We start from the raw sequence: 55,749 nt of genomic DNA, 5'->3' as shown, positions 1-55,749 counted from the left end.
GTCCTCGAACTGCAGGTGCCGGCACAGGAGCCTGCGCAGCGCCTCGGCCGGGACCAGGTGGTCGCGCTTGCCCAGCAGGCCGCTCGCGAGCACCCACGGGCTGACCGGGAAGACGTCGTCGCGCTGCAGGCCGCGCCAGATCTGCGCAAGCCCGCGCGCCGTGGCGACCGTCTGGGGGCGCGAAGCGACGTAGCTCGCGTTGATCGCGCCGGCCGAGGTCGCGACGAGCAGGTCCGGGGCGATCCGCAACTCGTACAGGGCGCGGAGCATCCCGGCCTGCATCGCGCCGAGGCTGGCGCCGCCGGAGAGCACGAACGCCGTCCGCGGGCGGCGCGAGCGGCGCCGGCGCGCTGCGAGCGGCGCTATCGCCGTGACGGTCCCGCCGGCCTCCGGTTGAGGCGAGGCGGCGGAGACGTGTGCGGTCCGGTCCATTGAGGCGCGTCCTTCCCGAGCAGGCGATCTGGCTGCTTCACACAGTCGCCCGTGAGCGCAAGGCGCGCCATGGCGCCGCGCCCGAGTCGCGGCTCCGGCTTTCCGGAGCCTGCGAGTCGGGCGCTCCTTACGTGCGGCTACGGGGCGCGCGTGAGCACGGGCTCGCCGGCGTCCTCGTCGGCCGCCAGGAGCACCTTCTGCTCCACGTTGGTGAGCGCGCGCACGTACGCGAGCGCGGCCGCCTCGATGATGTCGGTCGACACCGCCTGGCCCGCGGCGGTCGAGCCGGAGAGCTCGAGGATCACGCTCGCCTCGCCGAGCGCGTCCTGGCCGCCGGTGACGGCGTCGATGCGGAACTCGCGCAGCCGCGCCTCGCGCCGGGTGGCGGCGTTGATCGCGCGGAAGATGGCGTCGATCGGGCCGTCGCCGGTGAAGTCGCCGCGCATCGTCTCGCCGTCGGGCGCGACGATCGAGACCGTCGCGTGCGGCGGCCGGCGCGTCGAGGCCTCGACGTCGAACCACTCGAGCGTGTAGGCGGCGGTCTCGGCGCGGAGCTCGTCGGTGACGAGCGCCTCCAGGTCCATCGCCGTGACCTGCTTCTTCTTGTCCGCCAGCTCCTTGAAGCGCTTGAACGCCTGGTTGAGCGACTGGCCGTTGACCTCGTAGCCCAGCTCCATCAGCGCCGACCGCAGCGCGTGGCGCCCGGAGTGCTTGCCCAGCACGATCGAGTTGACGTCGTCGACGCCCACCGAGGCCGCGGACATGATCTCGTAGGTGGAGCGCTCCTTGAGCACGCCGTCCTGGTGGATGCCGGACTCGTGCTGGAACGCGTTGCGCCCGACGATCGCCTTGTTGGGCTGCACCGGGTAGCCGGTCAGGCGCGACACCAGCCGGCTGGCGCGCGCGATCTCGCGCGAGTTGACCGCGGTCGTGAGCCCGATGTCCGCCTCGCGCGTGCGCAGCAGCATCACGACCTCCTCCAGGGAGGCGTTGCCGGCGCGCTCGCCGATGCCGTTGACCGCGCACTCGACCTGCCGCGCGCCCGACTGCAGGCCGGCGAAGGAGTTCGCGACCGCCAGGCCGAGGTCGTCGTGGCAATGGACCGACAGCACGACGCCCGCCAGCGCCGGGACCAGCTCGTACAGCCGCCCCAGGAAGGCGGCGTACTCCGCCGGCATCGTGTAGCCGACGGTGTCGGGGACGTTGATCGTCGTCGCGCCCTCGTCGATCGCGGCCTGGATCACCTCGGCGGTGAACTCGACGTCGGCGCGCGTGGCGTCCATCGGGCTGAACTCGACGTCCTCGACGAGCGACCGCGCGTGCGCGACGGCCGCGCGCGCCTGGCCCAGCACGTCCTCGCGCGTCGACTGCAGCTGGTGCTCGATGTGGATGTCGCTGGTGGAGATGAAGGTGTGCACGCGCGGGCGCTCGGCGTCCTTGACGGCCTCGGCGGCGCGCTCGATGTCGGCGGCGTGAGCGCGCGCGAGGCCCGCGATGACCGGGCCGCGCACCTCCCTCGCGATCGCCTGTACGGCTTGGAAATCGCCTGGCGAGGCGATCGGGAAGCCCGCCTCGATGACGTCGACCCCCAGTCGAGCGAGCTGCTGGGCGATCTCCAGCTTCTCGGTCGCGTTGAGCGAGATGCCCGGCGACTGCTCGCCGTCTCGCAGGGTCGTGTCGAAGATGATCACCCGGTTCGGGTCCATGTCCTGTCAGTCCTTTCGGTTCTTTCCTTGCCTCTTCTCACTGGTTCGCGGCTAAGCGGCCGCCCACGCGCTATTCCCCCCGAGGGGGGAGGAGAAGAAGGAGGGAAAGAAGGGCCTGACGGGCCATGCGGAGTGCAGAGTAGCTCAGAAGCCCCACGCGTGCCATGAGAGGATCTCGATCCACGCGCTCACCCGCCCGCGGTCGCGGTGCGGGTAGGGCCGGCCGGTGTAGTGGCGGGCGATCCGGTCGATGTCGTCCATCCCCTGCTCGCCGCCCACGAACTCGGTGACGCGGCCGCGGAGGCTGATGTGCTGGGACCAGTCGTCCATGATCGCGGTGAGCGAGACGCGCGGGTCCTTGCGCATCCATTCGAGCCGCGCGCGGCCGGCGTCCATGTTCACGAGTGCCCGGCCGTCCTCCCACAGGTACCAGGTGGCGACGGTGTGCGGTGAGCCGTCGGACATCACGGTGCCGATCACGCAGGCGTTGGGCTCGCGCAGGAGCGCGTCGTACTCGGCGGGAAGCGGGGGATTGGACATGCGCGGGTTCTATCGCGGGCGGCGTTCAGGCGCCCGCCAACTCGGCGAGCCGCCGGATGCCGGGCTCGATCGCGGGCTCGGCGATGCAGCCGTACCCGAGGATGACCGCGGGCGGCCCGGGCGCGATCGTGTGCTGCGAGAGGCCTTCGAGGCCGATCCCGGCGTCCTGCGCCGCGCGCAGCAGCTCCGCCTCGTCGGCGCCGGGAAGCTCGACGAGCAGGTGCAGCCCCGCCGCCGCGCCGTGCGGGCGCGCGTGCGGCAGATGACGCGCCAGCGCCGCGACGAGCGTGTCGCGGCGGCGCCGGTACTCGAGCCGCGACCGACGCAGGTGCCGGTCCAGCTCGCCGTGCTCGAGCAGCGTCGCGAGGCCGAGCTGCTCGAGCAGTGCCGAGCCGCGGTCGGCGCGGTGCTTCTCCCGCCGCAGGTCCGCGGCGAGCGCGGGCGGCGGCACCAGCCAGCCCATCCGCAGCGCGGGCGCGAGCGTCTTGGAGATCGAGCTGAGGTAGATCACGCGCTCGCGATCGAGTCCCTGCAGCGCGCCGACGGGCGCGCGGTCGTAGCGGAACTCGGCGTCGTAGTCGTCCTCCAGCACCCAGCCGCCCCAGGCGCGCAGCGCCGCCCGGCGCTCCGGCGCGAGCACGACGCCGGTGGGGTACTGGTGCGCGGGCGTGACGAGCACGGCCTCGGCGCCGCCGGCGTCGAGCGCCTCGACGTCGAGGCCGCCGTCATCGACGGGCACGGGGACGATCTCCAGCCCCAGCGCGGCGAGCGGTCCGCGCATGAACACGCTGCCGGGATCCTCGACCGCGAGCCTGCGGACGCCGCGCGCGATCAGGGCGCGGCCCGCGAGCGTGAGGCCCTGGGTGACGCCGGCGGTCACGATGATCGTCTCCGGATCGGCGACGACGCCGCGGACGCGCCCGAGGTAGGTCGCGAGCGCATTGCGCAGCTCGGGGACGCCGCACGGGGAGCCGTAGCCGAAGCGCGCGTCGGGCGCTTCGCGCAGCGCCTGGCGGATCGCGCCGGCCCAGGCGGCACGCGGGAAGAGCGCCGGGTCCGGCTCGCCGGGGCGGAAGTCGAAGCGCGGGGGACGCGGCTCGCCGGCCGGCAGCGGGACGGCGTCCGCGCCGGTGGAGCCGCCGCCGACGCGCGTCGGCGCGCCCTGGCTGGCGACGAGGTAGCCCTCCGCCGCGAGCTGCGCGTAGGCCTCGGTGACGACGCCGCGGGCGATCCCGAGCTCGCCGGCGAGCGCGCGCGAGGACGGGAGCGCGGAGCCGCGCCGGAGGGTGCCCGAGCGCACGCCGTCGCGAAGCTGTCGCTCGAGCTGGACGCGCAGCGGCTCGCGCGTGCCGCGCTCGAGCCGGACCATCATCTCGATCCCCGAACTGGCCTTCACATCTCCTCCCGAACTGGCCCTCGTAAGTAAACCAGTGCGGGCGTACGTTGCGAAGCATGCACGCCATCGCCACGACGCCCGGGGCGCTCCGTCTCTTCGCCGGCTCGCTGATCGCGCGGCTGCCGGCCGTGATGCTCAGCCTCGGCCTGCTCGTCCATGCGCAGCGGCTCACGGGCTCGTTCGCCGTCGCCGGCCTGGTCACCGGCGCATACGCCGCGGCGCTGGGGCTCGGCGGCCCGCTCCTCGGGCGCCTGGTCGACCGCCGCGGCCAGACCGCGGTCCTGCTCGGCAGCGCGGCCGGCTGCGGCGCGGCGCTGTTCGCGATCGCGCTGGTGCGGGTCGGCGCGCCGGGACTCGTCGCGCTCGCGGTCGCCGCCGGGCTCTGCACGCCGCCGGTCGGCGCGTGCCTGCGCGGCCTGCTGCCGGCGATCCTGCCGCCGGCGAGCCTCCCTTCGGCCTACGCCGCCGAGGCCGCCGCCTCCGAGCTGACCTGGATCGCGGGCCCGCCGGGCATCCTCCTCGCGGGCGCGCTGACGTCGACCGGCGTCGCGCTCGCGGCCGCCGCCGTGCTGCTCTTCGCCGCGACCGCCGCGTTCGCGTGCGAGCCGGCATCGCGGGCGTGGCGGCCCTCCGGCGGCGAGCGACGGCCGCGCGGCGGCTCCCTGCGCGCCGGCGCCATGCGCACGCTCGTGCTCGTGATGGCGCTCGTCGGCGTCGTGTTCGGCGCTTCGGAGGTCGGCATCACCGCCACCGCGCACGCGCTCGGCAGCACCGCGGCGGCGGGCCCGCTGCTGGGCATCTGGGGCGCCGGCTCGCTGCTCGGCGGGCTCGTCCTCGCCCGTGCGGGCCGCGGCGCGCGGCTCACGCCGCTGCTGGTCGGCCTCGGCCTCGGCCACCTCGCGCTCGCGAGCGCCGGCAGCGTGCTCGCGCTGGCCGCCGTGCTGCTCGTCGCCGGCGCGACGATCGCGCCGACCTATGCGACCGTGTTCGCGCTCGTCGACGGCGCCGCGCCGGCCGGCACGGTGACCGAGGCGTTCGCATGGCTCAACACCGCCGTCGCGGTGGGAAGCGCGGGCGGCGCCGCGGCCGCGGGCGCGCTCGCCGACGCGACCGCCCCCGCGTCCGTCTTCCTGCTCGCGGGCGCGGCCGGAGCGCTCGCGGCGCTCGCGAGCGGCGTGCGCGCTCGCGACGCGGAGCCGGTCAGATCACCGGCTTGACGTCCAGCACCGGCGTCCCGTCGAGCGCCTCGAGATCGCTGACGCGGACCCGCGTCCCCTCGATCGCCAGGACCTCGACGGGATGCAGCCCGATCGGGTTGGGCCGGTCCGGCGAGCGGGTGACGAAGACGCCCTGCAGCGGCGTCGCCGGGTTGCTGCGCGGGTGGACCTTGAGCGTCGTGCGATCGGCGCGGTCGAACCAGGTGAGCAGGATCAGGCGGTCGCCGACCCGCATCCCGTCGAGCGCGGCGGCGAGATGCGGCTCGAACGCGATCCACGCCGCGGGCGCGCCCTCGTGGCCCTGCTTGGGCGCCATCGCGCGGTCGATCAGCTCGGACTCCACGCGCCCTACGGGCGTCAGTGCGATTGTGCTCATGTGCGCTTCCTGTTCATGTCTCAGGGTGTTCACCGCTCTCGCCGCCAGTCGCGCCGGGTCATCGCCACGAAGTGGGTGCCGGGCGACTCGGGGACGTTGCGGTTGAGCACGTCCGAGAGCGTCTTGGTGGTGCGGATGACCTCCATCCCGAGCGGCGAGAACGTCCGCTCGTTGAACAGCCGCGGCGCCAGCAGCGGGTTCGTGAGCGCCTGGCTGAACGCGTCGATGCCGACCATGCGGCCGATCAGCGCCGGCAGGACGGAGTTCGGCCGCGTGTCCTCGGCGAACAGGCCCGGATAGAGCTCGATCCGATCGACGCTGCGGTAGACCTCGCGCAGCGCGGCGATCCGCTCGGCGTCGCCGGTGATCTGCTCGAAGCGCGTCACGCGCGGGAACCTCGCCAGCTCGCGGTAGGCGTTGTACGGCGCCAGGCCGACGGCGCGCGCCTCGCGCACGCTGGCCAGCTCGGGCTCGCGCAGCGCCGGGTCGGTATTGAGCATCCCGACGCGCCCGGCGGGCTGGTTGGAGGCGTCGGCGAACAGGCGCGCGATGCCGTTCTCGGTCACGAGGTCGGTGCGGAAGATCGTCTCCCATACCGGCAGGCCGGCTCCGGCGACCTGCAGCCGCGACGGGATCAGGCTGTGCCAGCGGTAGAGCAGGTTGAACTCGATCGCCATCCAGTTGGAGCGGTACCACGACTCGCGCTTGAAGTCCCACGGGTCCGCGCCGAACTCGAACAGGTACGGCGCGATGTGGTTGATGTACTCCTCGATCACGATCTTGATCAGGAGCACGATCAGGATGTTGCGCGCGGTCGCGTACAGGCGCTCGTCGTCCCACGACGGGTACTCGGCGGCGAGCAGGCCCGCGAGCCGGTTGTGCTCGCGCAGGAACAGCACGTTGAGCATCACGAACCCGATCTGCGAGTTCGTCGTGTCGCTGCCGGTCGCGAACAGCGTGTCGAAGCGGTCGGGCGGGATCTGCCCGGGCCGGACGACGCCGAGGCCGGCGAACTCCGGCTTGACCGCGCCGCCGTCATAGAGGTACGGCGGGTACTCGGCGCCGCCGATCACCTGGCTCTTCAGCCGTCCGCCCTCATGCGAGCGCAGCGCCTCGGTGATCTCCTTGCGCACGCCGTACAGGGGCGTCAGGTCGAGCTCGTGGTTGGTGTCGTTGCGGCGCGGGTCGCGCTCAGGATGCCGGTCGCTGCGCAGGAACCCGTCCGTGAACCACTGCGCGAAGTAGGCGAACATGACGGTCGACTTCGGGCACTGCTCGCCTTCGCCGCGGCGCATGAACAGATCCGCGACGCGGTCCTCCGGCGGCAGGCCGTCTTGCGCGACGGGCGGGAGGTGGCGGCTGTCGTAGCTGCGGTCGGTCAGCGACTCCCACGACGAGTACGGCGCCATCGTCGAGAACGGGTTCGGCCGCGTCGGGATCTTCAGGATCGCGCGCGAGATCAGCGCCCGGTTGGTGGCCCTGCGCAGCGGCTCGACGCGCTGCAGCAGGCTCCAGACGCCCTCGAAGTTCGTCAGGACATACGTCTCGAGGCGGTTCTGCCAGCCGTCGCGGGAGCTGTCGCGCATCCGCGCATCCTGTCAGCGCGCGTCAGAACCCGTGGTCGCGCCACGGCACCGTCGTCCGTATGCGCGGCTCGCGCCGATCTCGGGTCGCCGTCAGCGCGCCACGTGGATGCCGAGCGCGCGCGGCGCCGCGGCCACCGCCCGCGTCAGCGGGTCGACCGGCCGGTCGTCCTCCTCAAGCCGCTCTTTACGTAAGAAGGCACGCCGCACCAGCGATCCCCCCACCCACGCCAGTGGCTCCGGCGGGACGGAGACGGGCGCCGGATCGACCAGCGCGAGCGGCGCGGGCTCCCCGGCGGCGAGCGCGGCGAGGACGCGCCCGGCGAGATGGCAGGGGCCGACGCCGTTGCCCGTGAAGCCGAACACGTAGTGGACGGGCGCGCCGTCGAGCGTGCCCATCTGCGGCAGATGGCTCGGCGAGACGTCGATCGGCCCGCCCCACGCGTGCGTGATCGCGCGGTCCGCGAGCGCCGGGAACATCGCCACCAGGTGCTCGCGCGTCGTCCGCGCGACGTCGGAGTCCACCTCGACGCGGCCGTGCAGGCGCGCGCCGGGCGCGACGCGGCCTCCTCCCCACCCGAACGCGATCCGCCCGTCCGGCGTGGTGCGGAAGTAGTGCACGAACGTGCGCGCGTCGGTGACGCACTCCCCCCCGGTCCACCCGAGCGCCTCCAGCACCTCCGGCACCGGCTCGGTCAGCACGATGTGCGACGACGTGACCGACACGCGTGAGCGCAGCGGCGGGAACCCGCGCGTGGCGGCGTTGATCGCGAGCACGGCGGCGCCGGCGCGGACCCGGCCGCCGGAGGTCTCGGCGACGACGCCCGACGGCGAGGCGTGCAGCGCCTTCACGCGCGAGTGCTCGTGGACGCGGACGCCGGCCTCCCGCACACGCGCGCGCAGGCCGAGCGCCAGCCGCGCCGGCTGGACCGTCGCGTCGTCGGGCACGAAGATGCCGCGCCGGAAGCGCGGCGAGTCGCAGCGCGCGCGCACCTGCGCGGGGCTGAGCGCAACGACGCGGCCGGGCGGCGCGACGGCCAGCACGTCGTCGAGCACCGCGTCGTGGGCGGACGCGGTCGAGGCCATGACGTACCCGGCGCGCCGGAACCACGCGTCGACCCCGTGCTCGGCGCACCAGTCCCCGATCGCCTCGACGCTGTCGGCCGAGGCCTCGGCGATCTTCAGCGCCCGGTCTGACCCGAAGCGGGCGACCAGCGACGGCAGGTGCGTCCACAGCGTCTCGCAGAAGCCGCCGTTGCGACCGCTCGGGCCGTGCCCGCAGACCTCGGCTTCGAGCAGCGCGACCGAGGCGCCGCGCTCGCGCAGCTGCCACGCGGTCCAGAGGCCCGCGTAGCCGCCGCCGATCACCACCACGTCGGCCGAGTGGTCGCCCGCCAGCGGCGGGACAGGCGCGAGTGGCCCGGCCTCCTCGAGCCAGTAGCCGTGGGCGCTGTGCTCCATCTCAGCCTGCGAAGAAGCGATCCGAGGCGTCGCGCAGCACGGCCTCGGTCTTCGCGACCATCTCGCCGAGCTCCTCGCGCGTGGCCACGAGCGGCGGCGCGAGATGCAGCACGGCGTCCCCGCGGTCGTCCGGGCGCGCGATCAGACCCTCCTCGAGCAGCCGGCCCGCGAGGAACCCGCGCAGGAGCTTCTCGCGCTCCTCGGCCGAGAAGCGCCCGCCGGCGTCGTCGCGCACCAGCTCGAGCGCCCAGAAGAACCCCGCGCCGCGAACGTCGCCGACGATCGGCAGCCGCTCCTGCAGCTCGCGCAGCCGCTCGCCGATGAACGGCTCCAGCGTCCGCACGTTGTCCAGCACGCCCTCGCGCTCGAAGATCTCGATGTTGCGCAGCGCGATCGCCGCGCTCACCGGATGCCCGGCGAACGTGATGCCGTGCATCAGCATCCGGCCGTCGTCGTACAGCGGCTCGGCGATCCGGTCCGACACCAGCACGGCGCCCATCGGGGCATAGGCCGACGTGATGCCCTTCGCGCACGTGATCAGGTCCGGCGCCACGCCGAAGCGCGAGGACGCGAACCACTCGCCGATGCGCCCGAAGCCGGTGATCACCTCGTCGGCGACGAGCGCGATGCCGTAGCGGTCGCACAGCTCGCGCAGCCCGGGCCAGTAGCCCTCGGGGGGAACCAGACAGCCGCCGGCGTTCTGGACCGGCTCGGCGATCAGCATCGCGACCGTCTCCGGTCCGGCCTCGACGATCGTGCGCTCGTACTCGTCGAGCAGCCGCGCGGTCTGGGCCGCCTCGTCGCCGGCGTCCGGATCGCGGAAGGCGTTCGTGTTCGACACGCGCACGACCGGGATCGGCGCTGCCCCGAACGGCTCCTTGTACGAGCTCACGCCGGTGAACGAGAGCGCGCCGAGCGTCACGCCGTGGTAGGCGATCTCGCGCGCGATCGCCTTGGTGCGCTGCGGCTCGCCCTTGGCCAGGTAGTGCTGGCGCACGATCTTCCAGGCGGCCTCGACCGACTCCGAGCCGCCGTTGGTGAAGAACACGCGGTTGAGGTCGCCGGGGGCGCGCTCGGCGAGCGCCGCCGCGAGCCGGATCGCCGGCGGGTGTGCGGTCGCCCAGTTGGTGTTGAAGGCGAGCGTCGAGAGCTGAGAGGACGCGACGGCCGCCATCTCCTCGCCGAACGAGTAGCCGATCTGGCAGCAGAACAGCGATGACAGCCCGTCGAAGTACCGGTTGCCGTCCGTGTCGAAGACGTGGCAGCCCTCGCCGCGCTCGAGCACGAGCAGCGGCTTGGCGTCGGGCCCGAAGGCGCCGTTGCGGGTGAAATGAAGGAGCAGATGCCGGTGCGCCGCCTCCTGCAGCGACTCGGCTCCGACACTGTCGGCGACGGTCATGCGGGCATGCTCGCCCGGGTCTCGAAGCACCTCAATGGGCGAACCGTCGCCTTCCCGCGCTCATAGACCGACGGACCGTCAAGTTCGTTCGAGACCGTCGTCGGTCCGCATCCCCGGTTGCCCGCCGCCGCCCGCGGGTCATCGCGGCCCGGCTCCTGGGGGCGCTCCGCGCCTGAAGCGACGGGCCCGCACCGCCAGGTGCAGGCCGAGGACGACGTCCTCGTCGTCGAGCGAGACGCCGAGCAGCTCCTCGATCCGCCGCAGCCGCAGGTAGAGCGACTGGCGCTCGAGGTGCAGGGCGCGGGCCGCCTCGGCCTTGCGCCCCCCGGCCGCGAGATACGCCTCGAGCGTCTCCAGCAGCGCGCGCGTCCGGACGGAGCCGTCCTCGAGCAATGGCCCGATCTGCTCGTCGACGAACGCCTCGAGCTCCGGCGTGTCGCGCAGGTCGTGCAGGAGGTCGGCGACGCCGGGGCGGCGCGCGTCGTGCCAGCGCACGACCGGGAGCGCCGTCGCGGCGCCGGCTGAGCGCCGGACGCGCCGCAGCGCCTCCCCGGCGGCGCTCCAGGACGCGGCCGGGCCGCCGATCGCCAGCGCCGCGTCCGCCGGCCCGAGCCCGTGGCGGTCGAGCGCGCCGTGGAAGAGATGCGCGACGTGCTCGGCCAGCGCCGCGTCGTAGCCGCGCGCGCCGAGCGAGAGCAGGATCAGGACGTCGGCGTCGCGCGGGCCGAGCAGGACGCCGAACCCGGTCGAGGAGAGCGCGGTCCGCAGGTCGCCGGACAGCCGCGTCCACGTGAACGCGCCGGTGAGCGGCTCGCTGCCGCGGCGGTCGCCGCCGCGCGAGCGCCCGTATGCCGGCGCGCGCCAGCTCGCCACCAAAGGCAGCAGCGCGCCCCGGCCCGTCCCCGAAAAGCCGAGCGCCTCGGCGCGACGGCGCGCGTCGGCCTCCTCGACCCGGCCGTCGGCGAGGTCGGACAGGAACGCGCCGCGCGACCGCGCGCGCAGCTGCTCGTCGTGCTGCTGGCCGAGCAGGTCGATCGCGACCGCCAGGGCGGCGCGCTCCACGGCGACGCGGTCGAACTCGTCCAGCGGGTCGTCGAGCGCGAGCGCCATCAGCCGGCCCCACGAGCCGCCCATCAGCCGCACGTCGACGGCCAGCATCCCTTCCGGCTCCTCCCCGCGCGCCTCGGCGCGGCGCGCGTCCGTCCACGCCGCCAGCGCGAGATCGTCGCCCAGCGGGCCGGAGACGTAGTACACGAGCGAGCCGGCGGCGTCCTCGAGCAGCACCGGGTTGCCGACCGCGGCGGCCAGCTCGGCGAGGATCTCCGGCGCCCCGCGGCCCTGCAGGATCAGCTCGGTGAAGCGGCGGTGGATCTCCTCGCCGCGGCGCAGCAGGTCGAACTGCGCGTGCAGGACCGCGCCGTGGACCGCCTCGGTGATCTCGACGAAGCGCACAGCCCGGTGGAAGGCGACGACCGGCACGCCTGCCCGCTCGCAGGCGCGCAGCACCACGTCGGGCACCTCGCGCCAGCTCGTGCCGAGCTCGATCGCCAGCGCGGCGATGCCCTGTCGGATGAGCGACCCGATCCAGTCGGATTGGTGCCCCGCGTCGGCGCCGGCCCCGAGGCCGGTCGTCAGCACGAGCTCGCCGCCCTTGAGCAGGTCGTCCGGATCGGGCATCTCGATCACGTGCGCCCAGCGCAGCTCGCGGTCGGGCGTGCCCGTGACGAGCTCGGGCAGCGCCCGGCGGACGACCGGCAGTTCGAGCACGTCGGCAAGGCTCAGCATGACGCTCTGTCAATCATCATGCCGAAACGCCCGACCGATCGTCCATTGTGAAGGGTCGCACGAGCCGGAAAAGTGGCCTACGCCAAACCGGAGTAACCGAATGGCCATCAGCGACAAGGTCGAGTCACCGCCGATGATCGTCGGCGGCGAAGAGCTCACGCTCGACGCCGTGCGACCGATCCACGAGCCCGCCACCGGTGAGGTGCCGGCGCACGTCCCGGAGGCGGCCGCCGTCCACGCGGACGAGGCCGTCGCCGCCGCCAAGGCCGCCTTCCGGCGCGGCGGCACCGATCTCGGGCCGCTCGTCTCGCCCGCCCAGCGCGACCGCGTGCACGGCTTCGTCGAGCGGGCGCGCGCGGCGGGGGCGCGGGTGACGCGCGGCGGCGAGCCGTCCGGCAACGCGTACTACGCGCCGACCGTGGTCGAGGGCGCCGCCCAGGGCTCCGAGATCGTCCAGCAGGAGGTCTTCGGGCCCGTCGTGACCGTGCTCGGCTTCGCCGCCGACGACGAGGGGCTCGCGCTCGCCAACGACACGCGCTACGGGCTGGCCGCCTCCGCCTGGACGCGCGACGTGTTCCGCGCCCAGCGCGCGGCGCGCGAGCTGGAGGCGGGTACCGTCTGGATCAACGAGCACCTGGCCATCGGGTCCGAGATGCCGCACGGCGGCGTGAAGGGCTCGGGCTTCGGCAACGCCATGTCGATGTATGCGCTGAGGAGTACGCGGCGATCAAGCACGTCGTGTTCGAGTTGACGGGAATGCCCCGAAACGGTTGGTACGACGCGGTCTCCAAGCCGCGCGAAAGGGAGTGAGAGTGAGCGGGCAGGCCGAAACCGACATCCGCGTCGACGGCGTGACGAAGCGCTTCGGGGAGACGACCGCGGTAGACGACCTCACGCTGTCGATACCGCGCGGATCGTTCTTCGCGATGCTCGGTCCCTCGGGATGCGGCAAGACCACGACGCTGCGGATGATCGGCGGCTTCGAGGATCCGACGGCGGGGCGGGTGTTCCTGGGCGGCTCGGACGTGACCAACCACCCGCCGTACAAGCGCGACGTCAACACCGTCTTTCAGTCCTACGCGCTGTTCCCGCATCTGAATGTCGAGAAGAACGTCGGCTTCGGGCTCGAGCGCAAGAAGGTCTCCAAGGACGAGATCCGCAAGCGCGTCGGCGAGGTGCTCGAGCTCGTGCAGCTCGCCCACCTGGCCAAGCGCAAGCCCGCGCAGCTCTCCGGCGGCCAGGCGCAGCGCGTCGCGCTGGCCCGCGCCCTGGTGAACCGCCCCCGCGCGCTGCTGCTCGACGAGCCGCTCGGCGCGCTGGACCTGCGCCTGCGCAAGCAGCTGCAGATCGAGCTCAAGCGGATCCAGCGGGACGTCGGCATCACGTTCGTGCACGTGACGCACGACCAGGAGGAAGCGATGTCGATGGCCGACACGATCGCCGTGATGAACCTCGGCCGGATCGAGCAGGCCGGCGGTGCCGCGGACCTCTACGAGCGCCCGCAGACCGAGTTCGTGGCGAACTTCCTCGGCGTCTCGAACCTCGTCGACGCGCAGGTGCGCCGCAACGGCGGCCCGCTGTCGGAGCTCGAGACCCACGACGGCGCGAAGCTGCACGTGCCGTCCGAGCGCTGCGGCCCCCACACCGACCATGCGGTCCGGGCCGGCGTGCGGCCGGAGAAGATCACGCTGATCCCCGCCGGCCAGCCCGTGCCGGACGGCTCAAACGTGCTGCGCGGAACCGTCGTGGTGGCCGCGTTCCTCGGCATCTCGATCCAGTACGTCGTCCGCGCCGCCGGCGGCGAGGAGCTCAACGTGTTCGCCCAGAACACCGACGGCTCGGAGCCCGACTCGCTCGGCGTCGGCCGCGAGGTGCAGCTGGCCTGGCGTCCCGAGCACACGTTCGTGGTGGCCCGTGGCTAGGCAGACGCGGCGCAGGTTCCTGGGGCGGGCCGGCTCGCTCGCGCTCGCGAGCTCGCTGGCCGGCTGCGGCATCGAGGGGACGCTAGAGGCGGCCAAGAACGCGGCCACCCCCGCCCCGACGGTCAGGCACCCGAAAGTGCCGATCGGCAACTGGACGTTCTCCAACTGGCCGCTCTACATCGACAAGAAGGTCCTGAAGTCCTTCGACAAGGAGTTCGGCGGCCATGTCAAGTACGTCGAGGACATCAACGACAACGACGAGTTCTACGGCAAGGTCCGCCAGCAGCTGCAGGCCGGGCGCTCGATCGGCCGCGACATCGTGACGCTGACCGACTACATGGTCGCCAAGTGGGTCCGCAACCGCTACGTGCAGCCGTTCGACAAGAACAACGTCCCGAACTTCTACAACAACCTCGTCGACAACCTGAAGGGAATCCCTTACGACCCGAAGCGCGAGCTCACGGCTCCGTGGCAGTCGGGCGCGACGGGCATCGGCTACAACCCGAAGAACACCGGCCGCGAGCTGAAGTCGATCGACGACCTGTTCGACCCGGCGTTCAAGGGCCGCGTCACGATGCTCTCGGAGCCGTATGACTCCGCGTGCAGCGTCTGCCTGACGATGGGCGTCGATCCCACGCACGCCACGATCGACCAGATCCTGGCGGCGATCGAGAAGATCTCCAAGGCCAACGACGCCGGCCAGTTCCGGCGCTTCACCGGCAACGACTACGCGACCGACCTGACCAAGGGCAACGTCTGGGTCGCGCTCGCCTACTCGGGAGACCTCGTGCAGCTGCAGAGCGACAACCCCGACCTGAGGTTCGTCTATCCGGAGGAGGGCGCGATGACCTTCACGGACAACATGATGATCCCGCAGAAGGCCGAGCACGTGTATGCGGCAGAGACGATGATCAACTACGTCTACGAGCCGGAGGTCGCCGCGAAGATCGCTTTGTACGTGAACTACCTGTCGCCGGTGAAGGGCGTCAAGGAGATCGTGGAGAAGACCGATCCAGATCTGGCGAACAACCCGCTGGTGTTCCCGTCGGACGAGATCCGGGCCAAGCTGCACGCCTACCCCGCGCTGTCGGACAACGACGAGCGCCGGATGAAGGAGGCGATGGCACAGGTGACCGGGGCCTAGCGCGATGCTCTCGCTCAATTTGCGCCGCAGGCTGCTGCCGTGGATCTTCCTCGGCCCCGGCCTGCTCTGGCTGCTGATCTTCTTCCTCTACCCGCTGCTCAACCAGGCGAGCGTCTCGCTGATGAGCGGCGACCCCGAGCACGGCTACACGCTGACGTGGGCGTTCCACACCTACTGGGACGCGATCAGCGACTACAAGGCGCAGTTCGGCCGCTCGATCCTCTACGCCGGGATCGCGACGATCCTGTGCCTGGTCATCTCCTTCCCGCTCGCCTACTTCACCGCGTACAAGGCGGGGCGGTTCAAGGGGCTGATCCTGCTGCTGATCATCCTGCCGTTCTTCATGTCCTACGTGCTGCGGACGGTGTCGTGGCAGCTGATCCTCGCCGATGACGGCTGGGTGGTGGCGCGACTGCGCGACCTCGGCATCCTCGGCAGCGACGGCCGCCTGCTGGCGACGTCGACCGCCGTGATCGCCGGCATCACGTACAACTTCCTGCCGTTCATGGCACTGCCGCTGTACGTGTCGCTGGAAAAGATCGACCGCGGCTACATCGAGGCGGCGACCGACCTCTATGCGAGCCGCGCGACGGCGTTCCGGAAGGTGACGGTGCCGCTCGCGCTCCCCGGCGTGTTCGCCGGCTCGCTGCTGACGTTCATCCCCGCGTGCGGCGACTTCATCAACGCCGCGCTGCTGGGTACGCCGAGGCAGTTCATGATCGGCAACGTGATCCAGTCGAAGTTCCTGAACATCCTCGACTACCCGACGGCGGCGGCGCTGTCGTTCACGCTGATGGTGTTCATCCTGATCGGCATCTTCCTGTACGCGCGGGCGCTCGGCACCCGCAACCTGACCGAGGCGGCGATCTGATGACGCTGATGGAGGCCGAGCGCCAGGCCGTCGGCGCCGACGCCGCGTCGCAGCGGCCCGAGCGCGGCCGCGGCCGACTCGTCGACTGGGGACTCGGGATCTGGAGCGCCGTCGCGCTGCTGTACCTCTTCATCCCGGTCTTCATCGTCGTCCTGTTCTCGTTCAACGACAACAAGGGCCGGTTCAACTTCACCTGGCAGGGCTTCACGCTGCGCCACTGGCAGCACCCGTTCCAGGATCCGGATCTCGCGCACGCGCTGACCACCTCGCTCGAGATCGCGCTGATCGCTACGTTCATCGCCACCGCGCTCGGCACGTTCATGGCGATGGCGCTCGTGCGCTACCGCTTCCGCGGGCGCTCGACGGTGGACTTCTTCGTGTTCATGCCGCTGTCCTCGCCGGAGGTCGTGCTCGGCGCCGCGCTGCTCGGCTTGTTCCTCACGCTCAACATCAACACGGGCTTCGTCACGATCGTGATCGCGCACGTGATGTTCTGCGTGTCGTATGTCGTGGTGACGGTGAAGGCCCGACTGGAGGGCATGGACCGTCACATCGAGGAGGCGGCGATGGACCTCGGCGCGACGGAGTGGGCGACGTTCCGCAAGATCACGCTGCCGATGATCGCGCCCGGCGTCGCCGCCGCCGCGATGCTCGCGGCGGCGCTGTCGATCGACGACTACGTGATCACGTCGTTCAACGCGGGGCAGACGCAGACGTTCCCGCTGTTCATCTTCGGCGCCACGCGTCAGGGCGTGCCGGCCGAGGTCAACGTGCTGGCGACGATGCTGCTCGTCGTGGTGCTGGCGCTGATGGGGGTCAACGTGCTCGTGCAGCGCGCGCTGTCCAAGCGCGACCGCGTGCGGACGGGCGCGGCCGCCTAGGACAAGCTCGCCTGCCGCGCCCGGCCACCATCATCTAGTCGTCCAAGCTGCCCATGGTCAGGTTGACGGTGGTTCCCGTCATCCCGCTCGCCTTGTCGGACGCCATGAAGACCGCCATGTTCGCCACCTCCTCGAGCGCCATCACCCGGCGCGGGTGGGTCGTGCTCGCGAGGTATCCCTGAAACTGCTCCCAGGTGATGCCCAATGCCGTTGCCTTGGTGTCGAAGACCTCCTTCATCGTGCTCGTCTCGGGCATGCCGTGCGGCCGCAGGCCGACGACGCGTATGCCGTGAGGGGCGAGCTCGGCGGAGAGGTCTCGGGTGAGTGCCTCTTTGGCGGCGTGCGCCGGACCGTAGCCTCCGTTCAACCGCGAGCCCATCCGCGCGGGCAGCGAGGTGACGGTCATGATCACCCCCGACTTGCTCGGGATCATGTGCCTCGCGGCCAGGCGCGCCGTCAGGAAGTACGACGTCGTGTAGGCCGCGATCGGCAGAGAGAACTGCTCGGCACCCATCTCGACCAGAGGCACGCCCAGGATCCCCGTGTCCGGGAGCCCGACCGCGTTGAACGAGATGTCGACGCGGCCCGCCTGATCGATCACCGACTGCAGATGCTTGTCGACCGCCTGCTCGTCGAGAGCGTCGACCTCGGCCGCCTCGGCCGATCCGCCGGCGGAGAGGATGTCCTCGACGACACCGTCGACCGGTGCCTGGACGCGCCCGGTGAGAAAGACCCTGGCCCCCTCAGACGCAAAGGCGCGTGCGACGGCGCCGCCGATCGCGCCTCCCGCCCCGTAGATCACCGCAACCTTGTCCTTCAAGATCATCTCTGGTTCCTTCCTGTGGCCGGGTGCTCACACCCGTCCACCTCATGCATCAGGACCGACGGCTGGAACCCGTCCGGATCGTCGGGAGCCGTCGACCAGGTAGACACCGCGACGCCGGGGAACTGGGCGCCCCGCGACCGCCCAGTTCGCGCCTCGGCCGGTGTCTATACGGATGCAGATGCGACGATGTGCAAGAAGAGGTGACGCTTGTGAACGTGGAGACATCCGGCCTGATCTCAAGGGCGCGGGCCGGGGACGGCGAGGCGTTCCGAGAGCTGACCGAGCCGCACCGCCGAGAGCTCGAGGTGCACTGCTACCGGATGCTCGGTTCCTTCCAGGACGCCGAGGACGCCCTCCAGGACACGCTGCTGGCCGCCTGGCAAGCCTTCGGAGGGTTCCAGGGGCGCGCCTCGCTCCGCACCTGGCTCTACCGGATCGCCACCAACCGGTGCCTCAACGCGCGTCGCTCGGCGAGCCGGCGACCCGCCAAGGAGTGGGACGTGCCCAAGGTTGAACCGCCCGAGCCGACCCGGCTCGGCGAGATCGTGTGGCTCGAGCCATATCCCGACGCCCTCCTCGAGGGTGCGATCGACGTGCCGCTCGGCCCGGAGGCCCGCTACGAGCAGACCGAATCCATCTCTCTGGCCTTCGTGACCGCACTGCAGGTCCTGCCGCCTCGCCAGCTCGCCGTCCTCATCCTGCGCGACGTCCTCGGATTCCACGCTGACGAGGTGGCCGGGATGCTGGACTCGACCGTCGATTCCGTCAACAGCGCCCTCAAACGCGCGCGCGCCGGCCTGCAGCGCCGACGGCCGCCGGCCGCCGACCGCGAATCGCCTCCCGCCTCCGGCTCACCCTCCGAGGAGGCGATCGTGGCGAAGTTCGCCAGCGCGTACGAGTCGGCCGATCTCGACGCGCTGGTGGCCCTTCTGACAGACGACGTCTTCATGTCGATGCCGCCGATGCCCTTCGAATACGAGGGCCGGGACATCGTCGCCCGCTTCTGCGCCGGCATCTTCGGCTCGGGCCGGAGGTTCGACCTCGTGCCGACGCGAGCCAACGGCCAACCCGCGTTCGGAGCCTACCTGCACGCCCCCACCGGCATCCGCCACGGCACCGGCCTCATCGTCCTCACCCTCACCGGCGACCGGATCTGCGCCATGACCCGCTTCGAGAACAGCGTGCTCCCATGGTTCGGGCTACCGCGATCGCTCCCGAGCCGTTAGCACATATCTAGAGGCCGGTCTCCGCCGGGAGGCGGCCACGCTTGACGGCCTGGACGAGCGCGGCATGGTCGCGCTCGGTCTGGTCGGCGTAGGCGTGCGCGAAGTCCGCCAGCGCGCGGTCGAAGCGATCGCCGCGCCCGAGGTAGGCGGCGATCGCGGTGCGGTCGCCCGAGCGTGCATGGGCGCGGGCGAGCGTCCAGCCGCAGACGCCGGTGTAGGACGCGAAGTCGTCCGGCGCGAGCGCGTCGATCCGTGCCGAGCCCTTCGCGTCCCAGAGCTGGCGGACGTAGTAGTCGCGCCGGCGCCCGTCGATGCCGCGCCGGCCGTGCAGCCAGCCGAGCAGGATGTCGCTCGCCGCCTGCATCAGGCGCTGCCCCTCGACGACCCGGCGGCCCGCGCTCGTGTACGCGGTGTGGCCGGCGAAGGGCTCCAGCACGGAGCGCTGGGCCTCCTTGACCTGCAGGAACAGCGGATCGCCGGCGTCGCGGCCGATCAGCAGCACGATCCAGGCGTCGGTGCCGACGCTGCCGACGCCGACGACCTTGCGGGCGAAGTGGACCGGCTCGTAGCCGTCGAGCAGGCGCCGGCGGTCGTCGGGCAGCGATGCGCGGTACGCGAGCAGGATCTGCTGCAGCGAGGCCTCCGGCAAGCTCGCGTCACCGCCCGGAACCAGCTCCTCGATCGGCACGATCAGCGGCGGGTCGCTCACGATCCGCGGCCGCCCGCCGACCTCGTGCGTGAGCTTGGCGAACGCGCGCAGGTTGTCCTTGCCGCGCGCCTTCTCGATCGCCTTCTCGGCGGTGCCCTCGCTGTAGCGAGCCAGCATCGCCTCGACCTCGAGCCGCGCGTACCAGACGTCGAGCGTCCGCATGCCGGCGAAGCCGCGGATCGCCTCGCGGTAGGTGTGCATCGCCGTCAGCACCGCGTCGCGCCCGGCGAGCCCGTTCTCGCGGGCGGCGACCTCGATGCTCGCGGCGAGCCGCTTGACGTCCCACTCCCACGGGCCGGGAAGCGTCTCGTCGAAGTCGTTGACGTCGAACACGAGCGTCCGGTCGGGCGCGGCGAAGCCGCCGAAGTTGGCGAGGTGGGCGTCGCCGCAGAGTTGCGCCTGCAGGCCGGTCGCGGGCGTGTGGGCGAGGTCGCCCGCCATGATCGCCGCCGCGCCGCGCAAGAACGCGAACGGCGAGCTGAGCATGCGGCCATGGCGGATCGGCACGAGCTCCGGGATGCGCCGCCGGGCCTCACGGCGCAGGATCACCACGGGGTCGACGCGGTCCGGCGACGGCTCGAAGCGGGCGTGCGAGGAGCGCGGGACGTCCCGGCGCGCGGCCTTGCCCAACTCGGCGGTTGCCGCCATGTGAAGAGCTTCCCACGCCGAGCCGCTCACCGGGCGCTCACGGCCGGCAGCCTGCGTTTGCTGCGCGCCGAATGCGGATCGCCTCGCAGCTGCCCATCGCACGCTCGCTGCACTCCGCGGGTTCGGGCCAACTGCGCAGCGGCCGCTGGTGGGCGGGGCTCGACGCAGACGTCGCGCTCGCGCGCAGGTACAGGACCGGAGTGCTGGGCGTGCTGCTCGGCACGCCGCGGTCGCTCCAGCGATGCCGCGGCTCGGTGCCCGAGTTCTCCCGCTTCCGCTGCCCGGAGAGCGGCGCTCGCCGCTATGCCCGCTACGTCGGCGAGATCGTGCGGAGTGCGGGCGGCGCGAGCTGTCGTGGGCGAGCGAAGGGCTGCTGACCGGCTCTGTCCTGGACCCGCCGTCGCCCGACCCGGCGGTCGTCCGTCGCCCCGCGGCCGCGGTGTTTCAGCGCCTGGACGTCACGAGATAGCGGTCGGCGTCAGGCGCCCACGAGCTCGTCTCGGGTCGCAGGCCGGATGCGCGCAGGTCGGCGTCGAGCGTCTCGTGCGGGAACGGCCAGAACGGGAGCCGCTCCGCATGCGTCGTGACGCGCCCCTCGCCGTCGAGGAGCGCGACGGCCGTGTCGAGCAGGTGCGGCTCGGTCCACTGGTCCGCGAGCGTCCAGGAACGGATGACGAGGCCGAGCACACCGTCGCGCTCCACCAGCCGCTCCCCCACCTCGAGCCCGCTCTGCCCGGCCCGCACGCGCTCCCAGTTGCGCGCGGTCACGAGCAGCAGGCCGCCCGGGCGCAGCACCCGCGCCATCGCGGTCAGCGCCGCCCGCCGCCCGCGCCGGCCCTGCGCGTGCGCGAGCGAGTTGCCGACGCACAGCACGGCGTCATACGGGCCCCCGTGAAGGTCGGCCCACACCCGCAGGTGCGGCCGCACGTCGACGCCGCGGGCATCGGCCAGCGCCCGCGTGCGCGCGATCATCTCGGGGCTCGCGTCCGACGCGGTGACCTCGAAGCCCGCCAGCGCGAGCCCGACCGCCAGCGTTCCCGTCCCGGCCGCGCAGTCCAGCACCCGCGAACCGGGCTCCAGCAGCGGCGCGAACGCCTGCGCGCTGCCCTCGGGCGTGAGCAGCGCGTCGGGCACGAGCCAGTCATAGACCGCAGCCAGCGTCCCGTACACGTCCAGGATGCTCGCAGAGTCCGGCGGCGAAGCCACCCGGCTCCGCGCCGCGCGGGCCGGCCCTGCGGGTCAGACGTCGAGCGCATGGATCCGGGTCCTGAAGTCGCGGTATCCGCGCGTGCGCTCGTCACCGTGGACGTAGAGCACGCGCCGGCGTCCGCGCAGACCGCGAGGGACGACCGGGCGGATCGCGTAGCCGTCCTCGGCGCTCGTGAGCCGGCGCGTCTGCCAGGTGCGCCCGTGATCGAAGGTCACCCAGGCCTCGACCTGGTTCCAGCGGCCGATCGTGCGCGATAGGTACACGATGCGCGGGTCCTCGTGGTCGAACGAGGCGCCGCCGGAGCGGAACGAGTTGCGGCCCGCGCCGGCCTCCACGATCTTGCGGCTGATCCAGCGGGTGCCGTTGAAATGGGCGTAGTAGAAGGTGTCGCGGTCGGCGACGCGACGGGTGTAGACGACGCGCGGCTTGCCGTCCTCGAGCGCGATGTCATGACCCCAGGCGCGCCCGCCGCGGTCGGAGTAGCGGTAGACCGGGTCGAGCGCGGTCACGTTCAGCGGCACGGAGCTGAGCGAGCCGAGGTTGCGTCCGTCGGCCGCGAACAGGCCGCCGTCCTCGCAGCACGCGTAGAAGAGGCTGTTCTTCCAGCTCGTCGGGTGCCCGTTGGTGAAGATGCCGTGGATCCGCGTCCCGCCGTCGCCGGCGTACTTCGCGTACGGGCGCTGCTCGTGGCCGAACGTCACGAGCTCGCGCGCGGGCGCCCAGTCGCGGTAGTCGGTCGTGTAGGAGAACGTCGGGTTCCAGCCGCCGCCGCGCCAGAAGAGCCAGAGCCTCTCCTGCTGCTGGATCGCGTTCGGGTAGGTGTAGCCGAGGCCGCCCGGCGCGTTCGTTCCGACCGCGTGAACCGGTCCCCACTCGTCGATCGCGAACGGCCTGAGGGACATGCGGTAGCGCATCTCGCTCTTCTCGCCGCGGGGGAGGTGGCGGCCGGAGTGCGGCGCGAAGAACACGACGAGCCGGCCGTCGCGGCGGAACGCGAGCGCCGGGTTGTTGTGGTCGTCGCGGCCCAGACCGCGGTAGATCAGCTGCTTGTGCAGCTTGCCCGAAGCGGAGTAGCGCGCGACCCAGACGTTGCCGCCGGTGGAGATCCAGCCGGTGAAGATGTCGTCGTCATGCGAGATCGCCCGCGGATCGCCGAAGTAGGACCACGATCCGGCGCCCAGCTCACGATCCGGCACGTCGCGACCCTAGCGCCTACCGCCTCGGCTTCGCCAGATAGGACCTGCCGCCTTCACCAGAACCGTCTTCTTCTTTACCTCGTCGCGCACCGGGACGACACCCCGCGCGACGCGGGGAGAGCCCCAGTGTCGGGTCAGGCGGCGACGGGCGCGCGCGCCTCGGCCGGCGCGCGCAGCGCCTCGCCGGTCTCGGCGTCGAAGCCGTGCAGCCGCGCCGGGTTGACGGCGAGCGCGACGCGGTCGCCGACGTCGACCGGCACGCGCGCCTCGGCCACGACCGTGAACGACGCGCGGTCGTCCTCGGCGAGCAGGATGTCGTCGTCAGGCGCCGACTCGACGGCGTCGGCCAGCGCGCGCGAGCGCAGCCGCGGCGCGTCGATCCCCACCACGACGTGGGTCTCGGTCCCCAGCCGCTCCACCACCTGCACCACGCCGGCGATGCCGGCGTCGGCGAGCTTGATGTCGTGCGGGCGCAGCCCGAGCACGATCCGGCGGCCCGCGCCGGCGCGCAGCGGCGAGTCCTCGGGCAGCCCCATGACCGCGGTGCCAAAGCGCGCCTCGCCGTCCTCGACGCCCGCCTCCACCAGGTTCATAGCGGGGGAGCCGATGAACGCCGCGACGAACAGGTTCGCCGGGTGGTCGAAGAGCTGATCGGGCGTGTCGCACTGCTGCAACACGCCGGCGCGCATCACCGCGACGCGCTGGCCGAGCGTCATCGCCTCGACCTGGTCATGTGTGACGTAGACGGTCGTCACGCCGAGCCGCTCGTGCAGGCGGGAGAGCTGGGCCCGCATCGACACGCGCAGCTTGGCGTCGAGGTTCGACAGCGGCTCGTCCATCAGGAACGCCGCCGGCTCGCGCACGATCGCCCGGCCCATCGCCACGCGCTGGCGCTGCCCGCCGGACAGCTCGCCCGGCTTGCGCTCGAGCATCTCCTCGAGCCCGAGGATGCGGGCGACCTCGTCGACGCGCGACGCGATCTCGGCCTTCGACGCCTTGCGCAGCTTGAGGCCGAAGCCGAGATTGGCGCGCACCGAGAGATGCGGGTAGAGCGCGTAGTTCTGGAACACCATCGCGATGTCGCGCTTGCGCGGGTCCAGCAGCGTGACGTCGCGCTCGCCGATGTAGATGCGGCCCGCGGTCGTCTCCTCGATCCCGGCGATCAGCTTCAGCAGCGTCGACTTGCCGCAGCCCGACGGCCCGACGAGCACCATGAACTCGCCGTCGCGCACATCGAGGCTGACGTCGTCGACCGCGAACGGGCCGTTCTTGTACGACTTCGTGACGTGCTCGATGCGGATGCCGGGCGTGTCGCTCATGAGGTTCGGGTCACCTTCTGGAGTCCGGTGGGTCGGTCGACGTCGCGGCCGAGGTGCTCGGCGGCGCCGACGGCGATCAGCTGGGCGGGGATGACGGCGACGAGCGGGCTCAGCCACTCGGGCACCGGCTCGAGCGGGATGCGGCCGGCGAGCGGCGCGTCGGAGACGACGGTCAGCTCGGCCCCGCGCTCCTGAGCGACCGTCAACAGCTCACGCATTCCCGCCAGCGTCGGGCCGGAGGGAGCGAACGCGAGGATCGGGAAGCCCGCGTCGACGATCGCGATCGGCCCGTGCAGGAAGTCCGCCGAGGACCACGGCGCGGCAACCGCGCCGGTCAGCTCCGACAGCTTCAGCGCCGCCTCGAACGCCGTGCCGTAGTTCGCGCCGCGGCCGATCACGGCCAGGCGCTGCCACGCCGCGGCGGCCTCGGCCGGGACGTCGTGCTCGAGCTGGCGGGCCATCGCGTCCGGGACGCGCAGCAGCGCCTCGGTGCCGGAGACAAGCCCGGCGACGGCGGCGAGCGAGGCGGTGTAGGTCTTGGTCGCCGCGACCGAGCGCTCCTCCCCCGTCTGCAGGCCGATCACGTGCTGTGCGGCGCGCGCGAGCGGCGAGTCCGGGGCGTTGGTGATCGCGATCGTGAGCGCGCCCTGGGCGGTGGCCTCCGACACGACGCCCGCCACGTCCGGCGAGGCGCCCGACTGCGAGATGCCGACCACGAGCGCGTCGTCGTAGCGCAGCGGCGCCTCATACAGCGTGTGCAGCGATGGCGTCGCGAGCGCGACCGGCATGCCCCAGAAGCGGCCCATCAGATGCTGCGCGTAGCGGGCGGCGTTGTCCGAGGAGCCGCGCGCCGCGATCACGGCATAGCGCGGGCGCCTGCGCTCGACGTCCTCGGCCGCGGCGGCGATCGCCGCCGCCTCCTCCACGAGCAACCGCTCGACGACCTCGGGCTGCTCCGACATCTCCGTCCTAGCGAGCGACACGTTCACCCCCGTCGACCAGCACTCGGCGCACGTCGAGCCGATCGTCGAGGACGACCACGTCGGCACGCGCCCCAGGGATCAAGCGTCCCAGATCCGGCCTGCGGACCACGCGCGCGGGGACCTCGGCGGCGGCCCGCAGGGCATCCTGCAGCCCGACGCCCAGCCCGTGCAGGTTGCGCACCGCGTCGATCATCGTCAGCGCCGACCCGGCCAGCTGGCCCTCGGGCCCCCGCACGACGCCGTCGGACGCGTGGATGCGTCGCCCGCCGAGCACGAACTCGCCGTCGCCCATCCCTGCCGCCGGCGCGGCGTCGGTGACCAGCGCGAAGCGGTCGGTCGCCGCCTGCCAGGCGACCAGCACCGTGTCGGACGCGACGTGGTGCAGGTCGACGATCACCTGCACGATCACGTCCTGGCGCGCGAGCGCCGCGAGCGCGATGCTCGGGTCGCGCGGCGTGCTGTGGCGCATCGCGTTGAACAGGTGCGTGACGGTGCTCACGCCCCGGTCGAACGCGAGGTGCGCCTCGGCGGCGGTCGCGTCGGTGTGGCCGGCCGAGACGACGATCCCGCGAGCCACGAGCTCGTCGATCAGCTCGAACGCGCCCGGCAGCTCGGGCGCGAGCGTGACCTGGGAGACGTGGGCGGCGTCGAGCAGGCGCCGCAGCAGCGCGAGATCCGGGGTGGCGAGGCCGCCCTCGTCGTGCACGCCGAGCCGCTTGGGCGACAGGAACGGGCCCTCGAGGTGGGCGCCGATGATGCGCGGGCCGATGGCGTCCGCGGGGATCGCCCTCAGCGCGGCGAGGTGGGCCTGCTCGGGCGCGGTCACGAACGTCGGCTGGAACGCCGTCGTGCCGGCCTCCAGCAGCGCCTCGCCCACGCGGACGTAGCCGTCGCGGTCGGCGGCCATCAGGTCGACCCCGGCGAAGCCGTTGACCTGGAGGTCGACGAAGCCGGGCGCGGCGATGCCGGACCCGTGCCCCGCGACGCCGACGGCCTGGATGACGCCGTCGTCGATCTCGACGTCGCCCGGCAGCAGCGCGCCGTCGACCAGCGCGGCCTCGACGCCCAGCCTCATCGGGTCCACCTCGCCCGGGAGAATCGCGCTCCAGGCGATTGCTCGGGGCGACGCGAGCGCGCAGCGCGAGTCGTCGCCCTCATCCTTTGACCGCCCCTGCGGTCCGCGCCGTCATCAGATGCTTGCGCGCGAACACGAACACGATCGCCACGGGCAGCGTGTAGAGCACGCTCGTCGCCATCACCGCGGCCCAGTCGACGTCACCGCGCCCCACGAACGACTGCAGCACGAGCGGCACCGTCTTCTTGGACTCGTCGTTGAGGAACGTGAGCGCGAGCAGGAACTCCTTCCAGCCCTCGAGGAAGCTCAGCACCGCGACCGTCGCCAGGCCGGGCGCCGCCAGCGGCAGGACGACGCGCACCATCGCGCCGATCCGCGTCGCGCCGTCGATCCGCGCCGCGTGCTCGAGCTCCTCCGGGATCGCGAGGATGAAGCTGCGCATGACCCAGATCGCGAGCGGAACGCTGAACGCCAGGTAGGTGACGATCAGGCTCCAGTAGGTGCCGAGCAGGTCCGCCTTGCGCATCATCACGAACAGCGGGATGACGAGCACGACGAGCGGGAACATCTGCGTCATCAGCACGAGCATCAGCAGCACGTGCGTGAGCTTCAAGCGGAAGCGCGCGAGCGCGTAGGCGGCGAGCGCGCCGACGAGCAGGCAGACGACGGTCGTCCCGCTCGCGACGATCAGCGAGTTCACGAGCGCCCGCCCGACGTGGCCTTCGCCGAGCACGCGCGTGTACTCGCCCCAGTTCGGGTGGTTCGGCCACAGGTCGGGCGTGCGCGAGTAGATCTCCTCGCGCGTCTTGAGCGAGGTGATCAGCACGTAGTAAACGGGGAACAGCGCGAAGACGCAGACGACGAGCATCGCCGCGTACATCCAGCCGCGCTTGCGCAGCCGGCGCATCACAGGTCCCCCTCCCGCCCGATCAGCCGCACGTACAGGATCGAGAAGACGAGCAGGATCACGAACAGCACCACCGCGACCGCCGAGCCGAGCCCGTAGTGCGAGAGCGCGAAGCCCTCGCGGTAGGCGGCCACCGCGGCGGTGTCCGCCGAGCGGTCCGGCACGCCTGCCGCCATCACGTAGATCTGGTCGAAGATCTTGAAGTCCCAGATGGTCGAGAAGACGACCAGCACGGCGACGATCGGCCGCAGCAGCGGCAGCGTCACGAGGCGGAAGCGCTGCCACGGCCCCGCGCCGTCCACCGCTGCGGCCTGGAGGGTCTCCTGCGGCAGCGTCTGCAGGCCGGCGAGCAGCGACAGCGCGATGAACGGGAACGACTGCCAGACGACGGTGACGAAGATCGCGACGTAGGCGGAGAAGCGCCCGGCGAACCACGCGTAGTCCTGGAAGGAGCCGAAGCCGAGATTCACCAGCGCCCAGTTGACGAAGCCGTAGCGGCTGTCGAACAGCCACTTCCAGATCGCGCTCGCCGCCAGGGCGGGGACCGCCCACGGGAGCAGGACGGCGATCGAGAAGAACACGTTGCCGCGCAGGCGCTGGTTGAGCAGCAGCGCGACCGCGAAGCCGAGCGCCATCGTGCCGATCACGCAGGCGGTGCCGAACACGACGGTGTTCACCAGCGACGTGCGCAGGTGCTCGTCGCTGAAGACCTCCTTGAAGTTGTCGAGCCCGACCCAGTCGGCGCCGCCGTAGATCAGGTTGCCGAGGTTGGTGTCGGTGAACGACAGGTAGACGGTCCGCACGAGCGGATAGCCGACGAGGCCGACGATGATCACCATCGCCGGCAGCAGCATCAGCACCGGCAGCGTGAGCCGGTTGACCGCGCGGCGGACGGCCGCCCGCGGGGCGCGCGTGGCGCGCCCCGCGGAGACGGCTGCGGAGCCGGTGCTCACCCGGCGAACTCCTCGTCCATCTTCTTGGCGAGCTCGGCGACCGCCTGCTGCGGCGTCGCCTGGCCCTTCATCACCTTCTGGATCTGGCCGTCGAAGATGTTGGCGCCCTCCAGGCCGCCCCACTTCGGTGACGGCGGGTAGACCGCCGAGTGCTCGAGCAGCTGCTCGGCGAACGGCTTGCGCACGGGGTCCTCGAGGTAGCCCGAGGCCTTGATTCCCTCCGTCGTGCCCGGCAGGAAGCCGACCGCGCTGGTGAACTTGTTCAGCTCCGACGGCTGGAGCATGAAGTCGACGAACGCGGCGCCGAGGTCCTTGTTCTTGGACTCCTGGAACTGCACGAGGTGGCTCCCGCCGGCGAACGCGGTGTCCTTGCCGGACGGGCCGGCCGGCTCGAGCGCGGTGCCGATCTTCTTCTCGAGCGCCGGCTTGGTGTCGATGATCGAGTTGTACGTCCAGCCGCCGGCGATCAGCATCGCGACGTCGCCGTTGATGAACGCGGTCTGGGCGTCGGGCTCCTCCCAGCCGACGGCGGCCTTGGGATCGAGCCCGTCCTTGTAGAAGGACGCGTAGTACTCGAGCGCCTTCGCCGCCTCAGGCGAGTTCAGTGCGGACTTCCAGGTGTCGCCGTCCTGGGTGGCGATCTGGCCGCCGGCCTGCCAGATCGTCGGCAGGTACATGTGCTCGCTCAGGCCCGTGTAGCTGACCGGGAAGACGTTCGGGACCTTGGATTTGATCGCCTTGGCGGCGGCCATCATCTCGTCCCAGTTGGCCGGCGGGTTGTCGATGCCGGCCTTCTCGAGGATGTCCTTGCGGTAGATCAGGGCGCGCGCGCCCGCGTACCACGGCTTGCCATAGACCTTGCCCTGATAGGTCGCCGCGTCGACGAGGCTGGAGACGTAGTCGCCGGCCTTGAACTCGGGCTGCTCGACGAGCCCGCCCTGCGCCGCGAACTCCGGCGTCCAGGTGGTGCCCATCTCCGCGACGTCGGGCACCTTGCCGCCCGCGATCGCGGTCACGAACTTGTCGTGGGCCTGCGCCCACGGGACGAACTCGATGTCGACCGTGGTGCCGGGGTTCTTCGCCTGGAAGTCCGTCGCGTACTGCTTGACGACGTCCTGGATCTTCGGCGAGCCGGGATCCATGATCCAGACGCTGATCGAGCCCGAGAGCTTCGCGCTCTTGCTCGCGCCCGTGGCCTTGCTCGAACCGTCGTCGCCGCCCCCGCAGCCGCCCACGACCACGGCGGCGAGCAGCGTCGCCGCGGCCGCCGCGAACCTGAGATTCCTCACACGTCCTCCTCTCCACCGCTTGCGGGTGGGATGATTTGAGGCGTCGCCCGTTGCAGCGGGCGGCGCAACGTCGCACCTGCCGGCCGCCTTCGGGCGGCCGGCGCTCCCTCGTGTTCCGGCGCCTGCTACCGCAGCGCCGGCCGAAGCTCCGTCACCAGCCGATACCGGTCCCCGCGGTACACGGACCTCACGAACTCCACCACCTCCCCTCCCTCGCCCTCGGTTGTCCGCTCGAAGAGGAAGGCCGGCGAGTGCACCGGAACGCCGAGCAGGTCGGCCTCCTCCTGGCTGGTCACCGTCGGCTCGATCGTCTGGACGCCTTTGGCGATCACGATGCCCTGGCGCTCGTTGAGAAGCTCGTAGAAGGACTGCTGCGCGAGGTCCTCGCGCTTGAGATCCGGGAGGAAGCGGCGCGGGGCGTGCAGCCACTCGATCGCCATCGTCTCGTCGTCGGCGAGGCGCAGACGCGTGATCACCCACACCTCCTCGACGGGCGACAGCTGCAGGCGCTGGCCGAGCTTGGCGCCGGCGGTCGTGACCTCGAAGGCGACGACGCGGCTGCTCGGGACCATGCCGCGGCGCGACATGTCCTCGCTGAAGGACGTCATCGTCAGCGGGAGCGCGATCTTCGGCTCCGCGACGTAGGTGCCGCTTCCGTGCCTGCGCAGCAGGAGGCCCTCGCGGACGAGCTCGTCGAGCACGGCGCGCAGCGTCGGCCGGCTCACCTGGAGCTCCGTGGAGAGGCGGCGCTCGGACGGCAGCGCGTCGCCGACGGTCAGCTCGTCGAGCATCGTCAGGACCTGGTCGCGGACCAGCGCCTGCTTGCTCGACCGGCCGTTGGTGTGCGCGAGACCGCTCATCCACCCTCTCCGGCGCGGCAGCCTACAGAGTGGTCAAGGATTGGTCAAGACCACTTTTCCACGGCGGCTCGGATCGCGCCGTGCGACGCGTTCAGCCGCGCCTTCGCGGTGGCCGCGTCGACGTTCGCGGCGAGCATCACGACGGCCTGAGCGACGTCGTCGTCCGCCTGCTCGAGCGCCCGGCGGGCCTCGGCATCGCTGCAGTCCGTGGCCAGGACGCAGACGCGGACGGCGCGGGCGCGGAGCTTCTCGTTGGCCACGCGCATGCCGGCCATCAGGTTCCCGTACGTGCGTCCGCGGCGGACCATGGTCGCGGTCGAGAACGCGTTGAGGACGAGCTTCTGGGCGGTGCCGGCCTTCAGGCGCGTGGAGCCGGAGATCACCTCGGGGCCGACGGGCGTCTCGATCCGGTGGTCGGCCGGGGCGTCGAAGGGGGCGCAGGTGATCGCGGCGGTGAGGGGGCGCGCATGGCGGCCCGCGTCCACTTCGCGCGCGGCCCCGAGCGCGCTCACCACGTACGGCGTCCGCCCGCTCGCGGTCACGCCGATCACCACGTCCTCGCCGCGCGGCGCCAGCGCGCGGATCGCCGCCGCGCCCGCCTGCGCGTCGTCTTCCGCCGCCGCCTCCGCGGGCGACCCCGGGATCTCGTCGATCCCCGCCACGAGCGCGATCGCGTGGTCCTCGCTGAACGTGGGCCCCCATTCGGCGGCGTCGACGAGCGCCAGCCGGCCGCCGCTCCCGGCGCCCACGTAGATCACCCGGCCGCCGGCGTCCATCCGCTCGGCGGCCGCGTCCGCGAGGGCGGCGATCGCCGGCTCGGCGGCCGCGACGGCCTCGAGCACGTCGGCGTGCCCGCGCACGACGGCGCGTACGATCTCGACCGTCGGGAGCCGGTCGAGGCCGGCCAGCCCGGCGGCGCGCCCTTCCGTCGTCAGCCCGGCCAGGTCCATCGCGCGCGGACGATCGCAGGTGGTTCGCGGGTGGTCAAGACCACTCCGAGGCTCGTCGAGGGGGCCCCTGCGCACTCAAAGACGCGCGCTGCGCGCCGATCACCCGGGACATGGTCCGGACCCGCATCGTCCTCGCCCTCGCCGTCCTCGTCCCGGCGGTGGTCGTCGCGGTGGCCGGCTCGCACGTCGTGATGATGTCGAAGGACCTCCATTTCGGCCTGGTCGCCGGCGCCGCGGCGCTCACGAGCTTCGCCTCGCTCGGCCTCACCGTGTCAGGCGCGCGTGCCCGCGACGGACGCGCGGTCCTGATGGGCACCGCCTTCTCGACGATGACCGCGCTGTTCGCGGTCCACGGAATGTCCACGCCCGGCGTCCTCGTCGGCGACAACGGCGTGATCGCGCTCGCCGGCGGGCTCTCGATCCCGGTCGGCGCGTACCTGCTCGCGCTGACCGCGCTGCCGCCGCTGCGCCGGACCCGCAACGTCGAGCCCTTGCTCGCGCTGCAGGCGGGGCTGTTCGCCGGCGTGCTCGGGCTCGGCGCGCTCGCGCTGATCGACTCCTCGATCGTGCCCGCCGTGCCGCAGCCGAAGTCCGCGCCCGCGATCGGGCTGCTCGCCGCCGGCGCCGCGACGCTGCTCCTCCTCGTCGTCCGCGCGCTCCGCACCTACACGCTGACGCACCGCTGGACGGACCTCGCCGTCGCGGCCGGCTGCGCCTGGCTCGCCATCGCGCTGTACGCGAACCTCGTCATCGGCTCGATGACGCTCGCCTTCTTCATCGGCCACTTCCTCGAGATCGCCGCGGTCGCGCTCGTCGGCATCCCCGCCGCGCTCGACATCCGCCGCGCCGGCGCGTCGCGCCCGTTGGTCGGCGACCTGAGCGCCGCCGAGCTCGTCGAGTCCGAGGCCGCGTACCTCGGCCCGCGCGTGCACGCGCTGATGGCCAGGCTCGCCGCGCGGGACGAGTCCACCGGCGATCACACCCGCCGCGTCGCCCTCCTCGCCGCGCGCGTCGGCGACGACCTCAAGCTCTCCGCCACCGCGCGGCGCCACCTGGCGGTCGGCGGGCTGCTGCACGACATCGGGAAGCTCTCGGTGCCGCTGGAGATCCTGCAGAAGCCGGCTGCGCTGGCCGACGAGGAGTTCGCCGCGATCAAGCGCCACCCCGGCGACGGGCGCAAGCTGCTCGACGAGCTCGGAGGCTTCCCCGCGGAGATCTGCCGCCTCGTCTCCGATCACCACGAGCGCCTCGACGGAAGCGGCTACCCGCGCGGCCTGAAGGCGCCCGAGCTCAATCTGCAAACGCGCATCCTCGCCGTCTGCGACGTCTACGACGCGCTCGTCTCCGACCGCGTCTACCGCCCCGCCTGGACGCCCGAGCGAGCGCTCGCGCTGCTCCACCAGGAGTCGCACGCGTACGACCCGGGCGTCGTCGCCGCGCTCCAGCGGGCCGTCGCGCCTGAGCGGGGCAGCGCGGAGCCGGGTTGGGTCGCGGATCTTTCGGCCCGCGCGGCCGACGCCGCCCGCGGCGCGGGCCCGCGCCCCGCCGCGGCCTCCTAGCGGAGCGGCAGGCCGCGGGTTCCGCGGCATGGCGAACGGCCGGCACGGCCGGCGCCGGGTAGCGGCAGGCCGCGAGGTGTCGCGGCATTTGCGACCGCCCGGCACGGCGGTCGTCGCGGACCCGCCCGGCCGGCGAGCGCCGTGGCATTTCGCTCGCCCGGCGCGGCGCCACGTCGCGTTCGATCCTGGCCGGCCGGACGGAACCGGGCGTACGATCGGTCTCTGACGCCGGCACGGAACCTGTCGCACCGTAGGCTCGCCCTCGTCGCCGCAGTGCTCGCCACCGTCATCGGGAGCCTGCCGGTCGCGCTCCTGTCGCATGGGCCCGCGTCGCGGTCCTGGGCACGCGCGCCGCGTGAGGCGCCGTATCCGCGTCCTCGCGTCGAAGCGCGCTGGGACCGCGGATCGTCCGCTTCGCTCGCGCTGCTGCGCCATGTCACCGCTCGCGAGGCGCACCACGCCCAGCTCACGCTCGCCGACTGCGAGCGCCACGCCCACTCACGCGTGCCCCGCTACCGCCGCTGCGCCATGACGGCGCTGGACCGCGCGCAGGCGTACGCGTCGGCCAACAGCCGCATGCTGTCGCTGCTCGTCGAGGGGGCGGTCCCGACGAAGGCGTGCCGGCGCCGCGTCATGGCACTTTCGGGCAGCACCGGCCTGCTCGCGCAGATCGCCCGCTCGACCCGGCTGTCCGGGCTCGACGCCCCCTGGACCGAGGTCCGCGCCGCCTCACGCTCGATCCGCGACCTCGCACGCGATGCGCTCCGGCAGGCGCACGGGAGCGAATGGGCGACGACCTGCGCCCCGCGCCCCCGAGCCCCCGCGGCACCCGAGGGGCCGGTCGCGTGAGCGGAGGCGCCCGGGGCGCGAGTTTTCCGCATCGCGGTCACGGCGCCAGGCGATGACCGCCGGCCCTCCAACGGCGCACCAGAGCCCTCGAGGCAATCGAAGACCGGCGAACCAGTGGTCTAATCCTCCGCGGTTGCGGGCACCAGTCACGTCGTGCGACCGATCCTCCTCGCCGCGGCGCTGCTCGCGGCCACCCCAGCCGCCGCATCCGCCGAGGCCAAGCCGACCGTCTACTCGAGCCTGCCGCTCCACGGCGCGTCGCGGTCGACGACGCAGGCCATCAACCGCGGCGCGCGGATGGCGCTGCGCGATGCGGGAAGTCCTGTCCGCTTCGTCGCGCTCGACGACTCGACCGCGCGCGCCGGCGCGTGGACGCCCTCCCGGGCGGCGGGCAACGCCCGGCGGGTGGCGCGGGATCCGTCGGCGCTCGCGTTCGTCGGCGCCTTCAACTCGGGCGCCAGCGCGGTCGCGCTGCCGATCCTCAACCGCGCCGGCGTGCCCATGATCAGCCCGACGAACACCGCGCTCGGGCTCACACGCGACGGCGCCGGCGCACACCGCGGCGAGCCCGGGCGGTACTACCCGTCCGGGCAGCGGACGTACTTCCGCCTGATGCCCAATGACAGCGTCCAAGGCGGAGCGCTCGCCACGGCGATGCGCGACCGCGGCTGTCGCGCGGTCGCCTCGATCACCGATTCCGAGATCTACGGCAAGGGACTCGGATCATGGCTGCGCGCCTACGCGCAGCAGATCGGCGTGCCGGTCGTGAAGGCGCAGGCGATCCGCGCGAGGCGCAGCTACCGCTCGTTGGCGCGCGGCCTCAAGGCGGCCGGCGTCGACTGCGTCGCCTACACCGGCATCACCGCCGGCGGAGCGGTGCGGGTGTTCAAGGACGTCGGCGCCGCGCTCCCGAAGGCGAGGCTGTTCGGCAGCGACGGCGTCGCGGAGACGGGCTTGACCGCCCACCTGCCGCGCTCGGTCGCCAGGCGCACCTTCGTCATCGTCTCGATCATGCCCGGCTCGGCGTACCCGCCGGCCGGGCAGGCGCTGCTCCGCCGCGCCGGACGCAACGTCGACCCGGACCTGCTGTACGGCTACGAGGCGATGAAGCTGGTCACCGACGCGGTCGCCGCCGGCGCGCGCGACAAGGCCGGCGTGCTCGGCTTCCTGCGCGGCGTCAACGGACGCCAGGGCGTGATCGGCACATATGGCTTCGACGCCAACGGCGATACGACGATGAAGCAATTCGGCCTCTACGTGGTGCGCGGCGGCGTGCTCCGCTCCGCGGGCGTCGTGATCGCGCCGTAGGGGGTCGGCGGGGCCTGCGGGCCCCGCCGGAAGCGCTCAGTTGAAGGAGATCGCGCGACCCGACACAAAGCCGTCGGAGCCCGCGATGTCGGCGACCACCTCGTCCGGCACCACGGTGTCGGTCGTGACCGCCATCACCGCCAGGTCGTCGCCGCCCGCCTCGTCGTGGCGGCCGACCGCGGCGGCGGAGATGTTGATGCCGTGGTCGCCGAGCGTCGAGCCGACCCGGCCCACCATGCCCGGCACGTCCGAGTAGCGGAACAGCACGAGGTGCGGCTCGTCGATCTGGACGTTGAACCGCTGCCCCCACGCCTCGAGGAGGTGCGGGCGGTGGCGGTGGCCCAGCGTCGTGCCGACGACGCGCACGCGCTCGCCTCCGGCGACGATCGTGACGCGGATGAGGTCGGAGAAGTCGCGCGCGTGCGCCTCGCGCCGGTCGGACACCTGGATCCCGCGCTCCTCGGCCAGCGTCGGCGCGTTGACGAGGTTCACCTCCTCCTCGGTGCGGCCGGCCAGCAGGCCGTTGAGCACCGACAGGCTCAGCAGCCGCGTGTCGCGTTCGGCGATCCGCCCCATGTGCTCGATCTCGACGCGCTCGACGCTGGAGGACTCCGCCAGCGCAGCCACGATCTTCCCGAGCCGCGCGGCGAGCGGGATGAACGGCCCGAGCACCTCCATGTCCTCGGCGGACACCGGCGGGATGTTCACCGCGGTCGAGACGACGCCGCCGGTGAGCGCGTTGACGACCTGCTCGGCCGTCTGCACGCCCGCGCGGTCCTGCGCCTCCGCCGTCGACGCGCCGAGGTGGGGCGTGACGACGACGTTGCGGTAGCCGAACAGCGGGTGATCGGTGATCGGCTCCTGCGCGAACACGTCGAGCGCCGCGCCCGCGACCTTGCCGGAGTCGAGCGCCGCCTTGAGGTCCTCGTCGACCACGAGCGGGCCGCGCGCGACGTTGATGATCCGCACGCCGTCCCTGCACTGCGCGAGCGTCTCGGCGTTGATGAAGCCCTGCGTCTCCGGCGTCTTGGGCAGGTGGAGCGTGATGAAGTCGCCCGCCTTGAGGACGTCGCCGGGCTCCTCGGCCTTCTCGACCCCGAGCTCGCGGAAGCGCTCCGTGCTGACGAAGGGATCGAACGCGATCACGCGCATGCCGAACGCGCGGGCGCGGATCGCGACGAGCTGCCCGATGCGGCCGAACCCGAGCACGCCGAGCGTCTTGCCGTCGACCTCGGTCCCGCCGAACTTCGAGCGCTCCCATTTGCCCGAGGTGAGCGACGCGTGCGCCTGCGGGATGTTGCGCGCGAGCGCGAGCATCAGCGCGACCGTGTGCTCGGCGGCGGCGACCGTGTTGGCCTCGGGCGCGTTGGCGACCACGATGCCGCGCTTGGTCGCGGCCGGCACGTCGACGTTGTCGACCCCGACGCCGGCCCGCCCGATCACCTTCAGCGCGTCGGCGCGCTCGATCAGCTCGGCGTCGAGCTTGGTCGCCGACCGGATCAGGATGCCGTGGTAGGCGCCGATCTTCTCGATCAGCTCCTCGCGGGTCCAGTCCGTGCCGAGGTCGACGTCGAAACGCTCGCGCAGCATGTCGACGCCGGTGTCGGCGATCTTCTCCGCGACGAGGACGCGGTAGGGCTCGGTGAGCGTCATGCGGCCGCCGGAACCCCGGCCTCCACGAACACGCGCTGCGCCGCCCCGACGCCGGCGCCGAAGTCGACCTCGTGGCCGAGCTGGGCGAGCGCCATCTCGAGGCCGCTCAGCGACGTCAGGATGTCGAACGCACCGAAGTAGCCGCAGTGGGCGATCCGCAGGATCTTGCCCTTGAGGTGGTCCTGCCCGCCGTTGGCGGTGATGCCGAGCTTGCGCAGGGCGCCGGGGACCTTGCCGCCGTCGATGTCGCCCGGCAGCTCGATCGCGGTCACGACCGTCGAGCGCTCGTCCGGATCGCCGAAGAGCTCGAGCCCGAGCGCCGCGGCACCGGCGCGCGTGGCACGGGCGAGCAGCGCGTGCCGGGCGAAGACGTTGTCCAGGCCCTCCTCGGCGATCAGGTCCAGCGCGACGTCGAGCGCCTGGAAGAGCGACACGGCCGGCGTGAACGGCGAGTTGTTCTTGCGCTGCGACTTGGCGGTCTTGACCCAGTCGAAGTAGTACCGGCCGCCGGGCCGGCCCTCCACGAAGTCCAGCGCCTTCTGGGACACCGACGCGAACGCGAGCCCGGGCGGGATCATGAGCGCCTTCTGCGAGCCCGCGACGACGACATCCACGCCCCACTCGTCCTGCTTGAGCTCGGCCGCACCGAGCCCGGAGACGGCGTCGACGGCCAGCAGCGCGCCGTGACGGTTGACGACCTCGGCGATCGCCTGGATGTCGTTGACGATGCCGGTCGACGTCTCCGAGAGCGTGGCGAACACGACCTCGATGCCGTCGACCTCGCTCAGCAGGCGGTCGAACTCCGCCGGGTCCAGGCGCTCGCCCCAGCCGGGCTCATACGCGGTCACCGCGGCGCCGTAGGCGTTCGCGAGCTCCAGCCAGCGCTCGCCGAACTTGCCCGCCGCGGCGACCAGCACCTTGGTGCCGGGGCGGATCAGGTTCGCGGCGGCCGAGTCCATCGCGCCCGAGCCGCTGGCCGCGAACGTGAGGACGTCGTTGGAGGTCTGGAACACCGCGGGCAGCTTGCCGAGGACGCGCTCGTACACCTCCACGAACGCCGGCGCGCGGTGGTAGAGCATCGGTGCGGCCATCGCCTGCGAGACGGCGGGCGGCACGGGCGTGGGCCCGGCGGTCATGAGGTACTGCTTGACGTATGGGTTCGGCGTCATGGGAGCGGGTTCCTGGCGGTCGGGGGAGCGACGACGCGGAGAGTAGAGCTTCAGCCTTCTTCGAACTCCGTATCGATCCAGTCCATCATCTTGCGCAGCTCGCGACCCTCGACCTCGATCTTGTGTCCCTGCTGCTCCGCGCGCATGCGCTGGAAGTTCTCCTGGCCGGCGCGGTTCTCGGCGATCCACTCGCGCGCGAACGTCCCGTCCTGGATCTCGCCGAGCACGGCCTTCATGGCCTGACGCGTCTCGTCGGAGATGATCCGCTTGCCGCGCGTCAGGTCGCCGTACTCGGCGGTGTTCGAGATCGAGTGGCGCATCCCGGTGATGCCCTTCTCGTACATCAGGTCGACGATCAGCTTGAGCTCGTGCAGGCACTCGAAGTACGCGAGCTTCGGGTCGTACCCCGCGTCCGTGAGTGTCTCGTAGCCCGCCCGCACCAGCTCCGACACGCCGCCGCAGAGCACGGCCTGCTCACCGAAGAGATCGGTCTCGGTCTCGTCCTTGAAGGTCGTCTCGATCACGCCGCCGCGCGTGCCGCCGATGCCCTTGGCGTAGGCGAGCGCGAGCTGCAGGGCGGTGCCGGATGCGTCCTGCTGGACGGCGACCAGGCACGGCACGCCGGAGCCCTCGAGGTACTGGCGGCGGACCAGGTGGCCGGGGCCCTTGGGCGCCACGAGCGCGACGTCGACCTCCGGCGGCGCGTCGACCTCGCCGTAGTGAACGGAGAATCCGTGGCCGAACATGAGCAGGTTGCCCGGCGCGACGCCGTCGCGGATCGACTCCTCCCAGACGTCGTGGTGGCGCTCGTCGGGGAGCAGGACCATCACGATGTCGCCGCGGCTCGTGGCGTCGGCGATGTCCGTGACCTCGAGGTCGGCCGCCTTGGCATGGGCGATCGACTTCGAGCCTTCGCGAAGGCCTACGACGACGTCGATTCCGGAGTCCTTGAGGTTGCGGGCGTGCGCGTGACCCTGTGATCCGTAGCCGAGGATGGCGACGGTCTTGCCCGCGAGGAGATTCAGATCCGCGTCGTCGTCGTAGAACATGGCGCGGACCTTAGACGGTTGCGGCCGCAACCCACGTGCGCGCGGGGATCACGATGCCTCCGTCCTGCTCGAAGGCGGCGGCGATGTCCGCCATGTCGGCGAGCACGGCTTGTCGGGTCGGGGTGTCCATCTGGGCGTCGGCATCGGCGGATCTCGTCGAGGTTTGCACCTGGGCCGCCCACCAGTCCTCGACGTCGCTGAATCGGAACTGAAAAGGCACACTCTCGACACGATTGTCGACGAAGCCGGCGCTTTCCAGATGCTCTTCGATCTCTCCCTCGCGCGCCCACGCGAACTGACCCGGACCGCCGGGCTCGCCCTCCGGCTCGATGATCCCGCGGTCGTGGAGGATCTTCACGGGCGCGGAGCTCCAGAGGTTGTCCTCCGGTCCCGTCCACGCCGCGAGCGCCACCGTCCCGTCCTGCTTGAGCACGCGCCGCGTGTCGCGCAGCGCGGACTCGCCGTCGTTGAGGAGCATGTAGCCCCAGCGGCACAGGACGGCGTCCAGCGACGCGGCCGGCTGGTCGAGCGGGAGGTTCGCGTCCATCTGGCGGAAGCGGACGTTCGTGATCTTCAGCCGCTCGGCCCGTCGCTGGGCCGCCGACAGCATCTCCGGCACGAAGTCGCTCGTCGTCAGCTCGCCGCCGGGCTCGATGAGCTCCGCGGCGAAGAACCCGACATCGCCGATCCCCGCCGCGAGATCGAGGATCTGCTGCCCCGGCTGAGGCTGGATCGCGTCGATCATCCAGGTCGTCACGGGCATCGTGGCGGCGCGGAACCAGTCCGCGCGCGCTTCCCATCCGGCGGCCGCGCGCGCCCAGCGGTCCCGCGAATCGAGTGGCATGCGGAGCAGCCTAGAGCGAACGCGCGCCGTGCCGAGGTTCGTGGGATGGGAGGTGGGCGTGGCGGGGGCGAGCCCGCGCGGGATCACCCGGGCGGGGAACGGATGGCCGGGCCGAGATTGCGGCGGGAGCGGAGTCCGGATCTGGTGGCGGCTCGCGGGGCGGGGGGCGGGCCGGAGCTGCGCATCGAGGGCGGGCCCAGATCTCATGGCGGCCCCCGCGGCGGATACCGCGCTCGATCGATCATCGTCGGAGCAGAACCGAGCGTTTCCGATCACGACCGCGCTTCACCGCCGGGGGTGCCCTAGCTGGCGGGCATGAGCGCCGCGGCGCTGTGGCGGATCTCGCGCTGGACGCCCGACGAGATCCACGTCATCGCCCCGGGCGGCCACCGGCGCCGTGCCGGCTTCCGGCTCCAGACGTGCCGTCGGCTCGATGCTCGTGACATGACACGGCACGCGGGCATCCCGGTCACCACGGTCGCGCGGACGCTCGTCGACTTGACGGACGTGCTGAGCGCCCACCAGCTCGCGAACGTGATCCACGAGGCGGCGTTTCGCAGGCGCTTCGAACCGGCCGCGGTGCGGACGGCGATGCGCCGGGCGCGGGGGCGGCCGCGGCTCGCGCAGCTCGAGCAGGCGCTGGTGCTCAACGCGAGCGGGAGCGCGGGAACGCGGAGCGAGCTGGAGGACAGGTTCCTCGAGTGCGTGCTCGACGCCGGCCTCCCCGAGCCGGACGTGAACGTGATCGTCGAGGGCTTCGAGGTCGACTTCCGCTGGCCCGGGCTGATCGTCGAGATCGACGGACCCGGCCACGAGAGGCGGCGGACGCAGCGCGAGGACCGCGAGCGGGACCTGCGGCTGCAGGCGGCGCGCCACGGCGTGATCCGCGTGCACGGCGGAGGCGCGGCGTGATGGCGCGCGCGGGCAGACCTGGCGACGCGCGGCGGCCCGCGGTGACCGAGGCTCGCGCGCCCTGGCAATCCCGCGACCCGGGCCGCGCCCGCGACGACAAGGCTCGCCCGGCGCGGGTCCGCGCCGCGACAACCGGCTCTCGCGGCCGCCTACCCCAGCTCGCGCCGCAGCAACTTCCCCGCCGCGTTGCGCGGGAGCGCGGCCACGACCTCGATCGTCTTGGGCACCTTGAACCGCGCCAGCCTCGCCGCGCAGAACTCCCGCAGCTCCGGCGCGGAGAGCTCGCCGCGCAGCACGACGAACGCGGTCACGGCTTCGCCCCACTCCGGGTCCGGGCGCCCGACCACGCCCGCCTCCGCCACCAGGGGGTGCTCGAGCAGGACCGCCTCGACCTCGGTCGGTGCCACGTTCTCGCCGCCGGTGACGATCGTGTCCGACTTGCGCCCCACGACCACCAGCCGGCCGTGCTCCAGCCGCCCGAGGTCGCCGGTGCGGAGCACCCCGCCCCCGGCCACCGACGGCCCCGAGACGAGGATCTCGCCACTGCCTCGCGCTGCCTGCCCATCACCGCTTCGCTCGGCCTCGATCGCGACGCGCAGCCCGGGCAACGGGGAGCCCGAGGTCGCGATGTCGCCGGGGTCGGCGATCGTGACCGCCGAGCAGGTCTGCGTGAGCCCGTACGACGGCGCGACCGGCCAGCCGGCGTCGCGAGCCCGCGCCAGCAGCGTCGGGTCCGCCGGCGCGCCGCCGAGCAGCACCACGCGCAGGGACGGCGGCGGCGCCGCGCCCGCCTCGAGCAGCCGACCGAGCTGCGTCGGGACCAGCGAGGCGATCGTGACGTCGTCGCGCGCGGGCGCGTCGAGCACCGCGGTCGTGCCGGCGATGGCGGAGCGCAGCAGCACCATGAGCCCGCCGACGTGCGACAGGGGCAGCGGGCACAGCCACCGCTCTGCGCGGTCGTGGCCCAGCGCGGCGAAGCACCCGAGAGCGTTCGCCAGCACGTTCCCGTACGACAGGACGACGGGCCGCGGTGACCCGGTGGTCCCGGATGTGTGCACGATCAGCGCCCCGTCCCGCGGATCGGGGATGTGCGAGGAGGCGAACGAGTCCGTGGCGCTCAGGGGTGCGTCGATGACGATCCCCGCCTCCTGCACCTGCGCATCGCGTTCTCGCTCGGAGAGCCGACCGTCGACCGGCATCGCGACTGCCCCTTGCAGCAGGCACGCATGCAGCGCGACGGCGAAGTCGAGGCCCGGCGGCAGCAGGATCGCGACCCGGTCGCCCGGCGAGGCGGCGAGGCCGCGGGCGCGTCGCAGCAACTCCGCGTACGTCAATGCGCCGTCGGAGGTCTCGACCGCGACGGTGTCGGGCCACGCGGCGGCGGCACGTTCCAACCAGGGCTCCACACCCCGGCAGGCTAGTCTCAGCACCCGCTATGGCCACCGAATGGACCTCAGCCGGCGACTACACCGACATCCGCTATGAGCTGTCGGGGGCGCCCACCCCGGGCATCGCCAAGATCACGATCAACCGCCCCGAGGTCCGCAACGCGTTCCGGCCCGAGACCCTGATCGAGATCTCGCATGCGCTGGAGACCGCGCGCGAGGACACCGAGGTCGGCGTGATCATCCTCACCGGCGAGGGCCCGCTGGCGTTCTGCTCGGGCGGCGACCAGCGCGTGCGCGGCGACACGGGCTACGTGCCCGGCGGCCAGAGCGTCGGCCGCTTCCACGTGACCGACCTGCACGTCCAGATCCGGCGCCTGCCCAAGCCCGTGGTGGCGATGGTCGCGGGCTACGCGATCGGCGGCGGTCACGTCCTGCACCTCGTCTGCGACCTCACGATCGCGGCCGACAACGCGCGCTTCGGCCAGACGGGGCCTCGCGTCGGCTCCTTCGACGGCGGCTACGGCGCCAGCCTCCTGTCCCGCCTCGTCGGGCCCAAGAAGGCCAAGGAGATCTGGTTCCTGTGCCGCCAGTACGACGCGCAGCAGGCGCTCGACATGGGGCTGGTGAACACCGTCGTGCCGCTTGATCGGCTCGAGGCGGAGACCGTCCAGTGGTGCAGCGAGATGCTCGAGCTCTCGCCGTTCGCGCTGCGGCTGCTGAAGGCCAGCTTCCACGCCGAGGAGGACGGCCTGGGCGGGATCCAGCAGCTGGCACACGACGCCAACCTGCTCTTCTACGCCAGCGACGAGGCCAAGGAGGGCCGCGAGGCCTACAAGGCCAAGCGCAAGCCCGAGTTCGCCAAGTTCCCGAAGCGCCCTTGAGTCCGCTCCACATCTGGTTGATGGCCGCGCGGCCACGGACGCTGCCCGCGGCGGTGGCGCCGGTGCTCGTCGGCACGGCGCTTGCCGGCACGCTCGGCACGTTCAAGATCCTGACCTTCATCGCGACGCTGCTCGGTGCGCTGCTGATCCAGATCGGCGCGAACCTCTCCAACGACTACTCCGACGCCCGCCGCGGCGCCGACACCGAGGACCGCCTCGGCCCCGTGCGTGTCACGGCCGGCGGCCTCGTGCCGCCCAAGCAGGTCCTGATCGCGACCTACGTCGCGTTCGGCCTCGCCGTGCTCGTGGGCGTCTATCTGGTCGTCACCGCGGGCTGGCAGCTGCTGCTCGTCGGCGCCGCCTCGATCCTCGCCGGCGTGCTCTACACCGGCGGGCCGCGGCCCTACGGCTACGAGGGCCTCGGCGAGGTGTTCGTGTTCCTGTTCTTCGGCGTCGTCGCCGTCACCGGCACGTACTTCGCGCAGCGCGAGGAGCTGACATGGGAGTCGTTCGTGCTGGCGGTGCCGGTCGGGCTGCTCGCCGTCGCGATCCTGATGGTCAACAACGTGCGCGACCTCGAGACCGACCGGCGGGCGGGCAAGAAGACGCTCGCGGTCCGGCTCGGCCGGGCCCGCGCGAGGACGGGCTACGGGATCGTCGTCTACGTCGCGTTCCTGATGGCGCCGGTCGCGTGGCTGGCGGGCGGAACCGGCCTCTCCGCGTGGCTGCTGCTGCCGTGGCTCGCCCTGCCGCTGGCCGCGCCGGTCGTGCGGGTCGTGCGCAACAAGGTCGACGGGCCGTCGCTGAACGGCGCGCTCGCGCGGACCGGGATGCTGCAACTCGTGTTCTGCGTGCTGCTCGCGGCCGGGCTGCTGGCGAGCTGATGCTGACGGTCCGCACGGTCAAGCACCGTCTGCGGACCCCCCTGCGCACGGCCTGGGGCACGCTGCTCGAGCGCGAGACGCTGCACGTCACGCTGCGCTTCGGCCCGGGCGACTGGGGCGAGGGCGAGGCGGCGCCGCTGGAGCCCTACGACGGCGTTCCGCTCGCCGCCGTGCGCGCCGCGCTCGACGCCTACGCGCTGATCGACGCCCCTCCCGAAAAGCTGCTCGCCGCGTGCAGGAGCGAGCGGGACCTGCCGCAGGCGCTCGCGGCGATCGACCTCGCGCTGTGGGATCGCCGCGCGCGCCTCGAGCGCACCCCGATCGCGAAGCTGATCGCACCCGACGCGCTCGACGCGGTGCCGGTCAACGCGACGATCGGCGCCGAGGACCGGACCGGCGCCGCCGCCGCGGCCGCCACCGCGGCGCGGGCGGGCTTCACGTGCGTGAAGGTCAAGGTCGGGATCGGCGACGACGGCGGCCGCGTCGCCGCCGTCCGCGCCGCCGCGCCGGGGATCACGATCCGCGTCGACGCGAACGGAGCGTGGACGACGCCGAACGAGGCGCTCGCCAACCTGCGCGCGCTCGCGCCGATCGGCGTCGAGCTGTGCGAGGAGCCGGTCCACGGCGTCGAGGCGCTGCGCGAGGTCCGCGGCGAGTCGCCGGTCCCGATCGCGATGGACGAGACGCACGCGCCGGGATCGGGCGCCGCCGACGCCGTCTGCCTGAAGATCACCCGCGGCGGCATCACCGGCGTCCTCGAAGACGCGCAGGCGGCTCGCGCAGCGGGCTCCGACGTCTACCTCGCCTCGACCTACGACGGCCCGCTGGGCCTCCGCGCCGGCCTCCACGCCGCCGCCGGGTTGAAGGTCACGCGCCACTGCGGTCTCGCGACCGGCACGTTGCCGGTGCGTGAAGGGCGGATCGTTCTCATGTAGCAATCATGTCTCGTACGCAATGTTACGAGGATGGCCGCTGCCACGTACGACGACGAGTTCGTCGAGACCACCACCGCCGCCGCCCTCGAGGAGAAGGCGAAGCTCAAGAAGCACTTCGGTCGCTTCGACATGCTGTTCTTCCTCATCTGCACGCTGGTCGGGCTCGACACGCTCGGATCGGTCGCAGCGCAGGGCGCCCAGGGCTTCACCTGGCTCGCGTTCCTGGCCCTCGTCTTCTTCGTCCCGTACGCGCTGCTGACCGCGGAGCTCGGTTCGACGTTCACGGAGGAGGGCGGTTCGTACATCTGGGTCAAGCTCGCGTTCGGGCGCTTCACCGCGGCGATCCAGTCGGTCCTCTATTGGCTCTCGAACCCGATCTGGCTCGGCGGGACGCTGACGATCACCGCCGCCACGACGTTCGGCACGTTCTTCACGCCGCTCAACGGCGCATGGAAGTACGTCTTCGCGCTGTTGTTCATCTGGTTCGCCGTGTGGGCGGCGATCCTCTCGTTCTCGATCGGCAAGTGGATCCCCACGATCGGCGCGATCGTCCGCGTCGTCGTGCTGGCGTTCTTCTCGCTGTCGGTGATCGTCTACGCGGCATCGAACGGCGTCCACGGCGTGAGCGCGGGCGACTTCAGCCCGACCTGGACGGTGTTCATCGCGGCGGTCCCGGTGCTGTTCTTCAACTACGTCGGCTTCGAGTTGCCCAACGCGGCGGGCGACGAGATGAAGGACCCGCGGCGCGACGTCCCGTTCACCGTGCTGCGCTCGGCGGTCGGCGCGGTGCTGCTCTACGGCGTGCCGATCCTCGCGATCCTGCTCGTGCTGCCGGCCTCGCGGATCACCAGCCTGGGCGGGTTCATCGACGCGATGAAGACCGTCTTCACCGTCTATGGCGGGCATGTGACCAAGGACGGCGCGGTGCTCACGGGCGCCGGCAAGATCCTCGGCGACCTCGCCGCGATCGGTTTCATCCTTGCGCTGCTGTCGAGCGGGACGACGTGGATCATGGGCGCCGATCGCTCGCAGGCGGTCGCGGGCTTCGACGGCGCGGCGCCGCGCTCGTTCGGCTACTTCTCCGCCCGCTGGGGCACGCCGGTCGTCGTGAACCTGCTCTCCGGCGTGTTCTCGACGATCGTGATGGTGCTCGCCTATCAGCTGACGACCGGCGACGCGAACAAGTACTTCACCGCCGTGCTCGGCCTCGCCATCTCGACGACCACGATCTCCTATCTGGTCGTGTTCCCCGCCGTGATCAAGCTGCGCTACTCGCACCCGCACGTGCCGCGGCCGTATCGCGTCCCGGGCGGGACGGCCGGCGTCTGGCTGGCCGGTGTGCTCTGCACCCTGTGGTCAGCGCTGGCGACGGTCGCGCTCCTGTATCCGGGCTTCGGCACGAGCAACCCCGACGACTCGCTGCCGGACGGCTGGGCGGGTCAGCGCGGATCGTACGAGCTGTCGCAGTTCCTGCCGCTCGCGGTGCTGATCGTGATCGGCCTGGCGTTCTACGTGGCGGGCGCGAAGACGAGGTCCCAGATCGCGCAGGTCAAGCTCGCGGATCCGTCGCTGACCGCGGAAGGTGCCCCACTTGCCCCGTGATCTAGCCTTGGCCACATGGCACCCGAATGGCCCGAATCCCCTGACGATCCGGTCGATCCCGCGCTCGCGCCCTTGATCGAGTCCGGCGAGGGCGAGTCCGAAGGCTTCGACCTCGCGGAAGCGGACCTGATCGAGCACGCCGAGCACGGCGATCAGCACGGCACCGACCCCATCCTGCACGACGCCGCGTCCTTCGACGAGGTCGACGACGACCTCGACGAGGACGACGATTTCAACTACGGCGAGTACGCCGAATCGGACGAGGAGGGCAGCCCCGACTGGTAGATCGCCTGGGCGACCAGTTCAGGCGACTCCAGATGGGCGGCGTGCCCGGTCCCGGGCACGACGACCAGATCGGCATGCGGTAGCCGCTCCCGCATGCGCTCGGCGATCGCGCGGAACTTCTCGTCGCGCTCGCCCACGATCAGCGTGACCGGGGTCCGCAGGTCCGGCAGCCGCTCCCAGAGCGGCTCCATCACCCCGGTCCCGAGCCCTCGCAGCGCGGCGGCGAGGCCGTGGGACGTGTTGCGCAGGCGGTCGGCGTTGGCGGCCGCCCTGACGCGCTCCGGCTGGCCCGCGAACAGCGGCTGCGCCGCCCACTCGGCCGCGAACGCCTCGATGCCGATCGCCTCGACGCGGTCGGCGAGGGCGTCGTCGGCGGCCTTGCGGGTCGCGCGCTCCTTCGGGTCGGCGAGGCCCGGGGTGGCGCCGAGCAGGATCAGCCGCTCAGGCTCCAGCGCGAACGCGGCGTTGAGGGCGATGCGCCCACCCATCGAGTAGCCGGCCAGCGTGAAGCGCGATGGTGCGAGGGCGCGCACGTAGGCGGTCACGGCGTCGAAGCTCGCCGTGCGCAGGGCCGCCTGGCCGTGGCCAGGGAGGTCCGGCACCAGCGCGCGATAGCGTCCTCCCAGCGCCTGGACCGTCCGCCGCCAGCTCTGGCGGGTCTGCGTGAAGCCGTGCAGAAGGACGAGATCCGGGGTCATTGCCCTTCAATCATGCCTGGAACCGACAGCTATCTCGGCCTGCGCGCCTTCGTCGACGAGCTCTTCCGCTGCGGCGTGCGCGATGCCTGCACCTCCCCCGGCTCGCGCTCGACGCCCATCGTGTTGTCGCTCGCGCGGTCCCCGCTGCGCTCGACCTCCCACGTGGACGAGCGCTCCGCCTCCTTCTTCGCGCTCGGCCTCGCCAAGGCGACGGGCGTACCCGCCGTCCTCGCCTGCACGTCCGGCACCGCCGCGGCGAACTACGCCCCGGCGGTGATCGAGGCGCACGAAGCGCGCGTCCCGCTGCTGGTGCTGACCGCGGACCGGCCGCCCGAGCTGCGCGAGGTCGGCGCCGGGCAGACGATCGACCAGCTCGCGCTGTATGGCAGCGCGGCGAAGTGGTTCTTCGACGTCGACGACCATCCGGCTTCGCCGGCGCGCGTGCGCTGGCTGCGCCAGCTCGCATGCCGGGCGTTCTGGACGGCGGTCGACGGCCGCCCCGGACCGGTGCACCTGAACTTCGCGCTGCGCGAGCCGCTTCTGCCGGACGGCGAGATGCCGCCGGAGGACATCGCGCCGGGGCGCACCGGCGGACGGCCGTGGGTGACGCGGCCGCGGCCGCGGCTGGTGCTGCCGGACACCGCCGTGTCGGGGCTCGAGGAGGAGCTGCGCTCGCGCGTCGCTACGGTGATCGTGGCCGGCCGCTCCGAGCGCGACCCGGCGCTCGGCGCCGCGCTCGCCGACTTCGCCGAGCGCGCGAAGGTGCCGCTGCTGGCCGATCCGCTCTCGGGCGCCCGGCGCGGCCCGGCGGCGATCGCGCACTACGACGCGCTGCTGCGCGACGAGGGCTGGGCGGCGTCGCACGCGCCCGAGTTGGTGCTGCGGGTGGGTGACCTGCCGACGTCCAAGCCGCTGCGCGGGTGGCTGGCGGGCGCGACCGACGCGCTCCAGCTCGCGATCGATCCCGAGGGCGCGTGGCAGGACCCGTCCGGCGTCGTCGGCACCGTGATCGCCGCCGATCCGGGCGAGCTGCTGGAGGTCCTCGGCAAGCGCGTCACGCGCCGGCTCTCGTCGTGGCTCGACGACTGGCGGCAGGCCGACCGCGCGGCCGCCGGCGCGATCGCCTCGGTCGTCGGGCCGGCCGGGCTCAGCGAGCCGCGCGTGGCGGCGGAGCTCGGCTCGCTGCTGCCGCCGCAGGCGACGCTCGTGGTCGCGTCCTCGATGCCGATCCGCGACGTCGAGACGTTCTTCCCGGCTCGTCCTGAGCCGTTCCGGGTGCTCTCCAACCGCGGCGCGAACGGGATCGACGGGACGGTCTCCACCGCGTTCGGCGCCGCGCTGGCCTCGCGCGGGCCGGTCGTGCTGCTCACCGGCGACGTCGCGTTGGCGCACGACATCGGGGGGCTGCTCGCCGCCTCGCGGCTCGGACTGCGGCTCGTGATCGTGCTGATCGACAACGACGGCGGCGGGATCTTCAACTTCCTGCCGGTCGCCTCCGGCGCCGGCGCCGAGTTCGAGCCGCACGTCGCGACCCCCCACGGCCTGGACTTCTCGCACGCCGCCGCGCTCTACGGGCTCGGGTGGGAGCGGGCGCAGGACGTGGAGGCCTTCCGCGCCGCCCTCGGCCGCGCGCTGGCGTCCGGCCGATCGACGATCGTGTGCGTTCGCACGGACCGCGGCGAGAACGTCGAGCTGCACCGGCGCGTATGGGAGTCCGTCCGGGACGCTGCATAGCGTGCGGCGCATGCCGTCCGACGCCCAGGCCTCGCTGATCGAGGTCCCGCAGACCGCCGCGCCGACGCGGCGCACGACGTCGAAGGGCATCGGCGCCGGCGACATCGTGCTGGTCGACAAGAAGGGCCGCCGCTTCCACGCGCTGGTCACCGAGCTGCAGCAGCTGGAGACCGGCCGCTTCGAGCTCGCGCTGCGCCCGCTCGACTCGCGCGTCTCCTACCGCATCGCGTCGGTGCGCGAGGTGGTCGAGGTCTGGCGTCGTGCCGGCCGCCCCGCCGCCTAGTCTGGTCCCATGGAGGACGAGGGCCACCAGATCGGCTACCAGGCGCTCCCGCGCGGCGTCCCGGTCGTGTCCTCCGACGGGACCGAGATCGGCACCGTCCATCGCGTGCTCGACAACGCGCGCGAGCACATCTTCGACGGCATCGTCATCCGCGCGCCGGACGGCCTGCGCTTCGTCGACGCGCCCGAGGTCGCCCGCATCGCCGAGCGCCGCGTCACGCTGACCATCACCGCCGCCGAAGCCGCCGCGCTCCCGGAGCACCGTGGAGCGTTCGGCGCGATCGAGACCAACCTCCGCCGCACCGGCGGCCGGTGGCGAAGGCGCCTCGGCGGGTGATCATCCGCTCATGCCCACGATCTTCATCGTCGCCTTCGTGGCGCCCGTGGCGATCATCGTCCTCCTCGCGGTCGCATTCGGAGGCTTCCGCCCGTCACGGCGCTCGAGCACCGACTTCCCGTCCTCGAGCGGGGGTCGGACTACACGTCGACGGCCTCGTAGATCAGCCGCTTCCCCGAACTCGGACATACGTGACTCGCGAGAAGCCCTCGATATAGGGGTATCCCGAGTCCACCGGCACGACGACGCGAAATGCGTAGCGCGCCGTCGAAGTTGTGTCGGTGAAGCGGTATCGATATCTCCATTCTGAGGTGCCCGCGCGCGCCCGCGCGGTACCGAACGTCCGCCATCCCCGCGACGTCCGTGCCTGCAACGTAACGAGCTTGCCGCCAGGTGGGAGTCTCCCGCCCTGCAGCCTTCCAGAGAGCATCACCGTCTGTCCATTTCGCAGTTGGCAAGGGCGGCAGCGAAGCGTCGTGCGGGCTTTCACGCGGAGATTGACCTCTGCCGCCGCAGCACGCGTCGTCTCGGTACCGGCGTACTGAAATCTGATTGTCCGGGCGGGCCCTGCCGCAGCGCGATAGCTGAACCGTCCCTGGTCCACCGTCGAGATCAGTCCGATCTGTCGCCAGGAGGCGCCAGGAAGCGCAATGCGTTCCCACACCTCGATCGGAGCACGTGGATCGCCCCTGCCGAATGCGTCAGTGAGCCGCCCGCGCAGGAATACCGGCTTGCCGAACTCGATCTTCGGACGCGCATCGAACTGTTCTCGTCCCGACTTGGTCGACTTCGACAGCCCGGCGGTGATCACGCTGGCCTGCCGATACGGAAGGCGGATCGTGGCGGGGATACCGTCCGGCAAGGTCGCGACTGTCCGCTCGTTCCCGACATGATCCGTCGCGTGGGCGCGCAGGTCGTACTCACCGGCCGGCAGCACGTCGTCGTCCAGCAAAGCTTCACCCGAAACTCCAGGCGACATGCGCACCGGCACCGACCGCCACATGGCTTCGCCTTGCCGTCGCGCCTCGACCTCCACAGTCGCGACACCAGACTCCCCGTCGCGCACCTCAAGGCCCACGCGCCCTGCGCCGACGCCTGTGAAGGCGACAGTTGGCGGTGCTTGGTCGAGCCGCAGCGCCGGTAGCGAAGCGCTCCCATCGAGCGTCACGTTGCCGGCCGCGTCGCGCACGGCGATCCGGAGCCGCCACGCACCCGTTCCAGGAACGCTCAGGTCCTCGATTCGCTCGACTGCCGTGCCGTTCCTCGACCCGATGACGCAGCCGGTCACGTCGGTGGACGCGTTGGCAGCCGGACAGATGCGATATTCGACGCCAACGAGAGGCGACGGCCCGAGATCCCGCGGATTCGTCCAAAAGACATCAAAGCGATTCTCGGCTCGCCACGAAGCATCTCCTACCAGGGCCAAGCCCACTGGCGGTGCGGGAGCGGTGTGATCGATCAAGAGATCGAACGCCTGCACTCCAATTCCTCCGGAAACGTTTACAGCTCGAACTTCGGCGGCGTGCACGCCATCCGTTAGCCGTGAGAGGTCGGCACGCCAGGTATAGCTCGGCGTCGACGTCGGGCACAGCGAACATGACGTTTGCCACAGCGCATCGCGCTTCCCATCGACGTACACGGCAACCGCCATGACGCCGGACTCGTCCGTGGCGCTGATGTCCATTCGCAGGCTCGCGGCGTTCATCCAGGCCTGAGGAGGCTCTGGAGAGATCTCAACCCGCGGAACGCCTACGGCTGCGACGCTCTGCGCGACTGCACAACGCCGCACCGCGAGCGATGCCGGTTCAGTGCCACATGCATCAGCCATGTTTATCCGTGCATCGGAGACCTCGACCCAGGACCCCATGGCCCCGATCGAAAGCGTCGCGGCGAGGAGCAAGCACCGGACTCGTTCGTTCATGCTTCACTTATCATTATGATGTCTTTCGCTTAGTGCAAGCAGCAGCGGCACGCCCGCAAAGCGGTGGAGGATGTGCCGCGAAAGCTTCGCCCCCGAAATCCGCGGCGTTGTCAGTGCGGTGACTGTTTCAGCCCGCAAGCACGGGCAGGAGCGCGCCGAGCTTGATCTCGGTCTCGCGCAGCTCGGCGGCCGGGTCGGAGTCGCGGACGACTCCCACGCCGGCGTAGAGCCGGGCCTCGGTGCCGCGCAGGAGCGCGCAGCGCAGCGCGACGCAGAACTCGCCGTCGTCGTTGGCGTCGGTCCAGCCGACGGCTCCGGCATACCAGCCGCGGTCGAGGCCTTCCAGCGCGGGGATCAGGGGCGCCGCGACGGCGTGGGGCTCGCCGCCCACGGCCGGGGTGGGGTGCAGGAGCGCCGCGAGCTCGATCGCGCCGAGGGGCTCGGTGAGCTGCGCGCGGATCGGGGTGGCCAGGTGCTGGATGTTGGCCACCTTGATGATCCGGGGCTCATCCGGTGTGGCAACCCAGACTGCGTGCGGGCGGAGGGCACGGGCGATGCGGCGGACGACGATCGCCTGCTCCTCGCGGTCCTTGTCGGAGCGCAGCAGCTGCTCGCCGAGATGGGCGTCGACGGCCGGGTCGGCGGAGCGGTGGGTGGAGCCGGCCAAGGCGACCGTCTGGGCCCGGTGGCCCTCGCGGCGGATCAGCAGCTCCGGGGACGCGGCGACGAACGCGGCGTCCCCCCGGCCCGCGCAGAAGACGTAGCAGGACTCGAAGCCGGCCCGCAGGACGCCGAAGACGGCGGCCGCGTCGTGCGGCGTGGGCGCGTGGACGGCGACCTCGCGCGCGAGCACGATCTTCTCGAGCTCTCCCGCGCGGATGCGCTCGACGGCCCGCGCCACCGCCTGCTCGTAGTGCTCCGGCGGCGCCACCGAGCTGATCTGGAAGCGGCCCGCGGGGGCGGGATCGAGAAGCGGCAGCGGATCGTGCCGGAGCGCCGCCAGCCGCGCCGACAGCCGCGCAGCCAGCTCGTCGACGTCGTCGTCGGGCGCCGCCAGTGACGCGAGCGTGAGCCGCACGTCGCCGTCGCGGCGTGCCAGCGCGACCTCCGGGACGATCAGGTCCGCCGCGTCGTAGCCCGCCCAGTGCGGTGCGCGGCCGCCGTCAGGCGCGAACGCGAATCCGCCGACCGCGACCAGCCCCGCGCCCGCCGGCCCGTCCGGCGGGTCGGCGACGGCGCCCGAGGCGAGCGAGCGCCACTCGCGCGCGACGCGCGAGAAGCGGTCCTCGCCCGAGGCGCGCAGCCGGACGGCGCTGCCGAGCGTCGCCAGCGCGGCGCCTTGGCGGTCGGGCTGCTCGAAGCAGAACCAGTCCTCCCCGGCGGCGCGGGAGGCGAAGACGATCGCGCTCGGGTCCCAGTCCGCGCCGACCGCCACCGTCCACCCGAGCAGCACGGGACGACCACGCCGGCGCGCACGGCGAACGGCGAGCTCGCAGCGCTCGCGCAGACCCGGCGCGTCGACGCGCGGACCAGCGCCGATGATCGGCTCGCGCACGGACACGTCCCGAGAAGAGTACGAACCCGTGCGCGGCCGCCGCACTACGTCTCGCCGCGCCCCCGGGAGATCGCGATCTCGCCGGTGCGCGCCATCTCGATCAGCCCGAACGGCCGGACCATTCGCTCGAACGCCTCGATCTTGTCCCACGAGCCCGTGACCTCGACGATCACGGACCGCTTGGCGACGTCGATGATCCTGCCGCGGAAGATCTCGACCATCTGCATCACCTCCGAGCGCGTGGACCCGTCGGCGGAGATCTTGAACAGCGCGAGCTCGCGCGACACCGTCTCGGCCGGCTCGAGATCGCGGATCTTGATCACGTTGACGAGCTTGTGCAGCTGCTTGGTGACCTGGTCGATCGGGTGCATCGCGCCGTCCAGCGTCAGCGTGATGCGCGACAGCGTCGGATCGTCGGTCGGGCCGACCGCGAGCGTGTCGATGTTGAACCCGCGTCGCGCGAAGAGGCCCGCGATGCGGGTCAGCACGCCCGGCTTGTTCTCGACGAGGATCGAGAGGATGTGCTTGCGCCCGGTGCGGACGCCGGCGGACGCCTCGAGCTCCTCGAGCGTCAGCGTCTCCTTGGTTCCCGGCTCGCCCACGGCTCAGCCCACCATTTCGCGCGCGGCCGTGCCGGGCGCGATCATCGGGTACGTGTTCTCCTCGCGCGTGACCTTCACGTCGACCACCACCGGCCCGGGCGTGGCGAGCGCGGCGCGGAGGTCCTCGACCAGCGTCGTCTTGTCCGTCAGGAGCACGCCGGTCGCGCCGTAGGCCTCGGCCAGCTTGATCCAGTCCGGCCACTGCCCCATGTCGACGTTCGAGTAGCGGCGGTCCCAGAAGAGCTCCTGCCACTGGCGGACCATGCCGAGGTAGCCGTTGTCCATGATCACGCACTTGACCGGGACGTCGAACTGGCGCGCCGTCGCGAGCTCCTGGATGTTCATCTGGAACGAGCCGTCGCCGGTCAGCAGCACGCTCGGCACGTCGGGCACGGCGAACGCCGCGCCGATCGCCGCCGGCAGGCCGAAGCCCATCGTCCCCAGGCCGCCCGAGTTGATCCAGCGGCGCGGCTTGTTGAAGTGGAAGTACTGCGCGGCCCACATCTGGTGCTGGCCCACGTCGGAGCTGAGGATGCACTCCCCGCCGCCGGTCGCCTCGTAGAGCGCCTGGACGAGGAACTGCGGCTTGATCTCGCCGTCCGCGGAGTCGTCGTAGCGCAGCGGGTGCTGGGCGCGCCAGCGGTCGATCCGCTCCCACCACGCGTTCAGCCGCGCCGGGTCGGCGTGCAGGGCGGTGTACTCCTCCAGCAGCCGCGGGAGGACGCGCTTCGCGTCGCCCACGATCGGGATGTGGGCCGGGACGTTCTTGGAGATCTCCGCCGGATCGATGTCGATGTGGATGAACTTGGCCCGCGGCGCGAACTCGGACAGCTTGCCGGTGATGCGGTCGTCGAAGCGGGCGCCGATCGCGACGATCAGGTCCGCCTCGTCCATCGCATAGTTGGCCGCGCGCGTCCCGTGCATGCCCAGCATGCCGAGCCACTGCTCGTGCGGCGCCGGGAAGGCGCCGAGGCCCATCAGCGTGGACGTGATCGGGAACCGGCCGTGGAGCGCGAGCTCGGTCAGCTCCGCCGACGCGCCGGCGTTGACCACGCCGCCGCCGGCGTAGAGCACCGGCCGGCGGGCGTTGAGCAGCGCCTTGGCGGCGAGCCGGATCTGCTTGGAGTTGCCGTCCAGCGTCGGCTGGTAGCCGGGCAGGTGGACGTCGGTCACGGGCTCGTAGTCGATCTCCGCGCGGCTGAGATCCTGCGGGATGTCGATCAGCACCGGGCCCGGGCGGCCGGTGCGGGCGATGTGGAACGCCTCGTGCACGACGCGCGGGATCTCCGCGGGATGCTGGATCACGAATGAGTGCTTGACGATCGGCATCGTGATGCCGAACGTGTCCGCCTCCTGGAAGCCGTCCGTGCCGATCAGCTCGGTCCGGACCTGCCCCGTGAACGCCACGAGCGGGACGGAGTCCATCATCGCGTCGGTCAGCGGCGTGACGATGTTCGTCGCGCCCGGCCCGGAGGTCGCGAAGACGACACCGACCTTGCCGGACGCCTTGGCGTAGCCCTCGGCGGCGTGACCGCCTCCGGCCTCGTGGCGGACGAGGACGTGGCGGATGCCGGCGTCCACGAACGCGTCGTACGTGGGAAGGTTCGCACCGCCGGGATAGCCGAATACGACGTCGACACCTTCGGCCTTGAGGCATTCCATGATGGCGTCGACGGCGCGCATCATCGCGGCAGCTCCTTTGGGACGTGTGACGTCGCCCGGACGTCCGAGCGTTGCGAGGACGCGAGGGCGAAAACCAGTTTCCGCAGTCTAACGCCGCTGCAGAGCAGCGGATTCCGGCTCGATCCCGACCTCCGGGAACTCGAGATCGGTGCCGCAGCTCATGCACATGGCGTCGTGCAGCTTCACGATCCGCCCGCACGTCGGGCATTGGCGGCGCACCTCGTCCCTGTCGGAGCGGTAGAACGCCGCCGCGAGCAGCCCCAGCCCGGGCAGCACGGCTCCGATCACGAACCAGATGAAGAAGGACGAGCCTTTGATGCGGCCGACGACGCCCGCGCCGATGCCCATCCAGAGCGCGAAGGCGAGGTAGATCACAACCGGCGCATGGCCCAGACCACCGCGAACACCACGAGCGCGATCAGCACCAGGGCGAACAGCGTCTGGATCAGGCCCGCAATCGCCGCGATCACGATCTTGAAGGCGAGGATCGCGACCGCGATGACGATGATCCAGGCGAGGCCCTTCTTCAGGAGGGACCCGGCGGCGGAGGAGTTGCCCATGACATGAGAGTACCCCGCCGGCTCAAGGTTGCCTCAACGAATGGACTGGTCGCGGCCCCGCCGGCGCTCGGGGCCGCAAGTCAGTCGTGGCTTGCCTTCAGGTGGGCGAAGCGCTCCGCGCGCGCGACCTCGCGGTCCTCGAGGCGAAGGCGGGCGAGGCGGAATCGGCGTACCGCGCTGTCGGAGCGGCCGCTG

53 protein-coding genes and 1 pseudogene (2 of these 54 only partly in view) are annotated in these 55,749 nt (G+C 72.0%); 20 read left to right on the top strand and 34 right to left on the bottom strand.

What is annotated here, in order from left to right:
• From H958_RS35775 to pdxR, 4 genes are all read right to left on the bottom strand, one after another.
• On the bottom strand, nt 1-432 hold the beginning of the coding sequence (locus H958_RS35775) for a patatin-like phospholipase family protein (RefSeq protein ID WP_081685697.1). 528 nt of this gene lie to the left of the window's left edge; the window shows 432 of its 960 coding nt (coding positions 1-432); its start codon is at nt 430-432; its stop codon lies off the left edge, out of view.
• 137 nt (nt 433-569) lie between these two features.
• A complete protein-coding gene (locus H958_RS0107485; protein WP_028058198.1) occupies nt 570-2,138 on the bottom strand; it encodes a 2-isopropylmalate synthase in 1,569 nt (522 codons plus the stop codon).
• Nucleotides 2,139-2,282: 144 nt separating this feature from the next.
• On the bottom strand, nt 2,283-2,678 hold the full coding sequence (locus tag H958_RS0107480) for a pyridoxamine 5'-phosphate oxidase family protein (protein ID WP_028058197.1): 396 nt from the start codon (nt 2,676-2,678) through the stop codon (nt 2,283-2,285).
• Nucleotides 2,679-2,703: 25 nt separating this feature from the next.
• Nucleotides 2,704-4,074, bottom strand: coding sequence for a MocR-like pyridoxine biosynthesis transcription factor PdxR (pdxR, locus tag H958_RS0107475; protein WP_231379192.1), 1,371 nt, complete (start codon nt 4,072-4,074; stop codon nt 2,704-2,706).
• Nucleotides 4,075-4,130: 56 nt separating this feature from the next.
• On the opposite strand from pdxR, the gene H958_RS35770 reads away from it, so the two are divergent.
• Nucleotides 4,131-5,291, top strand: coding sequence for an MFS transporter (locus tag H958_RS35770; protein WP_051323971.1), 1,161 nt, complete (start codon nt 4,131-4,133; stop codon nt 5,289-5,291).
• Here H958_RS35770 and tsaA read toward each other — a convergent pair.
• The 5 genes from tsaA to H958_RS35760 form a co-directional block, all read right to left on the bottom strand.
• Nucleotides 5,275-5,667, bottom strand: coding sequence for a tRNA (N6-threonylcarbamoyladenosine(37)-N6)-methyltransferase TrmO (tsaA, locus tag H958_RS0107465; RefSeq protein WP_028058195.1), 393 nt, complete (start codon nt 5,665-5,667; stop codon nt 5,275-5,277). The two genes, H958_RS35770 and tsaA, sit on opposite strands and share 17 nt — an antisense overlap.
• A 29-nt stretch (nt 5,668-5,696) precedes the next feature.
• Nucleotides 5,697-7,253, bottom strand: a complete 1,557-nt coding sequence (locus H958_RS0107460; RefSeq protein WP_028058194.1) for a peroxidase family protein — start codon at nt 7,251-7,253, stop codon at nt 5,697-5,699.
• Nucleotides 7,254-7,343: 90 nt separating this feature from the next.
• Entirely contained in the window at nt 7,344-8,711 is a 1,368-nt protein-coding gene (locus H958_RS35765; RefSeq protein ID WP_037409689.1) for an NAD(P)/FAD-dependent oxidoreductase, read from the bottom strand.
• Between the two features lies 1 nt (nt 8,712).
• Entirely contained in the window at nt 8,713-10,110 is a 1,398-nt protein-coding gene (locus H958_RS0107450; RefSeq protein ID WP_028058193.1) for an aspartate aminotransferase family protein, read from the bottom strand.
• A gap of 138 nt (nt 10,111-10,248) precedes the next feature.
• Complete coding sequence (locus tag H958_RS35760; RefSeq protein ID WP_051323970.1) at nt 10,249-11,895, bottom strand: PucR family transcriptional regulator; 1,647 nt, start codon at nt 11,893-11,895, stop codon at nt 10,249-10,251.
• Nucleotides 11,896-12,139: 244 nt separating this feature from the next.
• On the opposite strand from H958_RS35760, the pseudogene H958_RS35755 reads away from it, so the two are divergent.
• The 5 genes and pseudogenes from H958_RS35755 to H958_RS35750 form a co-directional block, all read left to right on the top strand.
• Nucleotides 12,140-12,705, top strand: a pseudogene (locus tag H958_RS35755) (aldehyde dehydrogenase family protein); the annotation flags it as partial.
• A 2-nt stretch (nt 12,706-12,707) separates the two neighbouring features.
• Entirely contained in the window at nt 12,708-13,817 is a 1,110-nt protein-coding gene (locus H958_RS0107435; RefSeq protein WP_028058191.1) for an ABC transporter ATP-binding protein, read from the top strand.
• Nucleotides 13,810-14,961, top strand: a complete 1,152-nt coding sequence (locus H958_RS0107430) for an ABC transporter substrate-binding protein (RefSeq protein ID WP_028058190.1) — start codon at nt 13,810-13,812, stop codon at nt 14,959-14,961. Before H958_RS0107435 ends, H958_RS0107430 begins: the two co-directional genes overlap by 8 nt.
• Nucleotides 14,962-14,965: 4 nt before the next feature.
• Nucleotides 14,966-15,832 carry an ABC transporter permease gene (locus tag H958_RS0107425; RefSeq protein ID WP_028058189.1) on the top strand — a complete coding sequence of 289 codons (867 nt, stop codon included), beginning with the start codon at nt 14,966-14,968 and terminating at the stop codon, nt 15,830-15,832.
• 8 nt (nt 15,833-15,840) lie between these two features.
• On the top strand, nt 15,841-16,713 hold the full coding sequence (locus H958_RS35750) for an ABC transporter permease (RefSeq protein WP_051324053.1): 873 nt from the start codon (nt 15,841-15,843) through the stop codon (nt 16,711-16,713).
• A 34-nt stretch (nt 16,714-16,747) separates the two neighbouring features.
• On the opposite strand, the gene H958_RS0107415 is transcribed toward H958_RS35750, so the two are convergent.
• Complete coding sequence (locus H958_RS0107415) at nt 16,748-17,539, bottom strand: SDR family NAD(P)-dependent oxidoreductase (RefSeq protein WP_028058188.1); 792 nt, start codon at nt 17,537-17,539, stop codon at nt 16,748-16,750.
• A gap of 215 nt (nt 17,540-17,754) precedes the next feature.
• On the opposite strand from H958_RS0107415, the gene H958_RS0107410 reads away from it, so the two are divergent.
• Nucleotides 17,755-18,765, top strand: a complete 1,011-nt coding sequence (locus tag H958_RS0107410; RefSeq protein ID WP_028058187.1) for a sigma-70 family RNA polymerase sigma factor — start codon at nt 17,755-17,757, stop codon at nt 18,763-18,765.
• A gap of 7 nt (nt 18,766-18,772) precedes the next feature.
• Here H958_RS0107410 and H958_RS35745 read toward each other — a convergent pair whose 3' ends face one another.
• Nucleotides 18,773-20,122: a DUF2252 domain-containing protein gene (locus tag H958_RS35745; RefSeq protein ID WP_051323969.1), complete on the bottom strand. Its 1,350-nt coding sequence runs from the start codon at nt 20,120-20,122 to the stop codon at nt 18,773-18,775.
• Between the two features lie 71 nt (nt 20,123-20,193).
• Here H958_RS35745 and H958_RS35740 point away from each other — a divergent pair, with 71 nt between their 5' ends.
• On the top strand, nt 20,194-20,499 hold the full coding sequence (locus tag H958_RS35740; RefSeq protein ID WP_037409678.1) for a hypothetical protein: 306 nt from the start codon (nt 20,194-20,196) through the stop codon (nt 20,497-20,499).
• Nucleotides 20,500-20,566: 67 nt separating this feature from the next.
• Here the strand turns inward: H958_RS35740 and H958_RS0107395 are convergent, their stop codons facing one another.
• From H958_RS0107395 to H958_RS0107350, 10 genes are all read right to left on the bottom strand, one after another.
• Nucleotides 20,567-21,292 (bottom strand): class I SAM-dependent methyltransferase, encoded by a 726-nt coding sequence (locus H958_RS0107395; protein WP_051323968.1) that lies wholly within the window; start codon nt 21,290-21,292, stop codon nt 20,567-20,569.
• A 69-nt stretch (nt 21,293-21,361) separates the two neighbouring features.
• Nucleotides 21,362-22,528, bottom strand: a complete 1,167-nt coding sequence (locus H958_RS0107390; protein ID WP_028058185.1) for a BNR-4 repeat-containing protein — start codon at nt 22,526-22,528, stop codon at nt 21,362-21,364.
• 134 nt (nt 22,529-22,662) lie between these two features.
• Nucleotides 22,663-23,847: an ABC transporter ATP-binding protein gene (locus H958_RS0107385; RefSeq protein ID WP_028058184.1), complete on the bottom strand. Its 1,185-nt coding sequence runs from the start codon at nt 23,845-23,847 to the stop codon at nt 22,663-22,665.
• Nucleotides 23,844-24,809, bottom strand: coding sequence for an SIS domain-containing protein (locus tag H958_RS0107380; RefSeq protein ID WP_037409675.1), 966 nt, complete (start codon nt 24,807-24,809; stop codon nt 23,844-23,846). The genes H958_RS0107385 and H958_RS0107380 overlap by 4 nt, the downstream gene beginning before the upstream one ends.
• A gap of 7 nt (nt 24,810-24,816) precedes the next feature.
• The gene (gene nagA, locus H958_RS35735; protein WP_156027766.1) at nt 24,817-25,905 is read right to left on the bottom strand and encodes an N-acetylglucosamine-6-phosphate deacetylase; all 1,089 of its coding nucleotides are present in this window, start codon (nt 25,903-25,905) and stop codon (nt 24,817-24,819) included.
• 79 nt (nt 25,906-25,984) lie between these two features.
• The gene (locus H958_RS0107370) at nt 25,985-26,812 is read right to left on the bottom strand and encodes a carbohydrate ABC transporter permease (RefSeq protein ID WP_051323966.1); all 828 of its coding nucleotides are present in this window, start codon (nt 26,810-26,812) and stop codon (nt 25,985-25,987) included.
• On the bottom strand, nt 26,812-27,765 hold the full coding sequence (locus tag H958_RS0107365; RefSeq protein ID WP_028058181.1) for a carbohydrate ABC transporter permease: 954 nt from the start codon (nt 27,763-27,765) through the stop codon (nt 26,812-26,814). Before H958_RS0107365 ends, H958_RS0107370 begins: the two co-directional genes overlap by 1 nt.
• Nucleotides 27,762-29,054, bottom strand: a complete 1,293-nt coding sequence (locus H958_RS35730; RefSeq protein ID WP_051323965.1) for a sugar ABC transporter substrate-binding protein — start codon at nt 29,052-29,054, stop codon at nt 27,762-27,764. The genes H958_RS0107365 and H958_RS35730 overlap by 4 nt, the downstream gene beginning before the upstream one ends.
• A gap of 125 nt (nt 29,055-29,179) precedes the next feature.
• Nucleotides 29,180-29,914, bottom strand: a complete 735-nt coding sequence (locus tag H958_RS0107355) for a GntR family transcriptional regulator (protein ID WP_051323964.1) — start codon at nt 29,912-29,914, stop codon at nt 29,180-29,182.
• Between the two features lie 44 nt (nt 29,915-29,958).
• A complete protein-coding gene (locus H958_RS0107350) occupies nt 29,959-30,864 on the bottom strand; it encodes an N-acetylmuramic acid 6-phosphate etherase (RefSeq protein ID WP_028058179.1) in 906 nt (301 codons plus the stop codon).
• 110 nt (nt 30,865-30,974) lie between these two features.
• Here H958_RS0107350 and H958_RS42950 point away from each other — a divergent pair, with 110 nt between their 5' ends.
• The 3 genes from H958_RS42950 to H958_RS0107335 all read left to right on the top strand — a co-directional run bounded on the left by H958_RS42950 (nt 30,975) and on the right by H958_RS0107335 (nt 34,580).
• Complete coding sequence (locus tag H958_RS42950) at nt 30,975-32,423, top strand: HD-GYP domain-containing protein (RefSeq protein WP_051323963.1); 1,449 nt, start codon at nt 30,975-30,977, stop codon at nt 32,421-32,423.
• A 273-nt stretch (nt 32,424-32,696) separates the two neighbouring features.
• Nucleotides 32,697-33,272 carry a hypothetical protein gene (locus H958_RS0107340; protein WP_028058178.1) on the top strand — a complete coding sequence of 192 codons (576 nt, stop codon included), beginning with the start codon at nt 32,697-32,699 and terminating at the stop codon, nt 33,270-33,272.
• Nucleotides 33,273-33,425: 153 nt separating this feature from the next.
• Nucleotides 33,426-34,580, top strand: coding sequence for a branched-chain amino acid ABC transporter substrate-binding protein (locus tag H958_RS0107335; RefSeq protein WP_028058177.1), 1,155 nt, complete (start codon nt 33,426-33,428; stop codon nt 34,578-34,580).
• A gap of 36 nt (nt 34,581-34,616) precedes the next feature.
• On the opposite strand, the gene serA is transcribed toward H958_RS0107335, so the two are convergent.
• The 4 genes from serA to H958_RS42945 are packed head-to-tail and all read right to left on the bottom strand — an operon-like array spanning nt 34,617 to nt 39,295.
• Nucleotides 34,617-36,233 carry a phosphoglycerate dehydrogenase gene (gene serA, locus H958_RS0107330; protein ID WP_028058176.1) on the bottom strand — a complete coding sequence of 539 codons (1,617 nt, stop codon included), beginning with the start codon at nt 36,231-36,233 and terminating at the stop codon, nt 34,617-34,619.
• Nucleotides 36,230-37,402, bottom strand: coding sequence for a pyridoxal-phosphate-dependent aminotransferase family protein (locus H958_RS0107325; protein WP_028058175.1), 1,173 nt, complete (start codon nt 37,400-37,402; stop codon nt 36,230-36,232). The genes serA and H958_RS0107325 overlap by 4 nt, the downstream gene beginning before the upstream one ends.
• A gap of 50 nt (nt 37,403-37,452) precedes the next feature.
• On the bottom strand, nt 37,453-38,451 hold the full coding sequence (gene ilvC / locus H958_RS0107320) for a ketol-acid reductoisomerase (RefSeq protein WP_028058174.1): 999 nt from the start codon (nt 38,449-38,451) through the stop codon (nt 37,453-37,455).
• Nucleotides 38,452-38,461: 10 nt separating this feature from the next.
• Complete coding sequence (locus H958_RS42945) at nt 38,462-39,295, bottom strand: class I SAM-dependent methyltransferase (RefSeq protein ID WP_028058173.1); 834 nt, start codon at nt 39,293-39,295, stop codon at nt 38,462-38,464.
• Between the two features lie 315 nt (nt 39,296-39,610).
• Between H958_RS42945 and H958_RS0107310 the strand changes: the two genes are divergently transcribed.
• Nucleotides 39,611-40,207 carry a PDDEXK family nuclease gene (locus H958_RS0107310; protein WP_028058172.1) on the top strand — a complete coding sequence of 199 codons (597 nt, stop codon included), beginning with the start codon at nt 39,611-39,613 and terminating at the stop codon, nt 40,205-40,207.
• A 149-nt stretch (nt 40,208-40,356) separates the two neighbouring features.
• On the opposite strand, the gene H958_RS35715 is transcribed toward H958_RS0107310, so the two are convergent.
• Nucleotides 40,357-41,613, bottom strand: coding sequence for a class I adenylate-forming enzyme family protein (locus H958_RS35715; protein ID WP_196807264.1), 1,257 nt, complete (start codon nt 41,611-41,613; stop codon nt 40,357-40,359).
• Between the two features lie 29 nt (nt 41,614-41,642).
• Between H958_RS35715 and menB the strand changes: the two genes are divergently transcribed.
• The 5 genes from menB to H958_RS0107280 are packed head-to-tail and all read left to right on the top strand — an operon-like array spanning nt 41,643 to nt 46,182.
• Entirely contained in the window at nt 41,643-42,476 is an 834-nt protein-coding gene (gene menB / locus H958_RS0107300; RefSeq protein ID WP_028058171.1) for a 1,4-dihydroxy-2-naphthoyl-CoA synthase, read from the top strand.
• A 20-nt stretch (nt 42,477-42,496) separates the two neighbouring features.
• Nucleotides 42,497-43,360: a 1,4-dihydroxy-2-naphthoate polyprenyltransferase gene (locus tag H958_RS0107295; RefSeq protein ID WP_051323961.1), complete on the top strand. Its 864-nt coding sequence runs from the start codon at nt 42,497-42,499 to the stop codon at nt 43,358-43,360.
• On the top strand, nt 43,360-44,295 hold the full coding sequence (locus tag H958_RS35710; protein WP_051323960.1) for a mandelate racemase/muconate lactonizing enzyme family protein: 936 nt from the start codon (nt 43,360-43,362) through the stop codon (nt 44,293-44,295). Before H958_RS0107295 ends, H958_RS35710 begins: the two co-directional genes overlap by 1 nt.
• A gap of 30 nt (nt 44,296-44,325) precedes the next feature.
• Nucleotides 44,326-45,897 carry an APC family permease gene (locus H958_RS35705; protein WP_051323959.1) on the top strand — a complete coding sequence of 524 codons (1,572 nt, stop codon included), beginning with the start codon at nt 44,326-44,328 and terminating at the stop codon, nt 45,895-45,897.
• A gap of 15 nt (nt 45,898-45,912) precedes the next feature.
• The gene (locus tag H958_RS0107280; protein ID WP_156027765.1) at nt 45,913-46,182 is read left to right on the top strand and encodes a hypothetical protein; all 270 of its coding nucleotides are present in this window, start codon (nt 45,913-45,915) and stop codon (nt 46,180-46,182) included.
• Here the strand turns inward: H958_RS0107280 and menH are convergent.
• Nucleotides 46,134-46,880, bottom strand: coding sequence for a 2-succinyl-6-hydroxy-2,4-cyclohexadiene-1-carboxylate synthase (menH, locus tag H958_RS35700; RefSeq protein WP_051323958.1), 747 nt, complete (start codon nt 46,878-46,880; stop codon nt 46,134-46,136). The two genes, H958_RS0107280 and menH, sit on opposite strands and share 49 nt — an antisense overlap.
• A 12-nt stretch (nt 46,881-46,892) precedes the next feature.
• Here menH and menD point away from each other — a divergent pair, with 12 nt between their 5' ends.
• From menD to H958_RS35695, 3 genes are read left to right on the top strand one after another with little or no spacing between them, the layout of a single operon-like run.
• On the top strand, nt 46,893-48,614 hold the full coding sequence (menD, locus tag H958_RS0107270; protein ID WP_028058168.1) for a 2-succinyl-5-enolpyruvyl-6-hydroxy-3-cyclohexene-1-carboxylic-acid synthase: 1,722 nt from the start codon (nt 46,893-46,895) through the stop codon (nt 48,612-48,614).
• 10 nt (nt 48,615-48,624) lie between these two features.
• On the top strand, nt 48,625-48,897 hold the full coding sequence (locus H958_RS0107265) for a hypothetical protein (protein ID WP_028058167.1): 273 nt from the start codon (nt 48,625-48,627) through the stop codon (nt 48,895-48,897).
• A gap of 9 nt (nt 48,898-48,906) precedes the next feature.
• Nucleotides 48,907-49,233 (top strand): hypothetical protein, encoded by a 327-nt coding sequence (locus tag H958_RS35695; RefSeq protein WP_037409673.1) that lies wholly within the window; start codon nt 48,907-48,909, stop codon nt 49,231-49,233.
• A 163-nt stretch (nt 49,234-49,396) separates the two neighbouring features.
• Here the strand turns inward: H958_RS35695 and H958_RS46020 are convergent, their stop codons facing one another.
• The 7 genes from H958_RS46020 to H958_RS0107215 all read right to left on the bottom strand — a co-directional run.
• Nucleotides 49,397-51,154: a hypothetical protein gene (locus H958_RS46020; protein WP_156027764.1), complete on the bottom strand. Its 1,758-nt coding sequence runs from the start codon at nt 51,152-51,154 to the stop codon at nt 49,397-49,399.
• Nucleotides 51,155-51,281: 127 nt separating this feature from the next.
• Nucleotides 51,282-52,715 (bottom strand): isochorismate synthase, encoded by a 1,434-nt coding sequence (locus H958_RS35685; RefSeq protein ID WP_051323957.1) that lies wholly within the window; start codon nt 52,713-52,715, stop codon nt 51,282-51,284.
• Nucleotides 52,716-52,753: 38 nt separating this feature from the next.
• Entirely contained in the window at nt 52,754-53,284 is a 531-nt protein-coding gene (gene ilvN / locus H958_RS0107240) for an acetolactate synthase small subunit (RefSeq protein ID WP_051324052.1), read from the bottom strand.
• Between the two features lie 30 nt (nt 53,285-53,314).
• Nucleotides 53,315-54,997: a biosynthetic-type acetolactate synthase large subunit gene (gene ilvB, locus H958_RS0107235; RefSeq protein WP_231379190.1), complete on the bottom strand. Its 1,683-nt coding sequence runs from the start codon at nt 54,995-54,997 to the stop codon at nt 53,315-53,317.
• Nucleotides 54,998-55,081: 84 nt separating this feature from the next.
• Nucleotides 55,082-55,369, bottom strand: a complete 288-nt coding sequence (locus H958_RS0107225) for a hypothetical protein (protein WP_028058163.1) — start codon at nt 55,367-55,369, stop codon at nt 55,082-55,084.
• Nucleotides 55,366-55,554 carry a hypothetical protein gene (locus tag H958_RS0107220; protein ID WP_028058162.1) on the bottom strand — a complete coding sequence of 63 codons (189 nt, stop codon included), beginning with the start codon at nt 55,552-55,554 and terminating at the stop codon, nt 55,366-55,368. The genes H958_RS0107225 and H958_RS0107220 overlap by 4 nt, the downstream gene beginning before the upstream one ends.
• 80 nt (nt 55,555-55,634) lie before the next feature.
• On the bottom strand, nt 55,635-55,749 hold the 3' portion of the coding sequence (locus tag H958_RS0107215) for a hypothetical protein (protein WP_156027763.1). The gene runs 65 nt beyond the window's last position; 115 of the gene's 180 nt are visible here — the last part of the coding sequence; its start codon lies off the right edge, out of view; it ends in the stop codon at nt 55,635-55,637.

This window comes from Candidatus Solirubrobacter pratensis, from assembly GCF_000425945.1.
In the GTDB taxonomy this organism is placed as follows: domain Bacteria; phylum Actinomycetota; class Thermoleophilia; order Solirubrobacterales; family Solirubrobacteraceae; genus Solirubrobacter; species Solirubrobacter pratensis.
The sequence above is the reverse complement of the archived record's forward strand: the minus strand, read 5'-3'. Positions and strand labels throughout refer to the sequence as shown.

Excerpts from the sequence above, each read along its gene's own strand:
- H958_RS0107485 (WP_028058198.1), bottom strand. The coding sequence starts at position 2,138 with ATGGACCCGAACCGGGTGATCATCTTCGACACGACCCTGCGAGACGGC.
- H958_RS0107480 (WP_028058197.1), bottom strand. The coding sequence starts at position 2,678 with ATGTCCAATCCCCCGCTTCCCGCCGAGTACGACGCGCTCCTGCGCGAG.
- H958_RS35770 (WP_051323971.1), top strand. The coding sequence starts at position 4,131 with ATGCACGCCATCGCCACGACGCCCGGGGCGCTCCGTCTCTTCGCCGGC.
- tsaA (WP_028058195.1), bottom strand. The coding sequence starts at position 5,667 with ATGAGCACAATCGCACTGACGCCCGTAGGGCGCGTGGAGTCCGAGCTG.
- H958_RS0107460 (WP_028058194.1), bottom strand. The coding sequence starts at position 7,253 with ATGCGCGACAGCTCCCGCGACGGCTGGCAGAACCGCCTCGAGACGTAT.
- H958_RS35765 (WP_037409689.1), bottom strand. The coding sequence starts at position 8,711 with ATGGAGCACAGCGCCCACGGCTACTGGCTCGAGGAGGCCGGGCCACTC.
- H958_RS0107450 (WP_028058193.1), bottom strand. The coding sequence starts at position 10,110 with ATGACCGTCGCCGACAGTGTCGGAGCCGAGTCGCTGCAGGAGGCGGCG.
- H958_RS35760 (WP_051323970.1), bottom strand. The coding sequence starts at position 11,895 with ATGCTGAGCCTTGCCGACGTGCTCGAACTGCCGGTCGTCCGCCGGGCG.
- H958_RS0107425 (WP_028058189.1), top strand. The coding sequence starts at position 14,966 with ATGCTCTCGCTCAATTTGCGCCGCAGGCTGCTGCCGTGGATCTTCCTC.
- H958_RS35750 (WP_051324053.1), top strand. The coding sequence starts at position 15,841 with ATGGAGGCCGAGCGCCAGGCCGTCGGCGCCGACGCCGCGTCGCAGCGG.
- H958_RS0107415 (WP_028058188.1), bottom strand. The coding sequence starts at position 17,539 with ATGATCTTGAAGGACAAGGTTGCGGTGATCTACGGGGCGGGAGGCGCG.
- H958_RS35745 (WP_051323969.1), bottom strand. The coding sequence starts at position 20,122 with ATGGCGGCAACCGCCGAGTTGGGCAAGGCCGCGCGCCGGGACGTCCCG.
- H958_RS35740 (WP_037409678.1), top strand. The coding sequence starts at position 20,194 with ATGCGGATCGCCTCGCAGCTGCCCATCGCACGCTCGCTGCACTCCGCG.
- H958_RS0107385 (WP_028058184.1), bottom strand. The coding sequence starts at position 23,847 with ATGAGCGACACGCCCGGCATCCGCATCGAGCACGTCACGAAGTCGTAC.
- H958_RS0107380 (WP_037409675.1), bottom strand. The coding sequence starts at position 24,809 with ATGTCGGAGCAGCCCGAGGTCGTCGAGCGGTTGCTCGTGGAGGAGGCG.
- nagA (WP_156027766.1), bottom strand. The coding sequence starts at position 25,905 with ATGAGGCTGGGCGTCGAGGCCGCGCTGGTCGACGGCGCGCTGCTGCCG.
- H958_RS0107370 (WP_051323966.1), bottom strand. The coding sequence starts at position 26,812 with ATGCGCCGGCTGCGCAAGCGCGGCTGGATGTACGCGGCGATGCTCGTC.
- H958_RS0107355 (WP_051323964.1), bottom strand. The coding sequence starts at position 29,914 with ATGAGCGGTCTCGCGCACACCAACGGCCGGTCGAGCAAGCAGGCGCTG.
- H958_RS0107350 (WP_028058179.1), bottom strand. The coding sequence starts at position 30,864 with ATGGACCTGGCCGGGCTGACGACGGAAGGGCGCGCCGCCGGGCTGGCC.
- H958_RS42950 (WP_051323963.1), top strand. The coding sequence starts at position 30,975 with ATGGTCCGGACCCGCATCGTCCTCGCCCTCGCCGTCCTCGTCCCGGCG.
- serA (WP_028058176.1), bottom strand. The coding sequence starts at position 36,233 with ATGACGCTCACCGAGCCCTACCGCGTCCTCGTCGCGGAGAAGATCGCC.
- H958_RS0107325 (WP_028058175.1), bottom strand. The coding sequence starts at position 37,402 with ATGACGCCGAACCCATACGTCAAGCAGTACCTCATGACCGCCGGGCCC.
- ilvC (WP_028058174.1), bottom strand. The coding sequence starts at position 38,451 with ATGTTCTACGACGACGACGCGGATCTGAATCTCCTCGCGGGCAAGACC.
- H958_RS42945 (WP_028058173.1), bottom strand. The coding sequence starts at position 39,295 with ATGCCACTCGATTCGCGGGACCGCTGGGCGCGCGCGGCCGCCGGATGG.
- H958_RS0107310 (WP_028058172.1), top strand. The coding sequence starts at position 39,611 with ATGAGCGCCGCGGCGCTGTGGCGGATCTCGCGCTGGACGCCCGACGAG.
- menB (WP_028058171.1), top strand. The coding sequence starts at position 41,643 with ATGGCCACCGAATGGACCTCAGCCGGCGACTACACCGACATCCGCTAT.
- H958_RS0107295 (WP_051323961.1), top strand. The coding sequence starts at position 42,497 with ATGGCCGCGCGGCCACGGACGCTGCCCGCGGCGGTGGCGCCGGTGCTC.
- H958_RS35710 (WP_051323960.1), top strand. The coding sequence starts at position 43,360 with ATGCTGACGGTCCGCACGGTCAAGCACCGTCTGCGGACCCCCCTGCGC.
- H958_RS35705 (WP_051323959.1), top strand. The coding sequence starts at position 44,326 with ATGGCCGCTGCCACGTACGACGACGAGTTCGTCGAGACCACCACCGCC.
- H958_RS0107280 (WP_156027765.1), top strand. The coding sequence starts at position 45,913 with ATGGCACCCGAATGGCCCGAATCCCCTGACGATCCGGTCGATCCCGCG.
- menH (WP_051323958.1), bottom strand. The coding sequence starts at position 46,880 with ATGACCCCGGATCTCGTCCTTCTGCACGGCTTCACGCAGACCCGCCAG.
- menD (WP_028058168.1), top strand. The coding sequence starts at position 46,893 with ATGCCTGGAACCGACAGCTATCTCGGCCTGCGCGCCTTCGTCGACGAG.
- H958_RS0107265 (WP_028058167.1), top strand. The coding sequence starts at position 48,625 with ATGCCGTCCGACGCCCAGGCCTCGCTGATCGAGGTCCCGCAGACCGCC.
- H958_RS35695 (WP_037409673.1), top strand. The coding sequence starts at position 48,907 with ATGGAGGACGAGGGCCACCAGATCGGCTACCAGGCGCTCCCGCGCGGC.
- H958_RS46020 (WP_156027764.1), bottom strand. The coding sequence starts at position 51,154 with ATGAACGAACGAGTCCGGTGCTTGCTCCTCGCCGCGACGCTTTCGATC.
- ilvB (WP_231379190.1), bottom strand. The coding sequence starts at position 54,997 with ATGATGCGCGCCGTCGACGCCATCATGGAATGCCTCAAGGCCGAAGGT.
- H958_RS0107220 (WP_028058162.1), bottom strand. The coding sequence starts at position 55,554 with ATGGGCAACTCCTCCGCCGCCGGGTCCCTCCTGAAGAAGGGCCTCGCC.